This is a genomic window from Bradyrhizobium sp. LeoA1Lang, from assembly GCF_055413685.1.
In genome coordinates, this window is the sequence record NZ_JBVAPG010000053.1 from 1 (window position 1) to 51917 (window position 51917).

39 protein-coding genes and 1 pseudogene are annotated in these 51917 nt (G+C 63.0%); 17 read left to right on the top strand and 23 right to left on the bottom strand.

Translation table 11 applies throughout. From position 1 onward, the window contains the following. Positions 1-159: 159 nt before the first annotated feature. The 5 genes from blaBJP to ACZYOF_RS19255 form a co-directional block, all read right to left on the bottom strand. On the bottom strand, positions 160-1047 hold the full coding sequence (gene blaBJP, locus ACZYOF_RS19235) for a BJP family subclass B3 metallo-beta-lactamase (RefSeq protein ID WP_463716749.1): 888 nt from the start codon (positions 1045-1047) through the stop codon (positions 160-162). Positions 1048-1187: 140 nt separating this feature from the next. Then, complete coding sequence (locus ACZYOF_RS19240) at positions 1188-1814, bottom strand: hypothetical protein (protein WP_463716750.1); 627 nt, start codon at positions 1812-1814, stop codon at positions 1188-1190. A gap of 152 nt (positions 1815-1966) precedes the next feature. Next, positions 1967-3487, bottom strand: coding sequence for a L,D-transpeptidase family protein (locus ACZYOF_RS19245; RefSeq protein WP_463716751.1), 1521 nt, complete (start codon positions 3485-3487; stop codon positions 1967-1969). A 121-nt stretch (positions 3488-3608) separates the two neighbouring features. Further along, entirely contained in the window at positions 3609-4793 is a 1185-nt protein-coding gene (locus tag ACZYOF_RS19250; RefSeq protein ID WP_463716752.1) for a peptidase M15, read from the bottom strand. 267 nt (positions 4794-5060) lie between these two features. After that, positions 5061-5924, bottom strand: coding sequence for a LysR substrate-binding domain-containing protein (locus ACZYOF_RS19255; RefSeq protein ID WP_463716753.1), 864 nt, complete (start codon positions 5922-5924; stop codon positions 5061-5063). A gap of 115 nt (positions 5925-6039) precedes the next feature. On the opposite strand from ACZYOF_RS19255, the gene ACZYOF_RS19260 reads away from it, so the two are divergent. Both ACZYOF_RS19260 and ACZYOF_RS19265 read left to right on the top strand, forming a co-directional pair. Next, entirely contained in the window at positions 6040-6987 is a 948-nt protein-coding gene (locus ACZYOF_RS19260; RefSeq protein WP_130577999.1) for an AEC family transporter, read from the top strand. Positions 6988-7265: 278 nt separating this feature from the next. Further along, the gene (locus ACZYOF_RS19265; protein ID WP_463716754.1) at positions 7266-8189 is read left to right on the top strand and encodes a PLP-dependent cysteine synthase family protein; all 924 of its coding nucleotides are present in this window, start codon (positions 7266-7268) and stop codon (positions 8187-8189) included. Positions 8190-8479: 290 nt separating this feature from the next. Here ACZYOF_RS19265 and ACZYOF_RS19270 read toward each other — a convergent pair whose 3' ends face one another. The 5 genes from ACZYOF_RS19270 to hpnN form a co-directional block, all read right to left on the bottom strand. Then, a complete protein-coding gene (locus ACZYOF_RS19270; protein WP_245475802.1) occupies positions 8480-8866 on the bottom strand; it encodes a RidA family protein in 387 nt (128 codons plus the stop codon). A gap of 253 nt (positions 8867-9119) precedes the next feature. Then, the gene (locus tag ACZYOF_RS19275; RefSeq protein WP_463716755.1) at positions 9120-10313 is read right to left on the bottom strand and encodes a serine hydrolase domain-containing protein; all 1194 of its coding nucleotides are present in this window, start codon (positions 10311-10313) and stop codon (positions 9120-9122) included. A 77-nt stretch (positions 10314-10390) separates the two neighbouring features. After that, complete coding sequence (locus ACZYOF_RS19280; RefSeq protein ID WP_463716756.1) at positions 10391-11845, bottom strand: GntP family permease; 1455 nt, start codon at positions 11843-11845, stop codon at positions 10391-10393. Positions 11846-11849: 4 nt separating this feature from the next. Beyond that, complete coding sequence (locus ACZYOF_RS19285) at positions 11850-12869, bottom strand: patatin-like phospholipase family protein (protein ID WP_463716757.1); 1020 nt, start codon at positions 12867-12869, stop codon at positions 11850-11852. Positions 12870-13482: 613 nt separating this feature from the next. Continuing rightward, positions 13483-16110, bottom strand: a complete 2628-nt coding sequence (hpnN, locus tag ACZYOF_RS19290; protein WP_463716758.1) for a hopanoid transporter HpnN — start codon at positions 16108-16110, stop codon at positions 13483-13485. A 318-nt stretch (positions 16111-16428) separates the two neighbouring features. On the opposite strand from hpnN, the gene ACZYOF_RS19295 reads away from it, so the two are divergent. The 3 genes from ACZYOF_RS19295 (at position 16429) to ACZYOF_RS19305 (ending at position 19528) form a co-directional block, all read left to right on the top strand. Beyond that, a complete protein-coding gene (locus ACZYOF_RS19295) occupies positions 16429-18378 on the top strand; it encodes a PAS domain-containing sensor histidine kinase (RefSeq protein WP_282531324.1) in 1950 nt (649 codons plus the stop codon). 69 nt (positions 18379-18447) lie between these two features. After that, positions 18448-18846, top strand: coding sequence for a response regulator transcription factor (locus ACZYOF_RS19300; RefSeq protein ID WP_282531323.1), 399 nt, complete (start codon positions 18448-18450; stop codon positions 18844-18846). Positions 18847-18862: 16 nt separating this feature from the next. Continuing rightward, positions 18863-19528 carry a response regulator transcription factor gene (locus ACZYOF_RS19305; protein WP_282531322.1) on the top strand — a complete coding sequence of 222 codons (666 nt, stop codon included), beginning with the start codon at positions 18863-18865 and terminating at the stop codon, positions 19526-19528. Positions 19529-20315: 787 nt separating this feature from the next. On the opposite strand, the gene ACZYOF_RS19310 is transcribed toward ACZYOF_RS19305, so the two are convergent. Beyond that, complete coding sequence (locus ACZYOF_RS19310; RefSeq protein ID WP_463716759.1) at positions 20316-21119, bottom strand: helix-turn-helix domain-containing protein; 804 nt, start codon at positions 21117-21119, stop codon at positions 20316-20318. A 535-nt stretch (positions 21120-21654) separates the two neighbouring features. On the opposite strand from ACZYOF_RS19310, the gene ACZYOF_RS19315 reads away from it, so the two are divergent. Both ACZYOF_RS19315 and ACZYOF_RS19320 read left to right on the top strand, forming a co-directional pair. Beyond that, positions 21655-23022 carry an aminotransferase gene (locus tag ACZYOF_RS19315; protein WP_463716760.1) on the top strand — a complete coding sequence of 456 codons (1368 nt, stop codon included), beginning with the start codon at positions 21655-21657 and terminating at the stop codon, positions 23020-23022. Positions 23023-23049: 27 nt separating this feature from the next. After that, the gene (locus ACZYOF_RS19320; RefSeq protein WP_130577987.1) at positions 23050-24621 is read left to right on the top strand and encodes an ABC transporter substrate-binding protein; all 1572 of its coding nucleotides are present in this window, start codon (positions 23050-23052) and stop codon (positions 24619-24621) included. Positions 24622-24698: 77 nt separating this feature from the next. Here the strand turns inward: ACZYOF_RS19320 and ACZYOF_RS19325 are convergent, their stop codons facing one another. Genes ACZYOF_RS19325 through ACZYOF_RS19340 form a run of 4 tightly spaced genes read right to left on the bottom strand, consistent with a single transcriptional unit; the run spans position 24699 to position 29499 of the window. After that, on the bottom strand, positions 24699-26354 hold the full coding sequence (locus ACZYOF_RS19325; RefSeq protein WP_463716761.1) for a dipeptide ABC transporter ATP-binding protein: 1656 nt from the start codon (positions 26352-26354) through the stop codon (positions 24699-24701). Positions 26355-26359: 5 nt separating this feature from the next. Beyond that, on the bottom strand, positions 26360-27193 hold the full coding sequence (locus ACZYOF_RS19330; protein WP_282531315.1) for an ABC transporter permease: 834 nt from the start codon (positions 27191-27193) through the stop codon (positions 26360-26362). Continuing rightward, on the bottom strand, positions 27190-28131 hold the full coding sequence (locus ACZYOF_RS19335; protein ID WP_463716762.1) for an ABC transporter permease: 942 nt from the start codon (positions 28129-28131) through the stop codon (positions 27190-27192). Before ACZYOF_RS19335 ends, ACZYOF_RS19330 begins: the two co-directional genes overlap by 4 nt. Positions 28132-28176: 45 nt before the next feature. Beyond that, a complete protein-coding gene (locus ACZYOF_RS19340) occupies positions 28177-29499 on the bottom strand; it encodes a serine hydrolase domain-containing protein (protein WP_463716763.1) in 1323 nt (440 codons plus the stop codon). 162 nt (positions 29500-29661) lie between these two features. On the opposite strand from ACZYOF_RS19340, the gene ACZYOF_RS19345 reads away from it, so the two are divergent. Then, positions 29662-30693 carry a LysR substrate-binding domain-containing protein gene (locus ACZYOF_RS19345; protein WP_463716764.1) on the top strand — a complete coding sequence of 344 codons (1032 nt, stop codon included), beginning with the start codon at positions 29662-29664 and terminating at the stop codon, positions 30691-30693. Between the two features lie 121 nt (positions 30694-30814). On the opposite strand, the gene ACZYOF_RS19350 is transcribed toward ACZYOF_RS19345, so the two are convergent. After that, positions 30815-31990 (bottom strand): serine hydrolase domain-containing protein, encoded by a 1176-nt coding sequence (locus ACZYOF_RS19350; protein ID WP_463716765.1) that lies wholly within the window; start codon positions 31988-31990, stop codon positions 30815-30817. Positions 31991-32924: 934 nt separating this feature from the next. Here ACZYOF_RS19350 and ACZYOF_RS19355 point away from each other — a divergent pair. From ACZYOF_RS19355 to ACZYOF_RS19370, 4 genes are all read left to right on the top strand, one after another. Then, complete coding sequence (locus tag ACZYOF_RS19355; protein ID WP_282531312.1) at positions 32925-33671, top strand: response regulator; 747 nt, start codon at positions 32925-32927, stop codon at positions 33669-33671. Positions 33672-33850: 179 nt separating this feature from the next. Then, positions 33851-34276, top strand: coding sequence for a hypothetical protein (locus ACZYOF_RS19360; RefSeq protein WP_130577981.1), 426 nt, complete (start codon positions 33851-33853; stop codon positions 34274-34276). 68 nt (positions 34277-34344) lie between these two features. Then, the gene (locus ACZYOF_RS19365; RefSeq protein ID WP_463716766.1) at positions 34345-35316 is read left to right on the top strand and encodes a cytochrome-c peroxidase; all 972 of its coding nucleotides are present in this window, start codon (positions 34345-34347) and stop codon (positions 35314-35316) included. Further along, positions 35313-37904: a two-component system VirA-like sensor kinase gene (locus ACZYOF_RS19370; protein ID WP_463716767.1), complete on the top strand. Its 2592-nt coding sequence runs from the start codon at positions 35313-35315 to the stop codon at positions 37902-37904. The genes ACZYOF_RS19365 and ACZYOF_RS19370 overlap by 4 nt, the downstream gene beginning before the upstream one ends. Here ACZYOF_RS19370 and ACZYOF_RS19375 read toward each other — a convergent pair. Beyond that, the gene (locus tag ACZYOF_RS19375) at positions 37901-38935 is read right to left on the bottom strand and encodes an LLM class flavin-dependent oxidoreductase (protein ID WP_463716768.1); all 1035 of its coding nucleotides are present in this window, start codon (positions 38933-38935) and stop codon (positions 37901-37903) included. The genes ACZYOF_RS19370 and ACZYOF_RS19375 overlap by 4 nt on opposite strands. Before the next feature lie 510 nt (positions 38936-39445). On the opposite strand from ACZYOF_RS19375, the gene ACZYOF_RS19380 reads away from it, so the two are divergent. Beyond that, positions 39446-39649, top strand: a complete 204-nt coding sequence (locus ACZYOF_RS19380; protein ID WP_463716769.1) for a hypothetical protein — start codon at positions 39446-39448, stop codon at positions 39647-39649. Positions 39650-39701: 52 nt separating this feature from the next. On the opposite strand, the gene ACZYOF_RS19385 is transcribed toward ACZYOF_RS19380, so the two are convergent. Next, the gene (locus ACZYOF_RS19385; RefSeq protein ID WP_463716770.1) at positions 39702-41303 is read right to left on the bottom strand and encodes a DHA2 family efflux MFS transporter permease subunit; all 1602 of its coding nucleotides are present in this window, start codon (positions 41301-41303) and stop codon (positions 39702-39704) included. 4 nt (positions 41304-41307) lie between these two features. Next, on the bottom strand, positions 41308-42510 hold the full coding sequence (locus ACZYOF_RS19390) for an HlyD family secretion protein (RefSeq protein WP_463716771.1): 1203 nt from the start codon (positions 42508-42510) through the stop codon (positions 41308-41310). Positions 42511-42665: 155 nt separating this feature from the next. Here ACZYOF_RS19390 and ACZYOF_RS19395 point away from each other — a divergent pair, with 155 nt between their 5' ends. Continuing rightward, positions 42666-43355, top strand: a complete 690-nt coding sequence (locus ACZYOF_RS19395; RefSeq protein WP_463716772.1) for a TetR/AcrR family transcriptional regulator — start codon at positions 42666-42668, stop codon at positions 43353-43355. 279 nt (positions 43356-43634) lie between these two features. Then, entirely contained in the window at positions 43635-43925 is a 291-nt protein-coding gene (locus ACZYOF_RS19400; protein ID WP_394565630.1) for a hypothetical protein, read from the top strand. Between the two features lie 127 nt (positions 43926-44052). Here ACZYOF_RS19400 and ACZYOF_RS19405 read toward each other — a convergent pair whose 3' ends face one another. From ACZYOF_RS19405 to ACZYOF_RS19415, 3 genes and pseudogenes are all read right to left on the bottom strand, one after another. After that, positions 44053-44811: an SDR family NAD(P)-dependent oxidoreductase gene (locus tag ACZYOF_RS19405; RefSeq protein ID WP_463716773.1), complete on the bottom strand. Its 759-nt coding sequence runs from the start codon at positions 44809-44811 to the stop codon at positions 44053-44055. A gap of 472 nt (positions 44812-45283) precedes the next feature. Next, positions 45284-46525 (bottom strand): annotated as a pseudogene (locus ACZYOF_RS19410) (SulP family inorganic anion transporter); the annotation flags it as partial. 220 nt (positions 46526-46745) lie between these two features. Further along, the gene (locus ACZYOF_RS19415) at positions 46746-47567 is read right to left on the bottom strand and encodes a CHAD domain-containing protein (RefSeq protein ID WP_463716774.1); all 822 of its coding nucleotides are present in this window, start codon (positions 47565-47567) and stop codon (positions 46746-46748) included. Positions 47568-48427: 860 nt separating this feature from the next. Between ACZYOF_RS19415 and ACZYOF_RS19420 the strand changes: the two genes are divergently transcribed. Beyond that, entirely contained in the window at positions 48428-48946 is a 519-nt protein-coding gene (locus ACZYOF_RS19420; protein WP_349017058.1) for a hypothetical protein, read from the top strand. Positions 48947-49199: 253 nt separating this feature from the next. On the opposite strand, the gene ACZYOF_RS19425 is transcribed toward ACZYOF_RS19420, so the two are convergent. Next, a complete protein-coding gene (locus ACZYOF_RS19425) occupies positions 49200-50753 on the bottom strand; it encodes an ABC transporter substrate-binding protein (protein ID WP_463716775.1) in 1554 nt (517 codons plus the stop codon). 160 nt (positions 50754-50913) lie between these two features. On the opposite strand from ACZYOF_RS19425, the gene ACZYOF_RS19430 reads away from it, so the two are divergent. Then, positions 50914-51795 carry an aldose 1-epimerase family protein gene (locus ACZYOF_RS19430; RefSeq protein ID WP_463716776.1) on the top strand — a complete coding sequence of 294 codons (882 nt, stop codon included), beginning with the start codon at positions 50914-50916 and terminating at the stop codon, positions 51793-51795. Positions 51796-51917: the final 122 nt, after the last annotated feature.

Genomic DNA, 51917 nt, shown 5'->3' on the forward strand with positions numbered 1-51917 from the left:
AAACAGCCGGTTGTCCTTGCCGCTGCGGCCAGGATCGCTCGGCTTGCCGAGACAAAGCGGCTCCATCTTCGCCCATTGGCCGTCAGTCAAAACGAATCGTTCCATCCAAAGCTTGAATCACAGCCAACCACGAATGAGAATCCTGAATCCCAACAGACCCTAGTTGCTCTTCTGGAGCGCGGCCGTCTGCTTGGCGAGCTGTTTGTCGAAATCCTGTTCGAGGCCCGCCGCGTAGGTTGCGAGCTCGCCGGGCTTGACGAATGGGTTCGGCGCGCCGTCCTTCATTTGCGCGCGCTTCTGTTGCATGCCGTAGACTTCCGGATGCGGGCCGAGCAGCACGTCGATCTTCATCGCCTTGGCCCTGGCGAATGTCGACCGGTAGTCGTCGACGATACCGGGATGCGTCGGGTTGCCGACCAGCCTGTTGAGCGCGACGGTCCCGCTGCAGAAGAACAGCACATCGCGCTCCTGATTGCCGTCCTTGACGGTCATCTCCCAGCTCGTGCAGCCGGGTGAATGGCCGGGCGTCGCGTGCGCCGTCAGCGTGGTGTCGCCGAGCGTGACCTTGTCGCCTTCCTTGACGGCGCGGTCCACCTTCACAGGCGGGAAGCCGATGTCGGTGTTCTTCTCATCACCGGGATAGTATCCGCCTTCCAGCAAGGGCTTGTCGCGTTCGCCCGCAATGAGCTGCGCGCCAGTCTCCTTCTTGATCTCGGCAAAGCCGCCGGTGTGATCGAAATGCGCGTGCGTGTTCAGGATGTACTTGATGTCGCCGAGCTTGAAGCCGAGTTTGGCGATGTTGTCCTTGATCATGGCGGTGGACTGCGGAAGTGCGGTGTCCATGAGGATCAGGCCCTGCGACGTCTTGATAATGTAGACGGCGATGCCGTCGGTGCCGACGTAGTAGATGTTGCCGATCAGTTGAAACGGCTCGAACGGCGTGGTCCATTTCTTGGTGACCTGCGCCAGGAAATCCTTGACGGTTTGCGCCTGCGCGCCGGTTGCGAACAGCGCCAGGGCGCACAGCGCGGCTGTGAGCGTCCTCATGATTGCCTCCCTTTTGTTTTTATGGTGCGCAATGTAAAGCATTGATGCGCGATTTGAGCGGCCAGCTCAAGCATGATCTCGCTCGAGCCGACGCTGTGAGACTGCGTCCCGGTTGTCCCGACGCCCTTGAAGCGTGCGCGTTAGCGGCGAGCGCCGAAGGCAAACGGAGAAGCGCCGGGCAGCAAGGACGAATTGATGTCGCTGTCGATGCGCCCCGACTGTTGGGTGTAGCCCACGCCAAACGACAGGCTGAGATTCGACGCCGGCTGGATTTCGATGCCTGCATGCGCGCTATAGCCTGGCAACGTGCTGGACACGGAGTCGAAGGGAGCGAAGGGGCTGCCGATGCCGGTATTGTATTTCAAGGTGTCGAAGCCGGCATAGACCGTGAGGGGCAACCCGCCAGCGTTCTTGAAGCTGTAGCCGAACTGCACGCCCTCCGTATAGAGCGAGCCGAAATTGCCAAAGGATGCATACTGGCTGATGCCGCTCAAGCCTAGGGCGCCGCGTTCGCTGCCGACGAACCACCCGTTCGGGAAATTGTAGCGTGCATAGGAAAAGCCGCCGCCGCGAGCGTCACTGGCGTCAAAGCTCGGAAAGTTGCCGTATGCGTTCGAACTCTGGTCGACCGTCACATTGTCAAAGCCGAGGGGCCAGCCTGGAGTCCAATATGTCATGGGGGCAACTTGGCCGTGGGCCGTTTGTCCGCCCAGACAGAGCGCTGCTAAAGTGACCGCGAGACCTAATCTGCCTGAGAAAACTGACATTCCGCACTACCGCCAAGTGACCCTCAACTATACGCTCCGGATATCAAGAACGCCAGCGCGGCGCGGCCTGCTGTCGCATCATCAGATTTCGCCGCGATACGTCCGGTTTGGCACTGCGCATGTGTGTCGTTACCAGTGCGAGAAGCACCGCCTCACCACGTGGAAAACGGTCCCGCGAACGGCCGGCCCCAGAAAAGCTGGCGATCGCGTACGCGCGCGGAGGGATACTCGCTCGCCGGAGCGCGTCGTCGCATCTTGATTCCTCCCTGCGGCTCGCCGCTCATGAGGACCACGAATTCCGTTCCTTTGCCGGTTTCGGAGCTCGGCCCCTCGTCGGTGATGATCAAAGACGAACGCGGCGTTATCCCGGCGATGCGATCCAGTACGTCCTGCGGAATGACAATCCGGTCGAGCGCGGCCGTTGCGCCGGCTGGTTCCGTCTTCTTTGGCTCAACCTCGCGAGCTTTGCGGCCGCGTGCCGGATCGTGAGGTTCAGCTGTGCCGTCGTGCGGACGGCTGCTCTCCAGTGAAACAACACTCCATCGCACGCCGGTGCCGCCGTCGGTCGGCTCCATGGCAGTGAAGACATGTGTGCCGATCGAACGATCGGGGTCCTGGATGGTGACCGGGCTGTCCAGGACGGGCTCAAATGCTCGCCGGACGTAAAGCCGCTGGGTCTTGCGGCTGATCAGCACCGATACCGGCTCGAGCTCGCGCGCCGCCTGGCGTGCGGCCTCGGCTGCCGCAATCCGCGCATTCTCCGCGGCGACGGCGGCTTCGCGCGCCGCCGTGACGGCATCGAGCTTCGGTTGCAGCTCCGCCTTTGCCGCAGTCCATTGTTCCTGCAACTCGGCAATGCGTGTGACCGCCTGCGCCTTGGTGCGCTCGGCCTGTTCTTTTGCCTCAGGCGAAGTGGCGGAGCCAAGCGCAGCCTCGGCGCTGGCCAATTGCATCTCGGCCCTGCGCTTCAGATTGTCCGCAACGCGCACCGGCATCGATGCCTGTGTTGATTCCCGGTAAGCCTTCGCGGAGGCGAGCCTCGCCTGATCCGCCTTTCTGGCCGCCTCATCGGCTTCTGCGCGACGGGTGGCGGCCGAAGCGATGGCACCCGGCTTCGGCTGGAGCAGAGCCGGATGGGCAATCTCGATCGGCGCCATATCGGTTGGAGCCACGATCACCCGCAAGCCTATCCTTGTGTCGTCGAACAGACGCGCTGCGAAATCGAAAGGCATCCGCACGCAGCCATGGGATGCGGCATAACCGGGCAGGGGGCCGCCATGGAGTGCGATGCCCGACCAGGTGATGCGTTGCATGTGCGGCATGTAGGCGTCGTCATACAGGTTGGAGTAGTGCTCCGCTTCCTTCTGGATAACGCTGAAGATCCCGGCGGGCGTTTCGCGTCCTCTCTGGCCGCTCGACACCGGCGCGCGCAAGATCCAGCCATTGGCGTCGTAAACGGTGATCCGCTGGTCCTGGAGCGAAACGATGGCCATGATCGGTTCGCCGGCGATGCGTGACTGGACGGATTCGACCGAGCGCTCACTCCGGCCGCCCCTGGCGTCCGCAGGGTCTCCGGCCGCGATCAGCGCGGCGAGAGCGGCGATGACAAGATACGCTGGCTGCCGCCGTGTCTGGTTGCGCTTCCGTTTCACAAAACAGGGAATCATGCGCATTCCATCTGCAGCACCAGCCGGCCCGATCCGAACCCGTATGGTTCTTGGGACATTCGAGCGGCGCAATTAAGGAATTTGGCAGAGCTTGCCCGCGTCGTGGGAGCGCATGCTTGAAATATGGTTAGATCGTTCTCCCCTTCGACGCTCTTGCGTTTTTTGTGCGTTTCGCTGCGCCGCGATCGTAGCGCATGACCAGCCGGGTGCGCTTTTTCACATCCGCTTGCGCGTGGCGAACTTTCGTTCCGCCGTGGTGAGAAGCATATTCTTTGCCGTCGATCGGCGCCACATGCGGCGGATCTCGATCGAGATACGGTCGCCCGATGCCGAACTCCTTCCCGTGGGCGTCGACCCATTTCCAGAGGGTTTCAGTGGAAATCCATCGCTGCGCCCGTGTCGCGCCTTTGACGCTCACGATATCGGCGGCAAGCCCGTGGCCATAGCCGCCGCGCAAGCTTCCGCCATGGTACGACCTGTTGCTTGCCGCCTTCAGGCCGCTTGCGATCGATTGACGGTAGTCATCGCGGAACGCGCTGGTGATGCCGGGCGACAGCCCGGCTTGCTCGGCTGCGTAAAGCGCATGGAACAGTTTCAGCTTGAAGCCCCGGTCCATGCCTCCGATCACGTAGTCCATCATCGGCATGCCGGCTCTTTCCGCCGCCTTCGGATCCTTCCAGGTAAAGTCTGCATCGACGAGCCGGGTAAAGGTCCTGGTGACAGTCACCATTTTGCGCTTCTTCCGGACTGTCACTTTCCTCTGCTCATACACCTTGTTGGTGTCTTCCTTGGGCGTACGTTGGTAGAGCGCCCACAGGTATCGGTCGACGCAGATGTCCACGACCAGGCATTCGTCGAGAATTTCGATGCGGTTTGCGGCCTCCCTGCCGTCGTCGTTCAGGACCGGGTCAGGCGTGTTCGCTGTCGCCATCTGCATGGGCGGTGTTTCGGGCGGCACCATCTGCGACGCATCGGGCGGCGCAGCTTCGACGATCGGTTCCGCCTCAACCGAGGGCGCCGGCGCATCGGTAACGATCCCCTTCACCGACTCGACGGCCGCGGCCACATCTGCGGAAGCGACAACAGCGGCGGTTCCCGCTGCGGCTTCCTGTGGTACATCCGCGAGTTCGGCGTTGGTGGGAAGATCGACGTTGGTGGAAAGAGATGGTGCGGGATGATCCTCGATCGGCAGCGCGCCGGCGTTCTCGATGCTGGCCGAACCTAAGCCGCCGAGCGATGCAACGACCCAACCTGCGAGAACGATCGTTCCGCACAGCGCCGGCGCCACTGTCGCAAATTGCCGCGGGTTCATCCCGTAGCCTCCAAAGGGCTCCACTTGAGCCGAGTTACACAGCCAAGCATGCGACGGTGTTGATCTTTCGGATCAAGTTGTGGACGCACAATGGCGGAAAGTGCAGGTTGACACTTTTTCCTGGAACTGTTGCCCGGATGCAACGCGCTGCCGACGCGGCAAGCGATTTCGTCAGTTGGCAGGCGGCAGAACGCCGCGCTTTCAGACAAATACAAATTGGATTGTAGTTAATCGAAGCGCGGGAAACGGCAGCAACGCACTCACCTGTTACGGGGCAACGGCCCGCGCTTCCGCAAGGAATGGCTGGAGTGCCGGATTGAGATTGCTTGGCCGCCAGGCGACCACGTGCTCGATGGTCGGCGCTTTTTCAAGCTTGCGGTGGACCAAGTTTGCAATGCCGAACTGCCCCATGGATTGCGGCACCAGGGCAATGCCAAGGTTCTCCGCTACGAGATTCACGATTGTCTGCTGAAGTGCGACTTCGAGCCTGAACGTGGGCTCAAACCCGCCGGAACGACAATAGGCGACGATCGCCTCGCGCAGCTTCGGTGCGACGTCGGTGGGGACAGCTATCAGGGGCTCGCCATTGAGTTGCTTGGCCCGGACGACCTCATGGTCGGCGAGAGGGTGGCTGACGTGCACCGCCAAGCACAGCCGCTCGCGATAAATCGTCTGCGTCTCGAGGCCGCGAATGGGGCCCGGGTTGAACATGATGGCTGCATCGAACTGCCCGGCCAGCACAGCATCGACCAAAGTGGCGGGAACGACCTCCCGCAATTCGACGCGCACTCCCGGGTGATTGGCCATGTAACGCCGCGCCAGCCCCGGCAGGACGGTGTAGGCCGCGTGCATCATGAAGCCGATGGAAAGCTCGCCCAATTCGCCGCGCTCGGCCAGACGCGCGTTACGACAGGCCTGGTCGAAGCTGATCAGCACCGCGCGTGCGTCTTCCAGGAAGCGCCGGCCGGCATGGGTCAGCGTCGCGCGCCGTGAGTGACGCTCGAACAGGCGGACCCCGAGTTCCTTTTCCAGGGCTGCGATCTGCCGGCTCAGCGGCGGTTGGCTGATGTGGAGGCGCTCGGCTGCGCGCCCGAAGTGGAGCGTCTCGGCCAAGGCCACGAAGTAACGCATCTGCCTGATATCGATCATGATGCCGAAAAGGTATGGATGGGGGCGTCAATCGGTATTGGATGATATCAGAACGGCCGGATAGAGCTAACCGGCAATTTTGAAGTCAGGCTCTCCGATGCTCTCGACCCTCACCACCGTCCTCCCCATTTTTGCGCTCATCTTCGCAGGCTGGCTCACTCGCCGGCTCGGCGTCCTCGGCTCCCACGCGTCGGCGGAACTGAACCGCTTCGTGGTGTATCTTGCGCTCCCGGCCCTGCTCTTTGACGTCATCGCGCACGCGCAATGGACCGACGTCTGGCAGCCGGGCTTCATCGCGGCATTCGGCATCGGCGCGGCGCTGGTTTTCTGCCTGACAATTGCCGTTCGTCTGCGCCGCCCGCGACACCTGGCCGATGCCGCGATCGACGGCCTGAATGCAGGCTACGCGAATGTTGGCTTTGTCGGTTTTCCGCTGGCGCTGGTGGCGCTTGGCCGCGACGCATTGGCCCCGACCCTCATCGCCACGATCATCACGGTCTGCATCCTGTTTGCGATCGCCATCGTGCTGATTGAGGCCGGCCTGCAAACCGAAAAGCGACGCAAGCACCTTCTCATCAAGGTGGGCGGCTCGCTGCTTCGCAATCCCTTGCTTGTCGCGCCTGCGCTGGGGGCGATCGTTCCGCTCGCCGGGCTCAGTGTTCCCGCCCCAGCAGAAAGTTTCCTGAAACTGTTGGGTGGCGCAGCCTCGCCCTGTGCGCTTGTTGCGCTCGGACTGTTCCTTGCAGCCAAGCGCGAGACCACGGAGCAGGACATCGGATCGGCAGCTCTCCTCGTCAGCTTCAAGCTTGTCCTGCAGCCGGCCGTCACCTGGGTCATGGCGACCGCCGTGTTCGGCCTGTCACCGCTGCTCACCCATGTTGCGGTTCTGCTGGCCGCTCTCCCGACCGGGACAGGCCCTTTCATGCTGGCGGAGTTCTACCAGCGCGAGGCTGATATCACTTCCAATGTCATCCTTGTTTCCACTGCTGCATCGGTTCTGACCGTGAGCGGGTATCTCGCTTGGGCCGCTAGGGTGTACTCATAACGGCGCAGATGTCGGCTTTTGACGGCTAAGCAGACATCTTCGGCTCGATGGGCGCATTGCCGGTTTTGACTCTTTGCGGACAATCTGGGCTATCGAAGTGCAAGCACCAGCAGGACGTGGTCACGCCGCCCTACCCACGTCGTTCGATCCGGTGCAACCAGCAGCGCCGCTATCTCCTCAGCGTCAAGGAACGTCAGGCTCCGCTTCACGTAACGCTTGTGCGGCATTGAGAGAATGCGCTGGCAATGATATCCGCAGCATAATCGGGAGATACCACAATGCTCGCTTCGGCCCTCGATCTTATCGGGCGTACGCCATTGGTTGCGCTGGATCGGGTGCATTCCGGACCAGGTCGGATAGTTGCCAAGGCGGAGTTCCTGCAACCTGGTGGAAGCGTGAAGGACCGCGCCGCCAAGGCAATCGTGCTGGCAGCGCGGGAAGATGGGAGACTTAAGCCCGGCATGCCCGTAGTCGAGATGACCAGCGGCAACATGGGTGCGGGCCTCGCCGTGGTGTGCGCCGCGCTCGGGCATCCTTTCATTGCAACTATGTCAGCCGGGAATAGCACCGCACGCGCGCGGATGATGGAGGGATTGGGGGCAAGGGTTGTACTCGTCCCCCAGGTCGATGGGACACCGGGACAGGTGACGGGAGCTGATGTCGCCGCCGCCGCCGATGTGGCAGCACAAATCGCCCGTGATGGCGGCGGGTACTATGTCGACCAATTCAATGCATCTGAAGGTATCGTCGCGCACGAGACCACCACCGGTCCCGAGATACTGGAACAGTTCGGCGGACCCGTGGACGGCTGGGTCGCGGCCGTTGGCACTGGCTGCACCTTCATCGGCGTTGCTCGGGTGCTGAAGGCTGCCAATCCAGCAACCTTGTGTGCGGCGGTCGAACCGGAAGGGAGCGAACCCTTAGCGGGGAAGAAGGTCGAAAAAGCGCGACATATCGTGCAGGGCACCGGCTACGGCCTAGTTCCACCGCATTGGGACACCGGACTTATGGACCTGAGCCTGACGGTAACGGACGCCGAGGTCGAGTATTGGCACCGTCAGCTTGCGGTCATGGAGGGACTTTACGTCGGCTACTCTGCTGCCGCCAATGTCTGCGCCGCAGCGAAGCTACTTAGATCTGGTCGATTGAAGGTCGATGCGACCGTTGCCACTGTGCTGTGCGATACCGGCCTAAAATACTGACGCCGCCATGTCCACAAGTCAGCCGCTCGCTCGCTTTCAGGCCTTGCCGATTATGCCGACTACTAACAGGACAATCATGAGCAATTTCAATCGACCCTTTCAAGGATTCGGCATAATCGAGCTTACGGCACAATGAACTGGTCCGCCTTACAGCTTCGCAGATGACTTTGCTCGGCTTGCTGACTGCTTCCGGACCCGAAGCTGACGGCTCGATGACTCAGAGCGAACGTACCATGTCACTTTAATAGAATGGCGCCCAGAGCTCCCGCTCCGTATGGTGGGTTACTCCGCTAAGGAGCGGCTGCTGCAATCGCCTCAATCTCGATCACGAACTCCGGCCGGACCAATCCGGCCACCATGATCAGCGTGGTCGTTGGCGGCGCACCCGGAAATCGCCGGTCGCGCGCCCGTCGGTAGCCCTCCATATGCTCGCGTGCTGTAACGTACACGCTCAGGCGGACGACGTTAGCCATCGTCATTCCGTCTTCCGCCAAGATGGCCTCAATGTTCTTGAAGCAGATTTCAGCCTGTCCCTCGCTATCCGCGGGAATCTTACCATCAAGCTCGATGCCAAGCTGGCCCGCTGTGATGGTAAGCCGGTGGCCCGCTGGCACGGAATACCCGTGGCTATATCGCGCCAAAGGGGGATGGATGGTTGAGGGGGATAGTGTGCGCACGACGGTGATTCCTGGTTTTGGGATCGGCGCGTCCAGAGGTACTCGACGCTGAGGCGTTATGCCAGCGCCCAGCATTCATACCAGGCACGACGGTCCGCTTCTGGCCCGACTCGGACCTCCGGCGATGTCCGCTTTCGCGCCGCTCTTGGTGGCATAGCAGACCTCAAGCGTGCCCTGATCCGCAGCTTCCCGATTTATGAGTACACGCCCCTAGTCGTAAGCATCGGGCAGCGCGACTGTGAGGCCATTCGTATCAGCCCTTGCGCGTCACCGCTTCGTACGCGAGCCGTTTGAACTCGACGACAAATGGATGCCCCATCTCACGCTGTGCCATGATCAAGCCTGCGGTATTCGTTTTTGGCGAAATCCACCATTGGGTGCCACCACGCCCGCCCCAAAAGAGCTCGCCTCCCGCGTCCGGATGGTCGAACGCGGAAGGCTCCAGGATCAGCGCTCCCGCGAGCCCGTGCCCCTTGCCTTGAAGTTCTCCATAACCAGCAAAGCGTAGCCACACACCCTCAGGTAGCTGGTTGCTCATCATCAGCTTGATCGTGTCCGGCTTCAGCAAAGTCGGACCACCCGGCAGCAGGCTTCGAATGAGCTTTACCATGTCCGGCAAGATCGAGACCAACCCACTGCCGCCGCTCTGCCTCGGGAAAGCACGCAGATAAGCCCCCGGATATGGCGCGTCATCTGCGCGAGTAAGTCCCGGCTTCCTGGGGTCGACCAGGTCGGCACCGGCATAATAGGCGACGAGGCGATCGCGATCCGACACCACAAATCCGGTGTCCGCCATGCCAAGCGGGCCCCGAATACGCGATTGAATGAACGCATCGAAGCGCTGGCCGCTGATCACTTCGACAAGACGTGCCAGGACGTCGGTGGCCACCGAGTATTCCCATGACGTTCCGGGATGAAAAACCAGCGGCAGCTCGGCCAATACGTCCATCATTTCCGCAAGCGTGGTCGCCGGATTGAGTACTTTTCGCTCCTTGTACGCATTAAAAATCAAGGTGCCCGGGTCAAGAAGACCGTAGCTCAGCCCCGAACTGTGACTCAACAGATGGCGAATGGTGATCGGCCTGACAGCAGGCTCGGTCTGGTCCAATGACGTCGCGCCGGGGCGCAGCACGCGACGGTCCGCGAGCTGCGGAATGAACCGCTCGATCGGATCATCCAGTTGGAAGCGGCCTTCTTCGAACAAGAGAAGCGCGGCGCAGGATGTGATCAGCTTTGTGTTGGAGAAGACGCGGAATATGTGGTCGACCCGCAATGGTATCTGAGCTTCCTTGTCGGCCCAGCCAATGCATTGCACGTCTACCAAATCTCTGCCGACGAGCACTGCGGAAGAGAATCCAGCAAGAAGATTCTCGTCAACGTACCGCTGCATGGCAGCGTGGGCAGTCCGAAAGTCGTACCCGGTGGCTGTGACTTTCATGTCTTCCATGATTTCACCTCTATGGAGCCTGCAGCCGCCTCGAACGCTTCTTCGACAGGATCAAGCAGTGCCGTCGCTTTGCGGCGTCAAAACGACCCGAACGCGGTGCCGATTGCGATCACAGCGGCGAGAGCGATAACGGAGCTCACGATGCCGACCATCACAATGTCGAGGTAGCTTTTGCGATGCGTCAGGCCGCAGATCGCGAGCAGGCTCACGACGGCGCCGTTGTGGGGCAGAATGTCCAGCGTTCCGGCACCGATCACTGCGACGCGATGTAGAATTCCGGGATCAATCCCCGCCTGCGCGGCAATGCCCATGTAGGTTTGACCGAGCGCATCGAGCGCGATCGTCAAGCCGCCGGAAGCCGACCCTGTCAACGCCGCAAGCATATTTGTGGCGACCGCAAGCGACACCAGCGGGCCGCCCTCGATGCCCAACACCCAGTCCCGCACCATGTCGAAGGCGGGGAGGGAGGCAACGACGGCGCCGAAGCCAACGAGGCTCGCAACACTCAAGGCGGGCAGGACGGACGCATTGGCTCCGGCATCCATGGTTTGCCGCAGTGCAGGCAGTCGCGTCCAGTTGGAGAGGATGACTGTTGCGATTGCTGCCGCCAACGCGACGATGACTGACCAGACGCCGGCAACGGCTGATAGCGAGGTGTTCCCCCAGCGCTGCTCGGCCAGGAATGAGAAGTCGAGCCGCGGCAGGACGACGAGCGACATCAAGAGATTGATAACGACAACGACGATCAAGGGAAGGATGGCGTTGAAAACCGGGGCCGCCATTTCGCTGTGGTGCCCGTGGCGGATCTCCGCCGGATCGAATTCCCGCGCGGTCGCAGCCCGCCCGCGCAATCGTTCATCCTCGGCTGCAGATTCGGGAGGTGGCGATGGGGTGTCGCCGTAGCCCTCATTTGCGCGTCGCGCTGCTTTCTCGGCGCGATGAAGCCACCATAGCCCGATGCCGAGCATGATCATCGACGCGATAATTCCGAGGCCCGGAGCTGCGAAGGGCGTCGTACCGAAGAACGGCATGGGGATGGCGTTCTGAATCGACGGTGTTCCAGGCATCGCCGACATGGTGAAAGTGGAGGTGCCGAGAATGACCGCCGCGGGCACGAGGCGATGCGGAATCGCCGCCTTGCGAAACAGCGACTGGGCCATCGGAACGATCACGAAGAACGCGACGAAGAGGCTGACGCCGCCGTAAGTGACCAACGCACCGGCGAGCACGACGGCCAGAATGACCCGGCGCTCGCCCAGTGCTCGAGTGATGAAGTTCGCGACCGCGACGACCGCACCGCTGTCGTCCATCAGCTTCCCGAAGACGGCGCCAAGCAGAAAGATCGGGAAGAATTGTGCGAGAAATTCCGCCGCGCTGCTCATGAACGTCTGCGTCCAGTTGGCGAGCAGCGGCTGACGATCGAAGGCTGCGGCGATCAGCGCGGCGATCGGCGCGAGCAGGAGGACACTCCAGCCGCGGAAAGCAAGCCAGATCAGCAGACCAAGCCCGACAAGAATGCCGAGAAGCCCCATGGCCTCAGCACTCCGTCAGCAAGATGTCGAGATCGGCAGTCGAACGCACGCCGAGATCGGCGCCGTGCGTGTCGAGGAATTCATTGGCGGCTCGCCGCCCTTCCTCACGCAGCTTGGATGTGAACGCCCATTCGGCGTTGAGCTTTGATGACGCGCCGAACGCCGCAAGCATGTCGCTCTTGATCCGGTGCGTCTTCATCTGTGCCCAACGGGCGCCCTCGCCAGTACCGGGGTCGGCGACCTGACGAAGAAGCGCGATCATCCGCAGTTCCTTCGCCAGCGGCGAATTGAATGAAATCTCGTTGAGGCGGTTGAGGATCTCAGCGGCGGTGCGTGGCTGCTCCGGTCGCTCGGTCGGGTTGATCTGCACGAGGATGGTGTCGCGCGCATCGGTCTCGCGAACAAGCGGCGTGATCGTAGGGTTGCCTGCGTAACCGCCGTCCCAATAGGGCTCGCCGTCGATCTCGATGGCGCGGAACATCGTTGGCAGGCAGGCCGACGCCAGCAGGACATCCGCATTTATCTCCGCATTGCGGAAGATCCGTCCGCGACCGGTCCGCACCCGCGTGGCGGTGACGAAGAGCTTTATGGGCGCGCGAGCAAGACGCTTGAAATCGATGGCCCCGGCCAGTATCTCTCGCAGTGGATTGAAGCCGAGCGGATTGAGGTCGTAGGGCGACAGCACCCGCGACATCAAATCGGTGAAGAGATAGGCGGGAGAGGTGTCGAGCGACCATCGTCCCATGAGATGGTCGAGCGGCGAGCGTTGCAGCGGACTGAATGCAGCGGCTCGCGAGACGCTCCGCCAATATTTGTCCAAGGCGTCGCGTGCCCCGGCAGCGCCGCCCTCCGTCCAGCCATCCGCCAGGACAGCGGCGTTCATCGCCCCGGCGGATGTCCCGGATATGCCCGCAATCTCAATCCAGGGCTCTTCAAGTAGCCGGTCGAGGACACCCCAGGTGAACGCACCATGCGAGCCTCCGCCCTGGAGGGCCAGGTCTATCAGCACCGGGCTTCGGTTCATGAGCCCTCACTTCCGCGGCGTACGGGAGGCTCACTATGTCTTAGGTAGCGGGAACATGCGAGACAAACTTGTGGTCGATGTTTCCAGACCGAATTCGGTCGGCTGCAGATCGGGCTCTGTCAGCACGCAACTTCGGTAGCGCAGTCCAAGGCCAGGCCGCGCTCGCCCCACGGGCGCTAGTTTGGCCCAGTCCATTTGCGCCATTGGGTCGGATGAATGTCGGCGTGCATTCCGCCCGAACGATCGACCCAGTTGGCTCCGTCCCTGCGGCAAGGAAAAGGAAGCGCACGGACCATGCCATCATAATTCAATGTACAGATTTCCAGATCCTCGTCAGAGGGAGCTGTTGAAGCGGATTGCCATTCGGCTGAAACGGAATGCATGGTCAACCTCCAGCAATGTTGCAGGCGAGCACGTCACCATTTTCGCTCGGTCACGATGGCCAGATGCAGCTTCGCCCCTTCAAGCAGCAGTCGCCCGATCCTCCGTCCGGCTGCGATATATGAACGTAGCATGACAGAGCCGACGTTGAATGTGAACCAGTTCGCTATAATGCAACCGAGCTTTCAGAAAAACCGTCGCAACTGATCCCTGGATCGGACCAGGGGAAGATTTATTCCGCCGGGCGAGGTAATGGATCGGCCGACGGCTGCGCCGAAGCCGCTCTGACCTGGCGCGGCGGTCCCATCAGGACCGGCTGGAACAGCACGGCGGCGGCCATTGTGCATAGCAGCGCGAGCGCCATCATCTTGCCCATGCTCGACATGCCCGGATAGCTCGATGCCCACATGCTTCCGAACGCCACCCCGGTGGTCATGGCGCTGAAGATCACCGCGCGGGTCAGGCTGGATTGTAGCAGGCCTGTCTGCCCTTCGCGCCAGGCCATGATGTAATAGATTTTGAACGCGACGCCGACGCCCAGCAGCAGCGGCAAGGCGATGATGTTTGCAAAGTTCATCGCCGTGCCGGTCAGCGTGCAGATCTCCAGCGTGACTGCGCCGGCCAGCAGCAACGGTATCAGCGTCAACAGCACATCCGTGACACGGCGCAACGCGATCAGCAGCAGGATCGCGATGGCGCCAAGCGCTAGCGCGCCCGCTTCGATGAAAGCGTCGATGACTGTCCTGCCCGATTGATAGAGGCTGATCGCGGGGCCGGTGGCCGAAGGCTCCGCGGCCATGACCGCCGTCGCGAAGCCACGCATGACGCTGTTATCCTGGGCATTGCCTTTCGGCAGCGCCTCGACGCGGGCCCTGCCGTCGGGCAACAGCCAGTCGCGAACAAGACTGGCCGGAAGGTTCTGGATGGTCACCGTTTGCGGATCGAGGCTGTTCCGCAACTGGTTGAGATCGTGGTTCAACGGCTGGACGAACGCCAATTCGGCGCTTGCTCGCGTTGCGGCGTCGGCTTGCGCCAGGCGCGTCAGCAAATCGGAAACGCGTCGCGCCGCCTCAGCGCCCGGGCCGGTCGCGGTGCCCGCGACTTTCGAGAGATGTTGCGCGGTCGAGCGGATGGCATCCACGGTGTCGTTGTCCGTCGGCGCCGGATCGCGCGGCGGATTGAGCGCGCCATGGAGGCGTGGGGCAGCGGCCTTGATGACGGCAATCTTCTGATCCTGATCATCAGGAACAAAGCTGTTGAGCGTCATGGTGCGCGAGACCTCGGGCAGCGCCGCCAGCCGCTTGGCGATGCCGTCAGCTTCGCTCAGTGATGATGCCAGCACTTCGGCATCGTCGCCAGAGGTCAGCGGATTGCCCTGCAACTCGCGATAGGTCACGACCGATGCGGCGTGCGGATTCTGCAGGTTGATCGGGTTGAAATCAAACGGAAGGTGACGCAGCAGCGGCGTTCCGGCGAAGACCACAAGGATTGTGCCGGCGATCACCGCGATGCGATGCCGCTGCAGGAAATCATCCAGCGGCGCGAGGCTGCTGAAACCGACCGGCGCCAGTTCTCCGGGCGGTTTCAGCAGCGCCAGCATCGCCGGGACAAGCGTGATGCTGCAGAGGAAGGCAATCAACATTCCGCATCCGGCAATGAGACCCAGTTCGAACAGGCCGCGATAGCTGGTCGGCAGGAACGAGAAGAACGCCACCGCGGTGGCCGCGGCAGCCAGCGAGAGAGGGGCTCCCACCTTGCGCGCGGCCCGTCGCAGCGATTCCCGCAGATCGCCGCACTCATGCCGTGCGGAGCGGTAACGGACGCTGAACTGGATACCAAAGTCCACGCCCAGCCCGACAAACAGGACGAAGAATGCAATCGAGATCAGGTTGAAGGCCCCGACCATGACGATGCCAAGGGCAGCGGTGACGGCGAGGCCCACGATCACGCTGAAAAACACCGCGGTGACGATCTTCCACGAACGCAGCGCCAGCCACAATATGATCAGCGTTCCGAACAAGGCCGTCAACGTGTCGCGCAGCGCGCTTTGCCGGATCACCGAGAACTGGTCGTCGTTCATGGGCACCGTGCCGGTGAGCTGCACGTTGGCGCCGAACTTCTCGCCCAGTTTCAAATCGGCTGCGGCACGACGGATTCCGTCCGTCGCCTTGCGGCCCGGCTGCAACGCGGAGAAATCCAGGATCGGCTCGACCTCGATGAAGTGGCGCAATTGGTCCGCCTGCGGCTCAGAGCCCTGCACCAGCGCCCGCCACGAAAATGTCGCCGGCTTGCCGGCCAGCACGTCACTCAGGGTCTTGTCGGCAAGCGAGAGCGGCCACGTGAGCTGGTCAAGCTTGATGTCTCCGCCCTCGACGCCGTCGAGCGCATAGCCGAGCGCTTTCGCCACGCCGCGCAGGGTCGGATCGGCCGCCAGCGAGCCGATCAGAAAGTCGGCGCTCGACAATCCCGTGATCGACTTCTTGACGCTGGGCAGCGGTTCGAACAGGAGCCCGTTGCGCTGAAAGAACTCGCCTCCGTCCGGCTGGACAACCGCGCGGAACAAATCCGGATGCTTGGCGAGTTCCTGCGTCAGCGCGCTTGTCGCCGCTTCAGCGTTTTCCGGCGTCGGTGCCGAGACCACCACCAGGATTCCCTTGTCCGGAAATGCCTCGGAAAATGCCGACTGACGCTGACGCCAGGCAAGGTTGTTCGAGATCAGGTTGTCCGTGTCTGTCGTGATCGCGAAGCGCGTGACGTCATAGGCGAGAGCTGCGACCGCGAGCAGGATTCCGATGATGAGAACCCACCAGCGCCGCTGCGCACAAAAATCCACGACTCCGACGATTGCTGATTTCAACATGATGAATCGGCTTTCCCAACGCGCGTATCGCCCTCGGTCACGAACTACGCGTCAATGCTGGATTGATCTTTGGCAGAAACTCGTTCGTGAAATGGTGCGGCTTCGGGCGAAGCGTGTACTGAAGGTTGCGCGGCCAACTGAAATCCTGTCTTCCGAGGTTCGCATGAGCGTTTCAAATTCGCACGGTGCCCGCGGATGCGGCTCGAGCTCCCAGGTACAGACAAAACAGGGGAACGAGAATTCAAACCTAGGTATGATCATTCTTGCGGCCAGACACGATAAAAGTCGGCTCTGGAACGCGGCCTGATGAGGGATGACATGGCGGCCAACACTGGTCCAAAGCAGGGTAGTTTCAAGGCGATCCGCAGCCGGAGAGGGCAGTTCGCACTTGCCGCGGCTGTCGTTGCGTCGGCGCTGATTTTCCTGGCGGATGCGTTGAGCCCGATCGATGGCGCCGTCGCGGTCCTGTACACGGGCGTGGTGCTGACGCTTGCGCCGCTCGGCCGCAGGTTCGTGATCGGCAGCGGCTGTGTCACGGCCGTGCTCACGACGATCGCGTTCCTTATCGGGCATGCGGACGATCCCCTCGGAGGGGCGCACCTGCGCTACGCCGTCAGTCTCGTCGCTATCGCGATCACGGTGCTGCTGTCGCTCAGGGACAGGTCCGCGAGAACCACCTTGGCTGAGCAGGCAAGGATTCTCGAACTCTCGCACGACACCGTCGTCGTTCGGGACCGATCAGACATCATCCGGTACTGGAATGAAGGCGCAGAGAGGCTCTATGGCTGGACGCGTGGCGAGGCGCTGGGCAGGCGCTGCAGCGACCTCCTCGAGCCGATCGTTTCGGCAGAGGAAGTAAATGCCTCTCTTGAGCAGAATGGAACCTGGTCGGGCGAAATCATCCGAACGCGGCGAGATGGCACGCGGCTCATTCTGGCCAGCCGCTGGCTCGAGCGACGAGATCCAGACGGTCGACCCGTCGGCATCATCGAGACCAGCGCCGATCTGACCGAGAGCCGCCGTGCCCTGGCGGAAAGACGGAGCTCCGAGCAGCGTTACAGCACCATCTTCAACTCGGCTGGTTTTGCCGCCCTGGAATGCGACTTGAGCAAGGCCATGCGGCTGATTCTGGACAGCAAAGCGCCGGACCAAGACTGCAAATCGTGGTTATTGTCGAATCCGCAGATTTCGCGCGCGGCGGCCAACGAAATCGGGATTTACAACGCCAATAGCGCCGCGCTCGCAATGTTTGAAGCCGATACGGTGGCCGATCTGGCCGATAGCAATGTCATGCTTGGACAATTGCCGGATTCCGAACCGGCCCTCGCGCACATCTTTGCTTTGCTGGCCGCCGGTTCTTCGCTTGCGGAGATCGAGACGCGGTGCGCCACCCTGCACGGGCGCATCATCGATGCGGTACTGCGCGTATCCGTCCTGCCGGACGGACAGGACTGGTCCAGGGTGCTGCTCATGGCCTTCGATGTCACCGAGCGAAACGAAGCTCGGGCGAAGATCGAGCAGACCTCCGTCGAACTCGCTCACTCCGGGCGCGTGGCCCTGCTGGGCCAGCTTGCGGGTTCGATCGTGCATGAGGTCAACCAGCCCCTTGCGGCCATCATCAACTACGGCAAATCGGGCAAGCGTTGGCTTACCCGGCCCGATCCCAACCTCACGGAGGTGAGCGACTGCCTGGACAAGATCGTCTCGAACGGCAACCGCGCCGCGGAGGTGGTTGGAAGGGTGCGCGCGCTCGCCAAGAAGACCGCGCCACAGGTCAGCTCCGTCGATATGGGCGCCCTTGTCCAGGATGCGGTTTCCCTGCTGGCGCGGGAAACGCGCGCCGCGGCGGCGACCATCCGCGTCGAGGAAGCCAATATCGGGGGCCCGATCATCTGTGACCGGGTGCAGGTGCAGCAGGTCATCGTGAACCTCTTGATGAACGCGCTCCATGCTACCAGGGGAATCGCCGACCGCCCGCACGAGATCCGTGTCAAGATCGACGGCACTGCCGAGAATTTCATCAAAGTGGCCGTCGAGGACAGCGGCACCGGGATCGAGGGCAACCCTGAGCGTATCTTTGAGCCGTTTTTCACCACCAAGTCCGATGGAATGGGCCTTGGGCTATCCATTTGCAGGACGATCATAGAAGGGCAGGGAGGGCGCGTTTCGGCCTCCAACAATGACGGATGGGGGGCAACCGTGGGGTTCACGCTCCCATTGAACATCCCGGCGGAGGCGCGTTGGTCGAAACCTAATATCTTGATATGATGGGAAAATGGACAGAATCCGGTCATACCGACGGAAACACCGGGCGAATTGCCCGGGAGGAGCTGTCTAGTGCCACAAGGATCCACGATCTGCATCGTTGACGATGACGACGACGTGCGGGAAAGCATATCGAGCTTTTTTCGCTCGGTAGGCCTGCGCGTGGAGAGTTTTGGGGCGGCCGAGAACTTCCTGGAGTCGTCCTCGGTCGCGAAGGTCGATTGCGTCATCACCGATTTGCACATGCCGGGGATGGATGGTCTCGGCCTGCACCGGGAACTGCGGCGCCGGGGAGTAGGCGTCCCCGTGATCGTCATGACGGCCTATTCGACGCCGGAAGCGCGCGCCGAGGCAAAGAGCCTCGGAGCCGCGGCTTTCGTTGACAAGCCCGTCGATCCCGAGATTCTGCTCCACGACGTGGAAGCAATCCTGGGCGACCCTTCGCAAGGACCTCCCCCGACATTCCAATGATCCGGTCCTGGACAGCATGAGTGCATCACAGAGCTCGATCAGCACCGCCCTCATTTGCGTCGTCGACGACGACACCGACGTGCGCAATTCGCTCAGCAGCCTGCTGCGTGCCGTTGGCTACTCCGTCGAGACGTTCGCGGGGCCCAGCGAGTTCCTGGCATCCGATGCCATCAACTCCGCGTCCTGCCTGATCCTGGATATCCGGTTGGGAGAAGCCGACGGGCTCGAGTTTCAGGAGGAACTGGTTGAGAGCGATGCCTCCATTCCGGTGATCCTGATCAGCGGATACGGCGACATACCAATGACCGTCCGCGCCATGAAGGCCGGCGCGGTCAATTTCCTTCCCAAGCCCTTCGAAGAGGAAGCGCTTCTCGCGGCCGTCGAAGAGGCCGTCTCCCGCGATCAGCGGCGGCGCGCGGAAGCGCGGCGGGACGAAGACATCCGGCTGCGTTACGATTCTCTTACGCCCCGGGAACGGGAAGTCATGGGTCTTGTCACGGCAGGACTGATGAACAAGCAGGTCGCCTGGCGTCTGTCGCTGAGCGAGATCACGGTGAAAATTCACCGCGGCAACATGATGCGCAAGATGCAGGCCAAATCGCTCGCCGAGCTCGTGCGCATGGCCGATTTGCTTGGCGTTCGGCAGGTGTTGGCGGATCAGCAGCCCGCCCGGGATAATTAGAGCGTTTTCGAGCAAAGCATGCCCTCGGACTCGATCCGAGGGTGGACACCGGTACGCGCGAAGAAAACGCGTATTCTATCGCGCGTCCACGACTTTGGCCTTGAAGTAGGTACCTGAGATATCGCCCCATCGTCGTCTTCGATCAGCGGGCATCTTTCACTGCTCTAGTCTAAGCGATGCGAACCTGTGCCGCATCCGGTCGTCTGCTGACGACGCGATCATATTGCCGTTGCAGGATCGCCTTCGAGCAGCGCCCTGATTCCAGGGAAACCAAACTGCTTCGGCTTGCCAGTGAATTCAGGGGAGCTTGACGGATGTGGCGCAGGGCAGCGTCATCCGTCCTTTCGATTCCAAACGAGTGAGACGATGCGGGCAGCCACGAGACCAGGATAACCACGAGGCGCCTGATAATGAAGTTTTTCAATCGACGGTTCATGGCTTCCACGCTCCCGATCACAGGGTCACTGCAATGCTTCGATGCAGTGTTTTACGAAGGGCGCGGGATATCGTCGATTATACTGGTTGGTTAAGTCGCGCAGTGCTCGCGACATGCGCAGGTCGTACCCAGTTAACACCAAGGTTTAATGTCCAGGCGCCGCGGCTTGGCTATTTCTATTCCAGAGATGCGATGAAAGGGCAGGTCAGCAGCGACGCGCGGCCAAGATTGCGCGGCGCTGTCGTGGCTATGGATTTTTTCGTGCACGATGCGGCTGCTTGGCCATGGCGTCATGCAATCGAGAGGCCGGCACCGAAGATGCGTAGGGTGGGCACCATCGCCACGGGCTCGTCAGATCGGCCGAGGTCCCTCGACGGTTCGCTCGTCCGCGCCGATCCTCCTGTATGACGGCAGCAGCGGCTCTGCCGGCCTGCCTTCCCTCCACTTCAAGGGTGTTTGTCCTACGATACGCTTGAAGACGGTGGTGAAGTGCGCCTGGGTGCTGAACCCGACGCTCAGTGCGATGTCGACGATCGACTTGTCGGTCGTTCGCAGCATGTCCTGCGCAGCCGAGACACGCTGCTTCAGCAGATATTGATGCGGCGTCAGTCCGGTTGCGCGGAAGAACAGCGCGGCAAAATGCATCCGGCTCAGCCGGGCTGCCCCGGCCATGTCTGCCAACGTCACTTTCTCATCGAGATGCGCGGCCACGTACTCGACGACGCGCTTGAGGCGCCACTTTGACAACCCGCCGTCCCGATGGGTCTGCTGAGGCGAGGCCGGTTTCGTATCGGCGCTGATCATCCTCGCCACCGTGACGAGCCTGATGGCGTCCGCGTAGATTCCTCCGAACTCCGACTGATCCCGCTCCGCCGCGGCGAGCGCCTCGGAGAGCCTGCGCACCACGGGATCCTGGTCCATTTGCGCTTCCGGGATCTCCCGGATTGCCTTGCCAAGGAGACTGTCGAAGCTCGGTGACGCCTCCACATCCCCTCCCACTGCCGCGATATGCAGAGCGCGCTCGGTCTCAGGCGCGCCTGCATTCGGCACCACTCGTACAGAAACGCCGAGATGCTTGAGATCGATGCCAATGACCGGCGCATCCGGCCGTGCTGCACTTGGCGAACGGTTATCCAGAAGTTCGGCAGCAGACATCGATACGGATCGCTCTCGGAGGAGCAGGGCGGGATGGCACGACATATCTGGCCTCCTGAAATCTCAAGCTCGACTGGCGTCGACTATCGGATGGCTAACAATATGGACCGCTTTGCCTGTTGATGGTGTCATACATTGGTATGGATCATCAGAAGTAACGAGTACGTAATCGGCAGGGTCTTCACGAAGATCTGACGGACGTCATCGTCCCGGTCATCAATTGCAATACGGCAATTCGAAAATTCGAGCGGCGATGTCATACGGAAGCATTTTAGCAAAACGCGCGACGCCGCCGCCGCAATCACGAGCGCATCGTTCGACCTATCGGGACGTTGAACGCTGCTTCCGAGATATCGCAAACGCCGCGATCGTTGCGGCATCGATTGCGGCCGTGCACCCCGCGGCTTTGCCGTCTGGTGCCTGTTGGTCACCAACGCCACTCATTTTGGCATCTCCCGCATCTGCATCAGCGGTTGAATGATCGAGCCCGATGATGCCGGCCAGTTTGGCTCCGCCGGCGGCGTCGGAGAGAAAAATGCTGGATACAAGAACGACCGACGATTGGCAGGCCCTCGATGGGGCGCATCACGTCCATTCCTTCACCGATCCCGCGCTGATCGCCAGCGGCAAGACCCGTGTCGTGGTGCGTGGCGAAGGCTGCCAGATCTGGGACAGCGACGGCCGCCGCTTCCTGGACGGCATGGCCGGCCTGTGGTGCGTGAATGTCGGCTACGGCCGGCAGGAGCTGATCGATGCCGTAACCCGGCAGATGGCGGAGCTGCCATTCTACAGCAACCACTTCCAGAGCACGACGCCGGCCATGACGGCGCTCGCGCATCGGCTGTCGACGCTGACCCCTGAGGGGCTCGATCATTTTCTCTTCACCAGCTCCGGCTCCGAAGCCAACGATACCGTCGTCCGCATGGTGCGCTATTTCTGGAAGCTGCAGGGCGCACCCCGCAAGCGCATCTTCATCAGCCGGACGATGGCCTATCATGGCAGCACGCTGGCTGCCGCCAGCCTGTGCGGACTGCCGCATATGCACGCCATGGATGGTGGCACGCTGCCGGATTTCGCGCATATCGTGCATCCGCACTGGTACGGACTCGGCGGCACCCTGGGAAGGGACGAATTCGGTTTGCAGGCGGCGCAGGCCCTGGAGCAGCGCATCCTCGAGCTCGGCCCAGAGAATGTCGCGGCCTTCATCGGAGAGCCGGTGCAGGGTGCAGGTGGCGTGATCGACCCGCCATCGACCTATTGGCCGGAAATCCAGCGGATTTGCCGCAAATACGATGTGCTGCTGGTCGCCGATGAGGTGATCTGCGGCTTCGGGCGCACCGGCTCCTGGTTCGGAGCGCAGACCTTCGGCATCACGCCGGACGTGATGACGATGGCCAAGGGACTGTCGTCGGGCTATCTGCCGATCGCCGCGGTCGCGATGAACCGTCGCGTGTTCGAGACCATCAGCGGCGGCGGGCATCTCGCGCACGGCTACACCTATTCCGGCCATCCCGTCGCCAGCGCGGTGGCGCTCGCGAATATCGACATCATCGCCCGCGAAGGCCTGGTCGATCGGGTCCGCGAGGACATCGGCCCCTATCTTCACGAGACCTTGGCGAGGCTCACCGACAGCCCGATCGTCGGCGAGAAACGCGGTATCGGCGCGCTGGCGGCCTTGCAACTGATCAAGAACAAGGCGACACGGGAACGATTCACGGTCGAAGAAGGCGCCGGCATCTTCTGCCGCGAGGCCTGCTATGCCCGCGGCCTCATCGTCCGCGCCGTTGGCCAATCCATCGTGCTGAGCCCATCGCTGGTCATCACCCATGCCGAAATCGACGAGCTTGCTGAGAAGCTGGCTGACGCACTCGAGGAGACCGCGCGTCATTTCCGCCTGTTATGATTGTTGCAACGTGATTTGGAGAACCGCATGAGGAAGAGAACTGCCCTTGCCGCCCTGCTTGCAGCATTCACTTTTGGCGGGGCGGCCGCCGCCGAGGAACCGATCCGCGGCGGCACCATGCGCGTGGTCCTGACGGCCGATATCCGCAGCCTTGACGCCAGCCGCAGCGACAACATCACGGATCTGGTCCTGAACCACATCTATGAGCAACTGGTCGCGCACAAGGACGACATGACGATCGGACCTGCGGCCGCCGAAAGCTGGCAGGTGTCGCCGGACGGCAAGTCCTACACGTTCAAGCTCAAGGAAGGCGCGACTTATCACAACGGTGACAAGGTGCTGGCCTCCGACGTCAAATGGCTGTGGGAACGCCGCATGGGCGCAGCCAAGACCGGCACGCCGTGGCTCTGCAATGCCAGTTTCGACGGTTCGCGCGGGCTGAAGGTGGACTCGGTCGAGGCGCCGGATGACCGCACCGTGGTGTTCAATCTCGACAAGCCCAACACGCTGTTCCTTATCCGCCTCGCCGACATCGTCTGCAACTTCTGGATCGCGAGCCCGAAGAATGTCGATGCCGACGGCAACTGGATTGCCGGTTCGGCGATCGGCAGCGGTCCGTTCCAGCTCAAGGAGTGGCGCAAGGAGCAGTATGTCTCGCTCGAGCGCTTCGCCAATTACGTGCCGCTCAAGGCAAAGCGCGACGGCTATAGCGGTGACCGCACCACCTACCTTGATGAGGTGCGCTTCGTCGTCATCCCGGACAAGACGGCTGCCGAAACCGCGTTGATCGCGGGGCAGGTCGATGTCGTGACCTATCTGCAGGTCTCGCACATGGAGGACATGAAGAAGCGCGGTGCGGTCGTCAAGACGGCGCCCGGACTTTCGCTCTCGGCCATCCTGGTCCAGACCAACGATCCGCTGCTCTCCAATGTGAAGATCCGCCGCGCTCTGGCCCACGCGATCGATTTCAAGGAGATGGCCGAGACCAAGCTCGCAGGTCTCACCGAGTTCAATCCGTCCGGCGTGCCGGAGTCGAGCGCCTATTTCGACAAGTCCTTCCAGACCTGGCCTGCCTACGATCCCGCCAAGGCCAAGAAACTGCTGGCCGAGGCCGGCTACAAGGGCGAGCCGATCAAGCTGCAGGCCAACAAGCGCTATATCGGCATGTATGACAACGCCGTCATGGTGCAGGCGATGCTGGTGGCGGCGGGCTTCAACGTGCAGCTCGACGTCATCGACTGGGCGGCCCAGCTCGACAATTACATGAGCGGCAAGTTCCAGTTGCAGTCGTTCGGCTATTCCTCGCGCGCCGACCCGATGATCATCTATGGCTCGCTGATCGGCAGGAAATCGGTCACGGCTACGTCGCAGTGGGACAGTCCGGACGCGCAGGCGCTCTACTTCAAGGCGTTGGCGACGGCGGATTTCGATGAGCGCAAGAGCCTGTTGAAGCAGCTCCATGCCAGGATGGCGGACGACGTGCCGATGCTCGGGCTCTACTACTATCCCGTGATCGAGGCGGTCTCGCCCAAGCTCGTCAACTACGAGTCCTGGCCGCTCGAGAAGCCGCGCGCCTGGGGCGTGTGGAAGAAGCCGTAACGTCTCCCCGATACGGCGGGCCGAAAGCCCGGTGCCTTGCGGCGGCACCGGGCTTTTCTTTTGCGATTGGGTGTCGGTTAGATTGCTGATGCCGCAGCCACGCCGTCGAACCTGCGGTCCAGCAGCATGGCCGCATTGAGCAGGCGCTTCGTGTAGTCGTGCTGAGGGCGATCGAAGATGTCGTCCCGGCTGCCGACTTCGACGATCTTGCCGTTCTGCATCACCGCGACGCGATCCGCGACCTGCTCGACCGCGCCGAGATCGTGCGAGACGAACAGGCAGGCGAATCCGTAGCGGTCCTGCAGCGCTCGGATCAGCGTCAGGATTTGCTTCTGCACGGTCATGTCGAGCGCGGACACGGGCTCATCGGCGACGACGAAGGCGGGACGCCTGGCAATGGCGCGGGCGATGGCCACGCGCTGACGCTGGCCGCCCGAGAGCTGGTGCGGCAGGCGCCGCAGAAAATCCGCGGACAGGCCGACCTCGTCAAGCACCTCGCGCACCCTGATGTAGCGAGCCTTGCGGTCCATCGTGGTGTCGAGCCGTAGCGGTTCGGCCACGATATCGCCGACGCGCTGCCGCGGATCGAGCGAGGAATACGGATCCTGGAAGATGATCTGCATCTCCTCGCGCTGCAGCCGCGCGGCGCGGCCGCGCCAGGTCACGATCTGTCCGCCGCGGAACGAGATGCTACCGGCCGTCGGGTCGATGAGGCCAACGGTGGCGCGGCCGAGCGTGGTCTTGCCGGAGCCGGAACCGCCGACCAGTGCCAGCGTCTCGCCATGTCCGATTGTGAGATTGACGCCGTCAACTGCGCGCTTCGCCTCACCGCGGCCGAACAGTCGCGCGCGGCCGGGATAGTCGATCACCACCTCGCGCAGCTCCACCAACGGTTTGGCGTCGCGTGCGAGGCGGATGCCGCCGGCGCTCCGCCGCGGCAGCGCGTCGACCAGGCGCTGCGTATACTCGTGCTTCGGCGCGGACAGCACGTCGGCGCTGCGGCCCTGTTCAACGATCCTGCCCTTGAGCATGACAGCCACATCGCGCACGTAATGCGAGACCATGCCGAGATCATGGCTGATCAGAAGCACCGCGGTGCCGTTTTCTTGCGTCAGCTCCACCATGAGGTCGAGCACGTCGCGCTGAACCAGCGTATCCAGTGCGGTTGTCGGCTCGTCGGCGATCAAAAGATCCGGCTTCAGCAGCATCACCGACGCCAGCATGATGCGCTGGCGCATGCCGCCGGAGAATTCGTGCGGATAGGCGCCGAGGCAATGCACCGGATTCGGAATGCTGACGCGCTTCAGCATCTCCAGGCAGCGCTCGCGGATCTCGTTGCGGCCGAGACGACGGTGGTGCAGCGCGAGCCCTTCGGCCATCTGCCGGCCGATCGTCATCGACGGATTGAGCGAAACCATCGGTTCCTGAAACACCATGCCGATATGTTCGCCGCGGATCTTGCGCAATGCAGGAGGCGAAATGCCGACCAGTTCGGTATGACGGAACTTGATGCTGCTGCCGGGTGCTGCGATCAGCGGTGTCGGCAATAGCCCGAGCACGGCGCGCGCGGCCATGGTCTTGCCGGAGCCGGATTCGCCGACCAGCGCCAGCATGCTCCCCGGCATGATCGCAAAGCTCCCATCGTCGACGATCCTGGTGCCGCCAGGCCCGACGGTGACCGTCAGATGGTCGGCTGCGACGACGGCTTGCTCCGGATTCGACTGTGACGTCATCGATTTCAGGCCTGCATCTTCGGATCGAGCCAGTCGCGCAGCGCATCGCCCAGCATGTTGATGCCCAGCAGCGTCAGCGAGATGCACAGGCCCGGCAGCACGATCAGGTACGGCGCCTGCGTGATGAACGGACGGCCGGAGGCCAGCATGTTGCCCCAACTCGGCGCCGGCGGCGGGACGCCGAGGCCGAGGAAGCTCAGCGCGCTCTCCGACAGGATCACCCAGCCGAACATCGTGGTGGCGAGCACAGTGATCGGCGCCATGCAGTTCGGCAGCACGTGACGGACCATCGTCACCAGTTCCGAGTTGCCCATCACCCGCGACGCCTCGATATATTCGCGCTCGCGCACCGACAGCACGGTGCCGCGGGCGACACGCACCACGGCGGGCATATAGGCGATGCTCAGCGCGACGATCAGCGCCTCGCGGCTGGCGCCGGCAATCGCCATGATGAACAGCGCCAGCAGCAGGCCGGGGAAGGCCAGCAGCGAGTCGTTGAGGATCATGAGAACGCGATCGGTCCAGCCGCGCAGGAAGCCGGCGATGATGCCGAACAATAGCCCGAAGAAGATCGCGAGCGCGACCGTCGCCAGCGCAATCCAGCCCGTGGTGCGGGCGCCGTACATCAGCCGGCTCAGCACGTCGCGGCCGAACTCGTCAGCGCCGAGCAGATGCGCAGCCGATGGCGCCTTCAATACCGAGCGCAGATGCAGCTTGAGCGGGTCGTAAGGCGCAAGTGACGGACCGAGCACCGCCAGCAACATCAGAACGGCAACGATGCCGCCACCGATCAGCAAGTTGGCGCGTCCGCGCGCGAGCCGGGGAAGGAATCGTGTCATTGCGCGATCTTGGGATCGAATAGCGGGTACAGCATATCGACGATCAGATTGACCACGACGTAGATCACGCTGATGAACAGGATGCAGCCTTGCACGACAGGATAGTCGCGCGCATAGATCGCCTCGACCAGCAGCCGGCCGAGGCCGGGAATGGTGAAGACCGTCTCGGTGACGGCGATGCCGCCGAGCAGGCCGCCGAGGATCAGGCCGATCAGCGTCCAGGTCGGCGCGAAGGCATTTCGGAACGCGTGGCGCCACATCACCTCCGCCTCGGACAGCCCCTTGGCGCGGGCATGGGTGATGTATTCCAGCCGCGAAACCTCGATGGTGCTGGCGCGCGCCATGCGAACGATCGGTCCGATCTCAACCAGGATCAGCGTAAGCGCAGGCATGAAGATGAACATCAGGCCTTGGCGGAAGTTGTCATGCAGCGACACGTAGCCGATCACCGGGAACCATTCGAGCCACATGCCGAACACCAGGAGGACCATCAGGCCAAGCCAGAAGCTCGGGATCGACAGCAATAGCGTTGATGCCGCCACGAGGCCGTAGTCGGCGAGGCTGCCTTGCCGCCAGGCGGCGAACATGCCGGCCGGCACCGCGATCAACGTGGCGAGCAGCACCGCGGCGACGACGATCGTGGCAGAGACCGCGAAGCGGTCGAGCATCAACGGAAGCACGGGATCGCCCGAGGTGATCGACTTCCCGAAATCGCCGGCCAAGATATGGCTGAGCCAGGTGACGTATTGTGTCGGCAGCGATCCCGACAGGCCCATCTCGCGGCGCAGCGCCTCGACTTGCTCTGACGTCGCGAGATCGCCCAGCATCACCGCGGCGGGATCGCCGGGGATCAGGCGCATCAGGAAGAAGATCGCGACGGAGACGATGATCATCGTCGGCACTGCCTGCAGCAGTCGTCCGAGCAGGAAGCGAATCATGAAAGGGCCCCTCGGCCGATCTGCGGCGCCCGTGTCACGTCTGGCTTACCCGCAAAGTGCACGGCGGATCGCATGCGCGGCGGCGATCGCCTCGCGGGCGCGCGGCACGCTGGTGACTTCGGGCCAGGTCGACAGTTTGACGAAGGCGTATTCGGATTCCGGATCGATGTAAATCAACTGTCCGAAGATGCCGCGTGCCAGCATTGCCCGTCCCTTCGGATCCTCGATCCACCACTTGTTGTGATAGGCGCCGACCGGCAGCGTCTCGCGGAAGAAGCCCTGGAACAGTTCGGTATTGCCGTTGTTGCGGGTCTCTTCGATCCAGGGGGACGGGATCACCTGACGATCGCCGTGGCGCCCGCCATTGATGATGAGCTGGGCGAAGCGGCCATAGTCGCGCAAGCTGGCGCAGAAGCCACCGTCGGCGAGCGCGAAGCCGCCGTGATCGACCGTGAAGTAGCCGTCTTCCTGCGCGCCCATCGGGCCCCACAATTCGCGGCTCACCAGTTCCGACAGCGGTGTCGCCGTGACGCGCTCGAGGACGAAGCCGAGCACATCGGTTTCGATCGAGCGATATTGAAACAGGGAGCCGTGCGGACGCTCCTGCTCGGTCAACGTGAGGATCAATTCCCATAGGGTGCGCGGCCAGTCGGGATTGTCGTTCACGCGCCAGCCGCAGGCATAGCCGAGCTTCACCATGTGCGAGCCTGGTGTCGTGTAGGATTCGTCGAACACCACGCCGGTGGTCATGTCGAGCACATGCTGCAGCGTGGCGCCGCTATAGGCCGTGCGCGCGAGTTCCGGAAGATATCGCGTAACCGGCGCGGCCGGATCGAGCACGCCTCTTCTGACGAGGATGCCGGCCACCATCCCGACCATCGATTTAGCCATCGACATCGAGAGGTGCTGGCTGTGCGGCTTCATATCGTTGAAGTAGCGCTCATAGACGATCGCGCCGCGATGCAGCACGAGCATGCCGTCGGTCGCGTTGTCGGCGAGGAAGCCGTCGAAGGTCAGCGCGCGCCCGTCGAAGGTAAACGCGACAGACCCGAGTTCCTGCCTGTTTTCGCTCAAGGGCATCACCGGGCCGGGCCCGCGCCACACCTGCGCGGTCGGGGTCATCTCGCGGATATGCTGGAAGGTCCAGCGATGCATCGGCGGCCGGCTCCAGCCGCTGCGCGGCAGCAGCGGGGCTCCGGGATTGAGCGGGTCGCGGTATCTCGGCCGTTGGAACAGGTCGGGCAGGGGCGTGATCCTCGCAAGGCGGCAACATGCTCCCGGCCGCGCAGGCCGCGGGCGCTGTGCCATCGTAAGACAGCCCGAGCGTACCGCGATCGAGAGGTGCCGGAAGATGCCAATGAGGGGCATGGTGGTGCACAGCGCGCACCGTGATAGGCTGTCATATTGCCGCAGCCGCGCGAACCTGCAGGTCGTACAACTGCGGCATGGGTCTTGCTTCGCGAAACGTTTCTTTTCCTGTGCCGTCAGGTCCGCCCGGCGGGCGGCCACTTAACCGAATGCAGATAATAGATGACTAATCCGATATTCATGCATGACGACAAGGGATCGGCGCCCGCACCGGCGCTCAATCCGCCCTCCCGCAAATCGATCCCGCCGTTCGAAGCGCTGCGCGCCTTCGATGCGGTGGCGCGATTGCGCGGCGTGCGGCGCGCGGCACAGAGCCTCGGGCGCGATCATGCCGTGATCAGCCGCCACTTGCGCACGCTCGAAGCCTGGACCGGGATCAAGCTGATCGATCGAACGTCATCGAGCATTTCGCTCACCGAGGAGGGCGTCCGCTATCACAAACAGATCGCCGCCGCGATGGATGCCATCGCCAATGCCACCATCGACGTGATGCGCCGTGGCGACAACCGCCGGCTCCTGATCTGGTGCGCGCCGGGTTTTGCACTGCACTGGATGTCGAGCAAGATCGGGCTGTTCGAGAAGGCAAATCGCGACCTCGAGATCGAATTGCGCCCGACCGATCGCCGGCCGGATTTCGCGTCGCACGAGACCGATATCGATATCCGCTTCGAGTCGGTCTATGGCAATCCGCTGCAGCTTGCGCCCGGGTTGCGCTGCACCGAGCTCGCGCGCGTGCCGATCGTCGCGGTCGCAAGCCCGGCCTATCTGGCCTCGATGCCGCCGATCGAGACGCCGCGCGACCTGTTGGGCCAGCGTCTGCTGCACGAAGAGGATTTCGACGGCTGGGCGCATTGGCTCGCCGCTCACGGCATCTATGACGAGCTCGATCTCGGGGGGCCGCGGCTCTGGCAAGGCCATATGACGCTCGACGCCGCGATCCACGGCCGTGGCGTGACGCTCTCCAATCACATGGTCGTTTCCCATGAATTGGTGTCCGGCCGGCTGGTGGAGATCGGCAAGGGCGATACGAGCTTCCAGCCCTATTCCGATGGCATCTATTATTTCATCACCCGCGCCGACCGTTGGGATTCGCCGCTGATCCGCCGCTATCGCAACTGGCTGATCAACGCCATTGCGGCCGACTGGCCGGAGCTCGGTGTCGCGGCACAGAAGCAGCGAAGCAGGGCGGGCTAGGCGGGCGCTGCGACGCGCGGCGGTCATAGCGTTTTCGGGCGAAGTGGGCAGCGGTTGGCGTGAAGAAAACGCATCGAAAAAAGCTGGAGCCCGGTTCTGATCCAATCAACCCATCAGGCTGCTAGCGCAGGGCCTGGACCATCGCATTCCAGAAATCATTGTCGAGCACGGTGGCGGAACCGGTCGGTTTGGGCCGCGCGCTCAGCACCACGCAGATGATGCGGTGCTTCGGATTGATGTAAATGAACTGGCCGAAGATGCCGCGCGCACTGAACGCGCCGTCCGCAAGCGAGCCATCGATCGCCGGCGTCGGCCACCACATGTATCCGTAGTCGACGCGCTGGCCGCCGATCTGCCGTGATGCACCGGCTTCGCGCACCCAGCCTTCCGGCAGCACGCGCACGCCGTCGATGACGCCGTCATCGAGGATGAAGCGGCCGAAGCGCGCATAGTCGCGCATGGTCGCGAACAGGCCGCTGCCGGCGATTTCGAGGCCATCCCTCGATTCCAGCCACCATGCGCCGTCGGCTTCCATGCCGAGTTTCGACCAGATCTTTTCGGAGAGATAGTCGCTGAGCCACCTGCCGGTGGCGGCACGCACCAACGCGCCGACCACATGGGTGTCGCCGGTGCTGTAGGTCCAGACCGTGCCGGGCGCGGCGACGCGCGGGCGCTCCGCCATATAGCGCATGATCGCGCCGGGTTGCTGGGCGATCTGCAGCTCGAGCATGTGACGCCGCTCGGAGGCTGGATTGGTCTGGGTGTCGTCCCAGCGCAGGCCCGAAGTCATCTGCATCAGCATCCTGATCGTCACGCCCTCATAGGCGCTGCCGGCGAGTTCCGGCAGATATTTGGTGACGGGATCTTCGACGCCGGCGATGTAGCCGTCCTGGATCGCGGCGCCGACCAGCGTGGTGCTGACGGATTTCGCGACCGACATCGACAGCCATTTGGTGCCTGCACCGATGCCGAGATCGTAATGCTCGAGCAGCACCTCATCGTTCTGCATCACCAGCAGGCCGGCGATGCGGTTGCGCGCGACATAGTCGTAGATGTCGTAGGTCACGCCGCCCGAGATGATGGGGAATTCCGGCAGCGTCGTACGGGCATGGATCAACGACCGCACCGGTGCGCCGGCGCGAATGATCCGGGTGTCGAAGGTGGTGCCGAAGTTCTGGAAGGTCTGCAGGTGATCGCGGGGCATCAGCCTGCCGCTGTATGTACCGATCAGGGCGTCGACGTCGCTGCCGGTTTTGGTATTGATCGCACCGTTTGCGCTGCCGACACGTCTCAGCATCCCCGTCAAACCCAATGTCCCCTAAGCCACATGCGGTCGAAGCGCCGAGGTCGCACTATGGCAGTGGAGGCCGGCTGCTGAGAGGTGCAAAGGCGGAAGCGCGCGGTGCACCGCGATCACCACGTTACTAGAGAAGCCTCGGCGAGCGCCGATGCCCGCGAGGTCGCCTGCTCGATGGTCGCTGCAATCACGTGCGCCACCACCGATCAATCGAGGATCCGAAGGTGCTCACGACATTTTCACGGCGCGGCCGAGCCTCCCGAAGCCTCGAAAACAAGGCACCGGGGCTTACTCTTGGAGAGAGCCGAAACGCTCATGTAGGGAGAGGAGGAAGCGGATTCAAACGGCAAGCCAGCGTGGCGCTCACGAATGCTCGATTGCCGGCGAGGTTTTCATGAAGACCTGACGGGTGCCCGGGCCGCAACAGTCAATTATACGGTCATTGGAAAATTCGAGCGGTGATTTCGTGCGGAAGCATTTTGGCTAAAACGCTCGTCGACGAACGACGCAATCGCCCGCGGACCGTTCGAGTTGTGGGACAGCGGAAAGCTGGGCTTCAGAGAAACATGCTTCGCCCAATCGGAGCGAACCACACCATGGGGCTTGGCTGATTTGAACGATTCTAAGACTGTAAGATAGAACGGCCCGAAGAGCGTCGATGCGTTGAGTGTCGCCGAATCATGCTCCGGTTCAATGCGGCCACAACATCGTGAAGGACCGCGTCGGCACCGACGCGTTCAACGATATTTGATGCCGGATGCGCTCGCTGAAATGTGTGCTGTAGCGTGCAATACTGTGCTCTATACCCCGCGGCCAGGGGGCGTCGGGAGTGACGCAAATGAATTTGAATGCCGCAATTGCCGCGGCTAACCGTAATGGTCGGCCCGAACGTAGTGAAGCAAACGGAGCCGGTGGAAACGGATCCGATCCGAACGTGCGGTCCGATCAGAACCCGAGTGCGGAGCGCGGCCAGCCGACCTGCCTCGTGGTTGAGGACGATCGCACCATGCGACACCTCGTGATGAACTATCTCGAGGAGCACGACATTCGTGCGCTGTCCGCGTCGGGGCGGGACGAGGTCACTGGCCTCTTGGTTACGCGCGAACCTAATCTCGTCATCCTCGACCTGCGGCTTGGCCAGGAAGACGGTCTCGATCTGTTGCGCGAAATCCGTTCACACTCCGACGTGCCCGTGATCATCACTACCGGCCATCGCCGCGACGAGATCGATCGCGTGGTCGGCCTGGAGCTCGGCGCCGACGATTACATCACGAAGCCATTTGGCCTGAGGGAGCTCTTGGCGCGGATCCGCGCGGTGCTGCGCCGGCGCGAAACCGGACAGACCGCGCCGCGCGATCCGGAGAAAGGCCGTTATCGATTCGGCGGCTGGCAACTCGATCGGCGCAGCCGGCGTCTTTCCGATCCGAGCGGCACGCAGGTCGCGCTGACGAAGGGCGAATACGCGCTGCTGGTTGCCTTCCTCGACGCGCCGCAACGGCCGCTCTCGCGCGAGCAGCTTTTGCAGGCCACCCGCGTGCATGAGGATGTCTTCGACCGCAGCATCGACGTGCAGGTTTTGCGTCTGCGCCGAAAGCTGGAAGGCGATCCGAGCACGCCGAAGGTCATCCTGACCGAGCGCGGCGTCGGCTATGTGTTCGCGCTGTCGGTCGAGCGGCTCTGACGATGGCCAATTGCGCCGTGCGGCGGATGGTCGCAAGTCCTGCTTCGACGCGTCTCACAGTCAGGGCCGCAGGCGCAGCGGGTTCCATTACAATGGTAGCCCTTAATTCCGGGGCTGGAATGCTGTCGCAACATGCAAGCGGCAATCTCTCGAGGGTGAAAAATCCTCGGGAGATGTCAATGAAATTGGACAGGAAGAGACTGCCCGCCAGCCGATGGCGGGCCGACCGGCGCACGAGCGCCGTCCGCCGGTATCCGATGCGCGCGGTGACGACGCACGCAGGTCCCGCCAGCGAGAGGCCGTCCGCGACTGATGCCTTGTGGTGGCCCTCAAGGCTGATGCTGAAAGTCGTCGGGACGTTCGCCGTCTGCAGCGACGTTGCATTCCACAGCGTCATTCTCTCGGTGATGTCCTGGACGGTTGCCCAGGTGTTGGAGGGCTGCGCCGCCTATGCGCAAGGCATGTATCCTTACGTGCTGGAGCCCGACGAGCTGCGCGGCCACCATCCGCCTGCCGTCATCGAGTTGCGAAGCCTCGAGAGCCGCGGCGACGCCGAGAATAGCAACATCGCATATCTGGAAAGCCGCGGGAATCGTCGGCAATGATGCGGTTATGGTCGCTGGCCGGATATCGGCGAAGCCGAGCGAATCTTGGGGCTGCGCAGGCGTCCGCCATGCCGGAAATGCTGCGCGCGCGCCGCTGGCCGCCATGGGCTTGCGCAGCGCTCCTGCTGATCGCCACCGGCGCAGCTACGCAAACCATTCCGACCGCTCCCGCCTCGCGCCCAATTCCCATCGCCGATCAGGAACCGATCACGCCCATTCCAGAGCCTACCGCGACCGATCCGCTCAAGCTTGCCCTCGGAGAGCGGTTGTTTGCGGACACCCGTCTGTCGAAAGACGGGAAGCTGGCGTGCTCCTCTTGTCATGACATCAATACCAATGGCGCCAGCCGCGATTCCGCGATGGTGAGACATGACGGTTCAAATGCTCCATTTGATACATTGACGATCTTCAACGCGGCGCTCAGCTTCCGCCTGAACTGGGAAGGCAATTACCGCACGCTCGAGTCGCAGGCCGAATCGTCCCTGGAGAATCCGGCCAATATGGCCACCAGCCTAGAGGACGTCGTCGCCAGGCTGAATGCCGATCCCAACATCGTGCGGCAATTTCGTGCCGCCTACGGCCGCGCGCCGGACCGCGCGTGCGTCCTCGACGCATTGGCGACCTTTGAGAAATCGCTGATTACGCCGGGAAGCCGTTTTGATCGCTGGCTTGCCGGAGATACGTCCGCATTGTCGGCCGCGGAGCTCGGCGGTTACGAGATATTCAAGTCGTTTGGCTGCATCTCCTGCCACCAGGGAGTCAATGTCGGCGGCAATCTGTTCCAGCGCCAGGGCATATTCCGTCCGCTGGTCCACGCGAAGCCCGATGTCGTCCGCGTGCCGAGCCTGCGCAATGTGGCGACGACGGCGCCCTATTTTCATGACGGCAGCGCGGCCACGCTCGAGGAGGCGGTGCGCAAGATGGCGGCAGCGCAGCTCGACCGCAGCTTGACGGATGACCAGGTAACCGCGCTCGTCGCGTTCCTGCAGACGCTGACCGGAAACTATCGTGGCATACCCGTCAAGGGAACGCCGCCGTGACGCCGCTTCGCGCCCTGGCGATCGTATTCGCGCTGGTCCTGCTGCTGACCTGGCTGTCGCTGCGCGCGATCAATCCGGAGGCCGAGCAGTTTGATCGCGCGCTCGCCGAGCTTGATCGTTTTGCGGCGCTGGACAGCTCGCTCTATCGCGACGTCTTCACCGCACGTGCCGGCACCTTGCGCAATTACGATCCGCTGGTCCGTGAGATCAATGCGCTGCACAAATCGCTCGACCGTTTGCGACAGTCAGCGGCGATCGATGCCGATACGAGCGAGGCGGTGGGCCTCCTCGAGGCGTCGCTTGCGCGGCAGGAGGAACTCGTCGAACGATTCAAGAGCGACAATGCGCTCCTGCACAATTCGCTGACGTTCTTCGAACGCTTCAGCCTTCACGCGACGTCGGCCGATCTCGGACCTTCGATCAGCGCCGCCGCGGCGGCGATGCTGCAGCTCACCCTCGACACGTCGGACAGCGCGGTGCGCGAGGTCAAGGATCGACTGGACAGCCTCGCTGATCAGGCACGTCCGTTCGACGGCGATGTCATCGGCCCATTGCTGGCGCATGGACGGCTGCTCCAGGGCCTGTTGCCCGCGGTCGACGGCGTGCTGAAGGAGATGCGGGCGATCCAGCCGAGGCTCGAGCAGGATCAGCTCCGCAACCTGCTCCTTGTGCGGCAAAACGAGTCGAGAACCACGGCGCGGGAGTTTCGCTGGCTGCTCTACGTGACATCGCTGGTCCTTGTCGCGTTCCTGGTGCACCTCGGCCTTCGCGTGCGTTCGCATGCCAGGGCGCTTGAACGCCGCGCCACGTTTGAGCACGTGATCGCGGGCATTTCGATGCGCTTCATCGACGTGCTGCCGGAGAACCTGGATGGCGAGATCGAACGGGCGCTCGCCGACTTGATGCTGTGCACCGGCTGCGACCGTACCTATGTGGTGTGGTCCGGGGCGCCCCCCCGGCTGTACGGCTGGTCGAGGGCGGGCAGGGACTTTCCACCCGGCTGGCCGGAAGGCGCGCCGGCACTTGCGGCTCGGTTCGCGCCCACGGTGGATGGCGTGGTCCACATCCCAAACGTCAATTCGTTGCCGGTCGGCGCAGACAGAAGGGCGTTGATGGATGTTGGCCTCGGTGCATGGGCCTGCGTGACGGGCGTCGACCAGGAGGGCACCAGCGTTGCGCTGGGGTTCGACACGATCGGTCGCCCCTGCCGGGTCACGGATACCGTCGAACTCAGTCTTTTGCGCATGGCGCTCGATATCATCATGTACGCCGTTGGGCGGCACGCGATGGAACGGGAACGATGGCGCCTCGAGGAGCGCCTGCAGCAGGCCCGCCGCATGGAGCGGATCGGTACGTTCACCAGCGGCATCGCCCATAACTTCAACAACATCCTGGGCGGGATCCTCGGCCATTCCGAAGTGATCGAGGAACAGCTCGGCCAGAACAACCGCTTCGCGCAGAATCTCCGTGCGATCCGCCGCGGGGCAGAGCGGGCGCGCGACCTGGTCGAGCAGATCCTCCTGTTCGGGCGGCACCGCGACGCGCGGCGCAGGCCGCTCAGCGCGCATAGCCTCGTGACGGAAGCGGTTTCGCTGCTGAATGTCTCGCTGCCCGGCAACGTCGATCTCGCGATCCGCGAGCCGCTGGCGACCGCCATCGTGTCCGGCGAGCCTGCGCAGTTGCAGCAGGTGATTCTCAATCTCTGCAACAACGCCGCGCAGGCGATCGGCGATCACGGCCGTGTCGAAATAGCGATGGATATCCGCGAAATCACCGAGCTTCGCTCGCTCAGTCACGACACGCTTCAGCCGGGCCGCTATGTCTGTATCGTGGTCACGGATACCGGCCGCGGCATGGACGATGCGACACTGGCGCGGATCTTCGAGCCGTTTTTCACCACCCGTTCCTCCGGAAACGGATTGGGACTGGCGACGGTGCGCGAGATCGTACATGAGCATGGCGGGGCGATGAACGTGCAGAGCGTTCCCGGCAAGGGCAGCCGCTTCGAGGTTTGGCTGCCTTGCGTGGCGATGGCCGCGCCGATTTCGGACATCAAGCCGGCGATGCTGCCGGTGGGAAAGGGCGAGACCGTGATGATGGTCACCAGCGATCAGGCGCGATTGCTGCGGGACGAGGAAACGCTGGCGGCGATCGGCTACGAGCCGGTTGGATTCGGCACGGCCGCCGCGGCGTGCGCCGCATGCAGCGCCAAGCCCGACCGGTTCGATGCGGCGATCGTCGGCTATTTCGGATCGGCGGCGGCGTCGCTGGAAGCGGCGGCGGCGCTGCATGCGGCGGCGCCACATCTTCCGATCGTGCTGGCGGCGAGATCGACCGAGGAGATCGGCGCCGACACTTTGGTGGCCGCCGGCATCAGCGACGTCGTGCATTGGCCGCTTGTCACTTCGGAAGTCGCGGCTGCGCTCAGCAATTGCGCGGCACGCAGGGAGCCGGAAGCAAAACCGCAGGTCCGCTCATTACGTGAGTCGCGTGCAGAACCCACGGACGCCGGCGCGGGCTCTTCATCGCTGTCGTCGCGGCTACGGCGTCCGATCGGCTCGCGGCGGCAGCCTCTTGCCAAGTCCTAGTCCTTCAACATATCGCGGACCAGCGGCACCACCTTGCGACCGTAGAGCTCGATGCTGCGCATGAGCTTTTCATGCGGCAACGGGCCGGCCGAGTATTTGAGCTGGAAGCGCGCGATGCCGAGTGCCTTGACGGTGGTGGCGATCTTTCGTGCGACCGTCTCCGGCGAACCGACATAGAGCGATCCGTGGTCGGCCTCGCGCACAAACTCGTCGCGGCCCATCGGCGGCCAGCCGCGTTCCCTGCCGATGCGGTCGCGCATGGTCTTGTAGTCGGCGAACAGCTCCTCGCGCGCCTGCTCATCGCTGTCGGCGACATAGCCCGGCGAATGTACCCCGATCGGCTTGACCGGGCGGCCGAGCTGCTTGAAGGCGCGGTGGTAGAGTTCGACATAGGGCGCGAACCGCTTGGGATCGCCGCCGATGATCGCGAGCATCAGCGGCAGGTCGTAACGCGCGGCGCGCACAACGGACTCCGGGCTGCCGCCGACGCCGATCCAGGTTTTCAGCCGGCCATGCTCGATCGGCGGAAACACGAGCTGGTTGTTCAGCGGGGCGCGCAGCTTGCCCTGCCAGGTCACCGGCTCCTGCTTCAACAATTCGACGAACAGGTCGAGCTTCTCCTCGAACAGTGCCTCGTACTGGTTGAGATCGAAGCCGAACAGGGGAAAGGACTCGGTGAACGAGCCGCGGCCAAGGATCACCTCGGCGCGGCCGTTCGAGGCCGCATCGACGGTCGCGAAGCGCTGGAAGACGCGGATCGGATCATCCGAGCTCAGCACCGTCACGGCGGAGCCGAGCCGGATTCGCCTGGTGCGCGCCGCGATCGCCGCCAGCACCACTTCGGGCGACGAGATCGCGAAGTCGGCGCGGTGGTGCTCGCCAAGGCCGATGAAATCGATCCCGATCTCGTCGGCCAGGACTGCTTCGTCAATGACATTGCGGATCACCTGCGCATGCGACAGCGGTGCGCCGGCGGCATCACGGGTGACGTCGCCAAAGGTATCGAGCCCAAATTCCAGCGATGTGGTCATTGTCATATTCCGGTTTGGCACGGCTTGGCGCAGCGCGCCGCGAGCTTCCAATCTTTAGAAAAGGGGAGGGCCGGCCCGGACGGGCAGGCAGTTGGCTTCACTGCGACATAGTGACTGGCCAGTGGCTGGCAAGGCCATGCGCCGAAACGCTTGGTTTCCGCTCTTGCTCTCCTGGCGGGGACCGATGACGTTGCGATCCGGTCTGCCGACGAGACCGTTCTGCTCGTTTCCGGTCCTGCGCATGGAAGAGCAGCGGCGTCACGGCCGCAAATTTGGACAGCCATTTCATTGACCAACACGGGCTTTCGCCGGATATTCGATGCAGCAGGTTGTGCTGCTCGGGGTTGCCGCATGAGAGCAAGAGACAGGAAAGTGGTGGGCGATATGCGCAAGCGCATGACCCGTCGCTGCGTCTCGGCGGCGACCGGAGCCTGTTGCTGATTCCCGCCTAGTTACCGACCTCAACCATGCATCAGACGGGAGAGCCGCAGCAGCGGCGAATGAGCACGCATGTCCAAAGCCTATGTCATCGAAGTTTCCAACCGGACCGCCGGCATCGTCGTGAGTGACGAGCGTGGCTTCAGGTTCTTCTCCTCCGAGCGCGCCTTCGACAGTCTCGAGGGCGGCCATTTCGGCTCGGCCCGCTCCGCGGAGCGCGCCGCACGGGCGCTGATCGAGCGGCGGCGCCGCCCCGACAATCGAACGGCATACTGACCGCACAGGAGTTCACCTCTCCCGCAAGCGGGAGAGGCGGCACAGCAATCTTTCAATGCGCGCCGCCGGCGGCGGCGCCCTTCGGCTTGCCGGTCAAGAGGATCGCGATGCCGGCGAGCACGAGCACGAAGCCCAGCACGGCGAATGTATCGCTATAGCCCATCACCAGCGCCTGGCGCTTGACGGTGTTGCCGAGCGCGATGATCGCCTGATGTCGCGCGGCTGCCGGATCGCTCATGCCGTGGGCCATGAAGTAGTTCGTCATTTCGGTGATGCGCTGGCGCACCTCCTCGCGTGCGAGGTCGACCGACTGGCCGATGATGTTGGAGTGGAACTGCTCGCGCTTGGTGGCGATGGTCGCAAGCAGCGCGGTGCCGATTGCGCCGCCGAGGTTGCGCATCATGTTGGAAATGCCGGAGGCCGCCGCCGCGTCCTGCGGCGCGACGCTGCCGAGGCTCACGGCGCTGAGCGGCGCCAGCATCAGGGCCTGGCCGATGGCGCGGATGATATTGGGAACGAAGAGCTGGTCGCCGGCATAGTTGAGCGACATCTGCGTGTTCATGAAACAGCTTGCCGCGAACAGCGCCATCCCGACGGCCGCGATGTAGCGGGCATCGAAGCGCTGCATCAGTCTCGGCACCAGCGGGATCAGGATGAGCTGCGGCAGGCCGGTCCACGCCAGCACCTGGCCGATCTGCTCGGCGTTGTAGAGCTGCACCTGGCCGAGATAGGCCGGCAGCAGATAGACCGAGCCGAACAGCGCAAAGCCGACGAACACCGCTGATAGCGTGCCGAAGCCGAAGCTGCGCTGGGCCAGCAGCCGCAGCCGGATCAACGGCTTCTCCACGACGAGTTCGATGATCACGAACAGCGACAGGCTGACCGCAGCGACGATCGCAAGCTTCACGATGAAGGGCGAGCCGAACCAGTCGTCCTTGTTGCCTTCCTCCAGCACTGTCTGCAGCGCGGAGAGGCCAATCGCCATGGTCGCGATCCCGAGCCAGTCGCCCTCGCGCAGCAGGCCGAGCTGCATCGGCTGCCGCTCCAGCGTGAAATAGAGCATGGTCACCATGACCGCGGTCGGCACCACGTTGACGAAGAAGATGGTCTGCCAGCCGTAGTTTTCGGTGAGATAGCCGCCGATGGTCGGGCCGATCGCCGGCGCAAAGGTCACGGCGATCGAGAACATCGCAAGCCCGATCGGCTGCTGCGCCTTGGGCAGCTTGGTGAACACCAGCGTGAACGCCATCGGGATCAGGACGCCGCCGAAAAAGCCCTGCAACGCCCGCATCGCGATCATCGACGGCAGGTCATGAGTGAAGGCACAAGCCACCGAGAACGCCGCGAACAGCGTAGCGTGAACGATCATGATGTTGCGGAACGAGAACACGCGGCTGAGATAGTCGGTCAGCGGGATCACCACGATCTCGCCGATCAGGTACGACGTCGAGATCCAGGAGCCGTTGTCGACGCCGGTGCCGATGCCGCCTTCGATGTTGAGCAGCGAGGCGTTGGTGATCTGGATGTTGAGGATCGCCATGAAGGCGCCGATCATCGCCGCGAGCACGGAAACCCACACCGTGGCGCTGGCCCGGTCCGGATTGACGGCCGCACGCGGCAGGGGGGCTGTGGCCGATAGTGTGAGGTCCGACATGGCATCACCTCTGGGCTATCGAAGTCGCGGGCTTCGGCGTTGCGACCGGCTGCTGTAGGGCGTCGCCGTGGGACTGCGTGTCGATCGTCGGGATCACCGACATGCCCGGGCGCAATTCGACGGGCGTCTGGTCGAGCACGATCTTCACGGGGATGCGCTGCACGACCTTGGTGAAGTTGCCGGTGGCGTTGTCAGGCGGCAGCAGTGCGAACTCCTGGCCGCTGGCGGGTGCGAGTGAATCGACGTGGCCGTGCACGACCTGGCCCGGGAACATGTCGACGGAGATGTCCGCCTTCTGTCCCTTGCGGACGTCGGTGAGCTGCGTCTCCTTGAAGTTCGCCACCACATAGGTGCCGGTCGCCGGCACCAGCGACATCAGTTGCGTGCCGGCCTGCACGAACTGGCCGACGCGCAGCGTGCGGTTGCCGACCACGCCGTCGATCGGCGCTGTGATCGTGGTGTAGCCAAGGTTCAGCTCGGCCTGCTGTTCGATCGCCTCGGCGCGCGCGGTCGCCGCCACCGCTTGCGTGATCTCCGCCTTCAGCAGTTCGACTTGCTTTCGCGCGGAAGCGAGGTTGGCGATGTCGCGCTGAACCGCGGCTTGCGCGCCGGCGTGGCGCGATTGCGCCTGTTGCGCGTTCTGCACGCTGCCATAGCCTGTGGTGGCGAGGTCGGTGTAGCGCTTGTTCTCCTGCGCGGCGAAGGTCTGCGTCGCGGTGTCGACGTCGAGCGTCGCCTTCGCGGCCTCGATCACCGCCTGCTGGACATCGAGTTGCGCATGCTTGCTGGCGACGGCGGCCCGCGCGGCCTCGACATCGGCTTTGGCCTGGTTCAGCGCCACCTTGAAATCACGTTCGTCGATCCGCGCCAGCATCTGGCCGGCCTTCACACGCTCATTGTCGCCGACCAGCACCGCGCTGAGATAGCCCGAGACCTTCGGCGCGATCGTGGTGTTGTCGGCTTTGACATAAGCGTCGTCGGTGGAGACGAGGAAGCGACCGACGGTCCAGTAGTCCCAGCCATACCAGGCGGCGCCGGACAGCGCGGCGATGGCGAGGCCGGTAAGAGCGATCCGCCGCAGCTTGCCCTTGATCGATGCCGAGGCAACGGGAGCGGGGACGACCGGCTCCGGCGCCGGCGCGAACCGCTGCACTTCGGCGGCGGATAGCGGGCGCTCGATCTCCAAGGACGCGGAATGCTCGTTCATGACGGCCCTCCTGACTTTCTATCCCCTTGCCAGGACTGGATAATTTCCATCGGATGGCGCGGGCTAATTAGGAAACTTGATGTTTTCCAAAATAAGCGCCATATTGGGTCTGTCAATGGAATGACAGGCGTCATCTTAAAGCATGGCTCAATGGCATGACGGTCACGACGAAGCAGGGCAGCGCAGACAAAGGCGGTGCGGCACTCGAGCGCCGCAGCCGGGGCAGGCCGCCGCTGCGCTCCGATGATGAGACGCGGACGGTGATCTACGAGGCCGCGCGGCGCGAATTTGCCGCCAGCGGCTTCGCGGCGACCAGCATGGATGACGTGGCGCGCCGCGCCGGCGTCTCGACGAAGACGCTCTACCGGCTGGTTTCCGGCAAAGAGGCCCTGTTCGAGGGGATGGTCGCGGACCGGATGGACCGGTTCATTTCGGGCGTACGGCTCCGCGCCTGCGACGGCAGCAACATCAGAGGTGCGCTACGCGAGGCTTGTCTTGCCTGCGCCGAACTTATCCTGGATGGCGAGGTGATTGCGCTGCAGCGCCTGGTCCTCGCCGACAGCGATAAATTCCCCGATATCGCGGAGACTTTCTACAAGAGTGCGATGCGGCGAACGGTGACGACGCTGGCAAATTGGTTGCGGACGCAACACGAGCGCGGCCTGATCACGCTTCGGGAGATCGATCCGGAGGAGGCGGCCGGCATGCTGCTTGGCATGATCGTCTTCGCGCCGCAGCGCGCCGTGTTGTTCGGTCGCCAAGCGCCGCCCGATCGTCCCGAACTCGAGCGCCGCGCTGAGGCCTGCGCGACCCTGTTCCTCGAAGGGTGTGCGGTCCGGCGCTGACCAGAGCATGATCCGGAAAAGTGGGTACCGGTTTTCCGAAAAAGATCATGCTCGAACAAAAAGATGGAGCGGGATGACGTTTCGAAGAATAATCATCCAGCTCTATCCGATCCTGTGGACGGCGTGTCCCAATCGGGTCCATGCGTGGAACTTCATCCGGGGTTCCCGGTTTGTCAGGGTTGGGGTCTGGCGTCTCGTCACGGCACGGACATGGCTCGCACAAATTTGGTTTGGACTTCGGTCCTGACAATTCTCCTCGTCGTCCCAGCGGGAACCCTTATGGCTCGCGACGATGGACGCTATTCCAACTCGCCACTCAAACCCTGGTTCGACAGCCTGAAGAGCAGGCTCGGGCCTTGCTGCTCGGATGCCGACGGCGTCGCGGTGGCCGATCCGGACTGGGAGTCCAAGGATGGGCACTACCGGGTCCGTCTGGAGGGGCAATGGATCATGGTGCCCGACGAAGCCGTGATCACCGAGCCGAACCGCGCCGGCCGGACCATGGTCTGGCCGATGAAGGGCACCACGGGAATCACGATCCGCTGCTTCATGCCGGGCAGCATGACGTAGAGGTTTTGTGCGCGTAGCCCGGGTGGAGCGAACGCGTAACCCGTGACGTCCGCATGCGTTCCGGGCCGGCCCCGGGTTACGCTGGCGCTTCACCCGAACTACGGCGCTTCGCCCACCCTACAATTTGCTAAAACGACTCCGCCCAGGGACGGAGGTCAAGCTCGTGGGTCCAGGCGCTGCGGTGCTGATGGTGCAGCACCCAATAGGCCTCGGCGATGGCGGCGATGTTGAGCAGGCCGTCCGGACCGCGCTCCTCTTTCAATTGTGGGAGAAAAGTCAGGAGCCGATCGCCCTCGATGCCGCCATCGATCACGACATGGCCGACATGGATGCCCTGAGGTCCGAATTCCCGCGCAATGCTCTGCGCCATCGCGCGCAGCGCGGCCTTGGCGGCGGCAAAGGGCGCGAAATGGGCCTTGCCGCGCAGCGAGCCGCTCGCTCCCGTGAACACCAGCGTGCCGCCGCCGCGCGACAGCAGCGCTGGGATTGCCGCCTGCGCCAGGTGAAAACCGCCGAGCGCATGCTCGCGCCAATGTGACTTGAACTGTTCCTCGCTCACCTTCAGGAAGGGCGCCCACCGGTTCGAGCCGGCATTGTGCACCGCCATCGCAAGCGGCGCGAGCTTTTGCGCCGCCGCGACGAAGCGCGCGACATCGGCGGGCTTGGAGACATCACCGACGACATGGGCGACCTTGGCGCCGGCGGCCGCGAGTTCCGTGGCGGTCGCCGCGAGCTTCTCGGCATTGCGGCCCGCGATTGCGACCGGGTATCCGCCTGCGGCGAACCGGCGAGCGATCGCCGCGCCCACCCCTTGCGACGCGCCGACGCCCGCGATCAGCACGCTGCCTTGCGCGGCCGTCGGTTCGAGAATGGATGGGCTAGCCATGCTGGATTCCCCGGCTTTGAATGACAGGCATAATACAAGCAGGGGCTGATATAGGCGGGGCTCTCGTCAATGCGAAGCTCTGGCGATCACCTTTTTGGGAAAGCTCCAGTCTGTAGGGGGCAAAGCGAAGCGTGCCCACCTTTTCTTGCTCTGATCGTGAATGGTGGGCACGCGGAGCCTGTCATCGGGCGCGCGTTCGCGCGACCCGTTGGCTTTGCCCACCCTACAAGTCGCTTGGCCTGCATAAAGCGTTTTCGAGCGAAGTGGATACCGGGTCGCGTTAAGAAAACACATCAAGACGAGAATCTAAAGCTTCGGTTCTCATTGGCCGTCATTGCGAGGAGCGAAGCGACGAAGCAATCCATGCCGCAGCCAGCGGAGAGATGGATTGCTTCGCTTCGCTCGCAATGACGGCCAATCAAAAATCGCAGCCCTACGCGTCCTCCGGCTTCTGCGGATTGCCGAGCTTGGCGAACAGCACCGCGAGGATGCATCCTGTGACGATGCCGAAGGTGAGATCCTTGAAGATCGTCAGTGCGAAGGTCGGGACCAGCACCACGCCGCTCCGCCAGTCCTTCACCAGCCGGACGAACTCCTCCTTCTCCGCCATGTACCAGCAGACCACGACCAGGACGCCGGCGAGAGCCGCGAGCGGGATGTAGCGCGCCAAGGGGGCGGCAACGAGCATGAACAGCAGGAGATAGACGGAATGCAGCATGCCGGAGAGCGGGCTGCGGCCGCCGGCGCGGATATTGGTCGCCGTGCGTGCGATGGTGCCGGTGACGCTGATGCCGCCGAACAAGGCGGAAGCAATGTTGGCAATGCCTTGTGCGACCAGCTCCATGTTGGAGCGGTGCTTGCGGCCGGTCATGCTGTCGGCGACTTTGGCCGAAAGCAGGCTTTCGACGCCGCCGAGCAGCGTGAACGAGAACGCCGCCGGCAAGACCTTCAGCAGGAGGTCGTATGAGAACTCCGGCACCTGCGGCGCCGGCAGGCTGTGAGGGATTTCACCGAAACGGGTACCGATGGTCTCGACCGGCAGTTGCAGCACCAGCGCCACGACCGAGGCGATCGCAATGGCGATGAGCATTCCCGGCCAGGTCGGCCGCCATTGCCGGAGCACGAAGATGATCGCGGCCGTGCCTGCGCCAATGCCGAGTGCGGCCCAGTTCAGGGTCGGAAGCGCATGGCCAAGCACGATCAGCTTGGCGAGGAGGGGGCCCGGTTCGGGCCCGGCAAGCGTCAGGCCGAACAGGTCCGTGATCTGGCTCGCAAAGATGGTCACCGCGATTCCGCAGGTAAAGCCGACGGTCACGGGATGCGGCATGTAACGGATCAGCGAGCCGAGACCGGTCGCGCCGACCAGGGTCAGCATCACGCCGGACACCAGCACCGTCAGCAACAGACCGTTCACGCCGAGCTGGGCGACGGTCGCCGCCACCAGCACGATGAAGGCGCCTGCCGGTCCGCCGATCTGAAACCGGCTTCCGCCGAGCGCCGAGACCAGGAAACCGCCGATGATGGCGGTGAAAAGGCCCCGTTCCGGCGTCACACCGGAGGCCACCGCGATCGCCATCGATAGCGGCAGCGCGACCACGGCCACGGTGAGACCGGCAACGGCATCCTGGCGGAGTTTGTCGGGGCTGTAGCCCTCGCCCAGGGTAGTCATGAGTTTCGGGCGATAGAGATGGGCCGTCGAAGAACCGTCGGGCATGCTGTCAACCAGGAGAAATGCGAGTTTCTTGAATGGAAACTAGCCGAATCGCGCACCGCAAGAAAATGCGCTCGATCAACAAACCTGCCCGGACAAATACGGGGTTGACCGCAATAGCTAGAGCGTTTGCGAGCGAAGTGGACACCGGTTCGCGTGAAGAAAACGCGTCAAAATAAGAATCTGGAGTTTCGGTTCTGATCCAATCAGAACCGAAACTGCCCTAGGATGCAATCTTTCGATATGCAGCCGTGGCGCGCCGGAGCAGCCGCTCTTTTTCCTTCTTGTCCAGCAGCTCGAGCGGTTTCCGCTGGCGGCCCGCGCGGCTCGTCTTGATGCGTCGTTGCAGCTCTGCCGCGAGCGCCCGCGCAGCCTCGGCGTCGTGCAGTTCGCCGAGAATCTGCTGTGCCTTGCGTAGCTGCTTCACGATCGCGCGCCACCGCGCAAAATCGTCCTTCGGCAGCACGTCTTCGGAGAACTCGATCGCGTAGCGCAGCCGTTTGCTGGCCAGGCGGACCCGGTGCTGCTTGCGGCCGCGCATTCCCTGCAGGCCGCGGCTCCTCTTGACGAGCTTTTCATGCCAGCCGGCGAGCCGGCGCGCGTGGTACTCGCAGGCCGGCGATGCCCGGAGCCGCATCAGGCGGTGGCCGCTCATATGAGACCAGGGACCATGGTTGACCCAATCGACGATATCCTTGAACCACCGGCGATAGCGGTCCGACGTCAGCGCCCGTCTCAACTGGCGCTGGCTCTCGGCCCGGGCTGTCCTGAACAGCCGTTCGCGCGGAGCGTTCCCGATCGCGACATCAAGGTCGCGCGTGGCGCCAAGATATCCGTTGAGCCATTTCAGCTCGGACTTCAGGCGCGTCCATTCGGGATCCTCAACCATGGGCCCAAAGAAAGCGATCGCCGCGCGCAAACGGGTCAGCGCCACGCGCGTCTGATGCACTGCAACGGTATCGCCATTACGGGCGCCGCGATGGTGAGCCTTGACATCTTGGAGGCAGGCGGAACCCACCAGACGAAACACGGTCGCGCAGGGCATTTCGCCGCTCAACTGCGCGCGGGCCCGCTTGGGGCGGGATATACGCGCCTTCGCGGACCTTTTCGATCGCTTCATATGTGGCTCACGTCCCGGATTCGGATCTACAGACTTCGCCCGACGGTTCCCTGCCTCGATCAAACGGTTTTTGGCGGCAGGCTGTCAAATAGGCATTGCGCCAGATCAAGCAGCAATGCGTCGCACCTGCGAAGACTGTCGCGCGGTGCGTTAGCCAGCCTCGCATCTAATCACATTCGTGCGAGCAACCTCGACCTTCGCGTGCGCGGTGCTGCTCTGCTTCGGCTGGTCTGAGCAACGCGGCGTCTCGCTGTCGATCGAGAGTGCCCAGGCGCGAGTCGGTCGTCCCTTGACCCCAATGAGCGTTGCGGTTTTGCACGCCGACAAAATCGGCGCGCTGCGTTGAGCTATTGTTGTTGCGGAAGATTCTTTTGCGCGTGCGCAGCTGGCAGAATTATGCCTTCTTCGAAGCGGTGTAGGATATTGCGCCCGCTTACCAGCTGCGGACGGAGGTGATCCAGAAGCCGGAGCAGATGTTCTGGCGCATCCGAACAACTACATTCAACCTTCAACGAGGCTCGAAGTATGACAGTCTCACTGTCAATTTTTTCGCCGGATTTCTGAAGCGCAGGAGTATATGATGACGGTCCTGCAAGTCGTCTGCTGTTGCCGTACCAACATGCAGAGATTTACGCCGATGTGCCGGTTCATCCCGTCGAGCAAAACCTTTTCCGGTTGAACCTTCATTGCTTCAACTCTGTGCGGGCAATCTCTCTGACCCGCGCAATGCGTGCCAACACCAAAAGACGTCGCAAAAATGGGGCAGAAAAAATGGAGGAAGCAATATGACGCAGACCACTGTGACAAAAGTTGCCATTGCGATCTCGACCTTCGCCTGTGCGGCGCTGCTTTCATTCAACTGGTCTGAACAGCGCGGCGTGACGCTGTCGGTCGAGAGCGCCCAGGCACGAGTCGGTCGCCCGTTGACGCCCGTGAGCGCTGCGGGTGTTGCGCGTCGGCAAACACGGCGGGCCGCATACGGTGCCGGTATGGCAGGCGCCGCGGCGGTCGGAACGGCTGCGGCAGTCGGAACGGCTGCGGCGGTCGGTGCCACCTCACCCGCCTGGGGATGGGGAGGCGGCCCTTACTACACAGGGACAGGCTACTATGGCGGTGGCCCCTACTATTCAGGCGCTTACGGTGCCCGTCCGATGTACTCGAACGCATTTGCGGGTCCGCGTCCGGTCGGCTGGCAGGGCGGTATGAGCAGCCAAGACCGCGACATGTATTTCCGAAATCTACGCGACTCCGGGTACGACAAGAAGAAGGACTTCAACGCAACCGGGAACATCGTGAATCAATAGCGTCTGATCTCTCGTCGTCCATCTTCGTCTTGCCCTCACCTCAGGCTGGGATGACAGCATCTTGGGGTGAGGCAGGTTGTTGAGGGCGTGGCGGTCGCCGTGCGCGTTGAGCGCTGTTTATAGACCGAGCGAGAGAGGCGGTTATTTGGAGTGAGGGGCTGCTGGCGTTCGATCTATCACGACCGGACGCCAGTATTTCGGCACGAGGGAAAGCCGGTCTCCGTGTTTCCGGTTCATGCTCTAACGCTCACGCTCACTTCTCGATCCAGGCGTCGCGAAAGCCGTCATTGACGCCGATCGCGGTGGTGATCAGGTTTTTCACCTTGCAGCGCGTGATGGTCGGAAACTGCAATTCCAGCATCCAGGCAACCGGCACGTCCTCGACCAGGATCTTCTGCGCCTTCTCGTAAATCTCCTTGCGCTTGGAGTCGGGCGTTGCGATCGCGCCTTCAGCGAACAGCTTGTCGATCTCGGGGTTGGAATATCCCTCGACATTGTTGAACATCTGGCCCTTGGCGATGGCGCTGGAGACGTAGTTGCGGCCGACGCCGAGCGCCGGATCGCCGTACTGATAGAGATAGGTGAAGGCGATGTCGTAGTCCCAATCGCTGATCTTCTGGTTGCCGCCGGGTACGTCGGTCGCGATCATCTCGATGTTCATGCCGACGTCGACCAGGTTCTGCTTCACGGCTTCGCCCCAGCGTTGCCAGGTCTCGCCATAGGCAAGCGGCAGCAGGCGCACCTTCTCGCCATTGTAGCCGGCCTCCTTCAACAGCGCCTTGGCCTTGGCCGGGTTGAAGTCGTATTTCGGCACGTCGTCGGTATAGAACTTGATGGCCGATGACGACGGGCCGGTTGCGACCTTGCCGAGCCCGTTCCAGATCACGTCCTTGGCGAAGTTGCGGTCGATCGCATACAGGATCGCCTGACGCACCTTCTTGTTCGCGGTTGGACCTTGGCGGTTGTTGAGCCACAGCCAGGCGAGCGGGCTGAAGAACTCCCAGCCGGCGCCGGTCACGCAGGTGTCCTTGAGCTTCGACAGGCGCGGCACGTCGAAATTCTCCACGGAGCCGCCGGGCAGCACGTCGATCTTTCCGGTCTCATACGCGACCGAACGCGCCGCGGCGTCGGGAATGATTTGCCAATAGATCTCATCGAGATAGGGCTTGCCCTTCTCGTGATAGTTCGGGTTCTTCACCAGACGGACGTAGGAGCCCTTCTTCCACTCCTTGAACATGAAGGGACCGGTGCCAACAGGCGCATTGTTATAGGGATTGGTCTTGAAGTCGGTGCCCGCATAGAGATGCTTCGGGATCATCGGCATCGAGCCGACCTCGAAAATGCCGAGGAACGGACCGAACGGCTCCTTGAGCGTGAACACCACGGTGAGGTCGTCGGGTGCCTCGACCTTCTCGACCTGCAACAAATTGTTGCGGGCGCGCGCATGGGTCTGCTTGAGCATGTCGATCGAGAACAGCACGTCGGTCGAGGTGAACGGCTTGCCGTCATGCCAAGTCACATCAGGCTTGAGCTTGAAGGTGTAGACTTTGGCGTCCGGGCTGACGGTCCAGCTTTCCGCGAGGCTGGGCAGCGGCTCCAGTTTCGGGCTGTAGCGCAACAATCCTTCGAAGATATTGCCCGATACCATCTGGGTCGGGCCGTTCTGGATCATCGCCAGCATCAGGCCGGGCGGTTCCGGCTGGATCACCGTGTTGATCACGCCTCCCATCCTTGGCGATTCCTGCGCCATCGCGGTGCCGACGCTTGCGGTGGCAAGGAGGAAAGCAAACAACAGCCGTTTGAACATGACCCGTCTTTCTCGCATCGGAACAACCGCAAATTCGCCGGGAACAGCGGCTTTCCGGCAAGGCTCACACACCCGCGATTGCCGCGGCAAGATGAAAGTCTCGACATCGTCAGCTTAAAAAATATACAGACACGAGCGCGCCATCCCCGTGAGGTCAGACGTGAGCACAGATACCCACATCATCCGCAGCGACAGTGTCACCGCGACGATCAAGGCCGCCGGAGCCGAACTCTGTTCGTTGAAGAATGCAGACGGTCTCGAGCTGTTGTGGCAGGCCGGCCCCGAATGGCCGCGACACGCGCCGTTGTTGTTTCCGATCGTCGGGCGGCTGAAGAATGATGAGCTGCGCCACAAGGGCAAGACCTACCCGATGACGCAACACGGCTTCGCGCGCGATCAGCGGTTTGAATGGGTCTCGCGCGAGGCCGCATCCTGCAAGCTGGCGCTGGTCGACAACGACGCGACCCGCGCCCGCTATCCCTTCGCCTTCCGCCTGGAGGTGACCTATACGGCGCAGGGCGCCGATCTGGAGGTGCTGTTCGAGATCGCCAACCCCGGTGATGAGACGGTGCCGGCCTCGCTCGGAGGACACCCCGCCTTCAAGTGGCCGCTGCTTCCGGGACTGGCGAAGGAGGCCTACACGCTGAGCTTCTCGCATGACGAGCCCGCGCCGATCCGCCGGCTCGAGGGCGGTCTGATGCGGCCGGATGCGCAGCCATCTCCGATCAAAGGGAAGGTACTCGCATTGTCGGAGCGGCTGTTCGACGATGACGCTGTGATCCTCGATCATCTCGCCAGCACTTCGGTGCGCTATGCCGCCGATCGCGGGCCGTCGATCGAAATTTCGTGGGACGGCTTTCGCGAACTCGGCATCTGGTCAAAGCCCGGCGGCGCGCCGTTCCTGTGCATCGAGCCGTGGCACGGCTTTGCCAGCCCGGTGGATTTCGACGGCGAGTTCACAGGCAAGCCCGGCCTGATGCAGATCGCGCCCGGCGCGAGCCGATCGCTGAGCTACCGAATTCGCAGCGCTGCAGCCGCGTAGATTCCATGGGGCGGTGAGCGCGCCCTTTCCGGTAGGTTTGGGTTTCCACACTCGAACCATCGGAGAGTCTGATGCAAGCATCGACCAAGAGCACGCCCACCGCCGGCCATTGTGGCACGATT

Coding starts and splice junctions, on each gene's coding strand:
- ACZYOF_RS19375 (WP_463716768.1), bottom strand. CDS start 38,935: ATGACCACATCGCTGGAATTTGGGCTCGATACCTTTGGCGACGTCACC.
- ACZYOF_RS19240 (WP_463716750.1), bottom strand. CDS start 1,814: ATGTCAGTTTTCTCAGGCAGATTAGGTCTCGCGGTCACTTTAGCAGCG.
- ACZYOF_RS19260 (WP_130577999.1), top strand. CDS start 6,040: ATGCTCTCGACCCTCACCACCGTCCTCCCCATTTTTGCGCTCATCTTC.
- ACZYOF_RS19405 (WP_463716773.1), bottom strand. CDS start 44,811: ATGGCTAGCCCATCCATTCTCGAACCGACGGCCGCGCAAGGCAGCGTG.
- ACZYOF_RS19420 (WP_349017058.1), top strand. CDS start 48,428: ATGACGCAGACCACTGTGACAAAAGTTGCCATTGCGATCTCGACCTTC.
- ACZYOF_RS19340 (WP_463716763.1), bottom strand. CDS start 29,499: ATGCCCCTCATTGGCATCTTCCGGCACCTCTCGATCGCGGTACGCTCG.
- ACZYOF_RS19350 (WP_463716765.1), bottom strand. CDS start 31,990: ATGCTGAGACGTGTCGGCAGCGCAAACGGTGCGATCAATACCAAAACC.
- ACZYOF_RS19330 (WP_282531315.1), bottom strand. CDS start 27,193: ATGACACGATTCCTTCCCCGGCTCGCGCGCGGACGCGCCAACTTGCTG.
- ACZYOF_RS19280 (WP_463716756.1), bottom strand. CDS start 11,845: ATGGGGCTTCTCGGCATTCTTGTCGGGCTTGGTCTGCTGATCTGGCTT.
- ACZYOF_RS19265 (WP_463716754.1), top strand. CDS start 7,266: ATGCTCGCTTCGGCCCTCGATCTTATCGGGCGTACGCCATTGGTTGCG.
- ACZYOF_RS19385 (WP_463716770.1), bottom strand. CDS start 41,303: ATGTCGGACCTCACACTATCGGCCACAGCCCCCCTGCCGCGTGCGGCC.
- ACZYOF_RS19285 (WP_463716757.1), bottom strand. CDS start 12,869: ATGAACCGAAGCCCGGTGCTGATAGACCTGGCCCTCCAGGGCGGAGGC.
- blaBJP (WP_463716749.1), bottom strand. CDS start 1,047: ATGAGGACGCTCACAGCCGCGCTGTGCGCCCTGGCGCTGTTCGCAACC.
- ACZYOF_RS19255 (WP_463716753.1), bottom strand. CDS start 5,924: ATGCGTTACTTCGTGGCCTTGGCCGAGACGCTCCACTTCGGGCGCGCA.
- ACZYOF_RS19310 (WP_463716759.1), bottom strand. CDS start 21,119: ATGTCTGCTGCCGAACTTCTGGATAACCGTTCGCCAAGTGCAGCACGG.
- ACZYOF_RS19305 (WP_282531322.1), top strand. CDS start 18,863: ATGAGTGCATCACAGAGCTCGATCAGCACCGCCCTCATTTGCGTCGTC.
- hpnN (WP_463716758.1), bottom strand. CDS start 16,110: ATGTTGAAATCAGCAATCGTCGGAGTCGTGGATTTTTGTGCGCAGCGG.
- ACZYOF_RS19250 (WP_463716752.1), bottom strand. CDS start 4,793: ATGAACCCGCGGCAATTTGCGACAGTGGCGCCGGCGCTGTGCGGAACG.
- ACZYOF_RS19295 (WP_282531324.1), top strand. CDS start 16,429: ATGGCGGCCAACACTGGTCCAAAGCAGGGTAGTTTCAAGGCGATCCGC.
- ACZYOF_RS19315 (WP_463716760.1), top strand. CDS start 21,655: ATGCTGGATACAAGAACGACCGACGATTGGCAGGCCCTCGATGGGGCG.
- ACZYOF_RS19335 (WP_463716762.1), bottom strand. CDS start 28,131: ATGATTCGCTTCCTGCTCGGACGACTGCTGCAGGCAGTGCCGACGATG.
- ACZYOF_RS19245 (WP_463716751.1), bottom strand. CDS start 3,487: ATGCGCATGATTCCCTGTTTTGTGAAACGGAAGCGCAACCAGACACGG.
- ACZYOF_RS19325 (WP_463716761.1), bottom strand. CDS start 26,354: ATGACGTCACAGTCGAATCCGGAGCAAGCCGTCGTCGCAGCCGACCAT.
- ACZYOF_RS19365 (WP_463716766.1), top strand. CDS start 34,345: ATGCCGGAAATGCTGCGCGCGCGCCGCTGGCCGCCATGGGCTTGCGCA.
- ACZYOF_RS19395 (WP_463716772.1), top strand. CDS start 42,666: ATGACGGTCACGACGAAGCAGGGCAGCGCAGACAAAGGCGGTGCGGCA.
- ACZYOF_RS19345 (WP_463716764.1), top strand. CDS start 29,662: ATGACTAATCCGATATTCATGCATGACGACAAGGGATCGGCGCCCGCA.
- ACZYOF_RS19425 (WP_463716775.1), bottom strand. CDS start 50,753: ATGTTCAAACGGCTGTTGTTTGCTTTCCTCCTTGCCACCGCAAGCGTC.
- ACZYOF_RS19275 (WP_463716755.1), bottom strand. CDS start 10,313: ATGGAAGACATGAAAGTCACAGCCACCGGGTACGACTTTCGGACTGCC.
- ACZYOF_RS19390 (WP_463716771.1), bottom strand. CDS start 42,510: ATGAACGAGCATTCCGCGTCCTTGGAGATCGAGCGCCCGCTATCCGCC.
- ACZYOF_RS19360 (WP_130577981.1), top strand. CDS start 33,851: ATGAAATTGGACAGGAAGAGACTGCCCGCCAGCCGATGGCGGGCCGAC.
- ACZYOF_RS19380 (WP_463716769.1), top strand. CDS start 39,446: ATGTCCAAAGCCTATGTCATCGAAGTTTCCAACCGGACCGCCGGCATC.
- ACZYOF_RS19415 (WP_463716774.1), bottom strand. CDS start 47,567: ATGCCCTGCGCGACCGTGTTTCGTCTGGTGGGTTCCGCCTGCCTCCAA.
- ACZYOF_RS19400 (WP_394565630.1), top strand. CDS start 43,635: ATGGCTCGCGACGATGGACGCTATTCCAACTCGCCACTCAAACCCTGG.
- ACZYOF_RS19320 (WP_130577987.1), top strand. CDS start 23,050: ATGAGGAAGAGAACTGCCCTTGCCGCCCTGCTTGCAGCATTCACTTTT.